General features: G+C 72.6%; 43 protein-coding genes and 1 riboswitch (1 of these 44 cut by a window edge). Of the genes, 15 read left to right on the top strand and 28 right to left on the bottom strand.

The annotated features are described in order from the left end of the window. Positions 1-675, top strand: the final stretch of a protein-coding gene (locus ACZ7GJ_RS16400; RefSeq protein WP_470752226.1) for an AAA family ATPase. 1,281 nt of this gene lie to the left of the window's left edge; 675 of the gene's 1,956 nt are visible here — the last part of the coding sequence; the start codon falls outside the window, past its left edge; it ends in the stop codon at positions 673-675. A 33-nt stretch (positions 676-708) separates the two neighbouring features. On the opposite strand, the gene ACZ7GJ_RS16405 is transcribed toward ACZ7GJ_RS16400, so the two are convergent. The 11 genes from ACZ7GJ_RS16405 to ribD all read right to left on the bottom strand — a co-directional run bounded on the left by ACZ7GJ_RS16405 (position 709) and on the right by ribD (position 9,959). Continuing rightward, positions 709-1,146, bottom strand: a complete 438-nt coding sequence (locus ACZ7GJ_RS16405) for a hypothetical protein (protein ID WP_470752227.1) — start codon at positions 1,144-1,146, stop codon at positions 709-711. 85 nt (positions 1,147-1,231) lie between these two features. After that, positions 1,232-2,311: a hemolysin family protein gene (locus tag ACZ7GJ_RS16410; protein WP_470752228.1), complete on the bottom strand. Its 1,080-nt coding sequence runs from the start codon at positions 2,309-2,311 to the stop codon at positions 1,232-1,234. Continuing rightward, positions 2,308-3,687 carry a hemolysin family protein gene (locus ACZ7GJ_RS16415; protein ID WP_470752229.1) on the bottom strand — a complete coding sequence of 460 codons (1,380 nt, stop codon included), beginning with the start codon at positions 3,685-3,687 and terminating at the stop codon, positions 2,308-2,310. The genes ACZ7GJ_RS16410 and ACZ7GJ_RS16415 overlap by 4 nt, the downstream gene beginning before the upstream one ends. 200 nt (positions 3,688-3,887) lie before the next feature. Beyond that, positions 3,888-4,352 (bottom strand): PH domain-containing protein, encoded by a 465-nt coding sequence (locus tag ACZ7GJ_RS16420; protein WP_470752231.1) that lies wholly within the window; start codon positions 4,350-4,352, stop codon positions 3,888-3,890. Positions 4,353-4,402: 50 nt separating this feature from the next. Further along, the gene (gene hisG / locus ACZ7GJ_RS16425) at positions 4,403-5,251 is read right to left on the bottom strand and encodes an ATP phosphoribosyltransferase (RefSeq protein ID WP_365918435.1); all 849 of its coding nucleotides are present in this window, start codon (positions 5,249-5,251) and stop codon (positions 4,403-4,405) included. Between the two features lie 98 nt (positions 5,252-5,349). Continuing rightward, the gene (locus ACZ7GJ_RS16430; RefSeq protein ID WP_365918433.1) at positions 5,350-5,631 is read right to left on the bottom strand and encodes a phosphoribosyl-ATP diphosphatase; all 282 of its coding nucleotides are present in this window, start codon (positions 5,629-5,631) and stop codon (positions 5,350-5,352) included. Between the two features lie 35 nt (positions 5,632-5,666). Then, a complete protein-coding gene (gene ribH, locus ACZ7GJ_RS16435) occupies positions 5,667-6,152 on the bottom strand; it encodes a 6,7-dimethyl-8-ribityllumazine synthase (RefSeq protein WP_007262951.1) in 486 nt (161 codons plus the stop codon). A gap of 50 nt (positions 6,153-6,202) precedes the next feature. Further along, positions 6,203-7,510 (bottom strand): bifunctional 3,4-dihydroxy-2-butanone-4-phosphate synthase/GTP cyclohydrolase II, encoded by a 1,308-nt coding sequence (locus ACZ7GJ_RS16440; protein WP_470752234.1) that lies wholly within the window; start codon positions 7,508-7,510, stop codon positions 6,203-6,205. Then, a complete protein-coding gene (locus ACZ7GJ_RS16445) occupies positions 7,507-8,160 on the bottom strand; it encodes a nicotinamide mononucleotide transporter family protein (RefSeq protein ID WP_470752236.1) in 654 nt (217 codons plus the stop codon). The genes ACZ7GJ_RS16440 and ACZ7GJ_RS16445 overlap by 4 nt, the downstream gene beginning before the upstream one ends. Continuing rightward, on the bottom strand, positions 8,157-8,780 hold the full coding sequence (locus tag ACZ7GJ_RS16450; RefSeq protein WP_470752237.1) for a riboflavin synthase: 624 nt from the start codon (positions 8,778-8,780) through the stop codon (positions 8,157-8,159). The genes ACZ7GJ_RS16445 and ACZ7GJ_RS16450 overlap by 4 nt, the downstream gene beginning before the upstream one ends. Next, a complete protein-coding gene (ribD, locus tag ACZ7GJ_RS16455; protein ID WP_470752239.1) occupies positions 8,781-9,959 on the bottom strand; it encodes a bifunctional diaminohydroxyphosphoribosylaminopyrimidine deaminase/5-amino-6-(5-phosphoribosylamino)uracil reductase RibD in 1,179 nt (392 codons plus the stop codon). A 152-nt stretch (positions 9,960-10,111) separates the two neighbouring features. Next, a riboswitch (FMN riboswitch) is annotated at positions 10,112-10,242 on the bottom strand. Between the two features lie 352 nt (positions 10,243-10,594). Between ribD and ACZ7GJ_RS16460 the strand changes: the two genes are divergently transcribed. After that, entirely contained in the window at positions 10,595-12,955 is a 2,361-nt protein-coding gene (locus ACZ7GJ_RS16460; RefSeq protein WP_470752240.1) for a chitinase C-terminal domain-containing protein, read from the top strand. A 151-nt stretch (positions 12,956-13,106) separates the two neighbouring features. Here ACZ7GJ_RS16460 and ACZ7GJ_RS16465 read toward each other — a convergent pair whose 3' ends face one another. Next, positions 13,107-14,270: an ROK family transcriptional regulator gene (locus tag ACZ7GJ_RS16465; protein WP_470752242.1), complete on the bottom strand. Its 1,164-nt coding sequence runs from the start codon at positions 14,268-14,270 to the stop codon at positions 13,107-13,109. A gap of 54 nt (positions 14,271-14,324) precedes the next feature. On the opposite strand from ACZ7GJ_RS16465, the gene ACZ7GJ_RS16470 reads away from it, so the two are divergent. The 3 genes from ACZ7GJ_RS16470 (at position 14,325) to ACZ7GJ_RS16480 (ending at position 17,750) form a co-directional block, all read left to right on the top strand. Next, positions 14,325-15,539 carry an MFS transporter gene (locus tag ACZ7GJ_RS16470; RefSeq protein ID WP_470752244.1) on the top strand — a complete coding sequence of 405 codons (1,215 nt, stop codon included), beginning with the start codon at positions 14,325-14,327 and terminating at the stop codon, positions 15,537-15,539. Between the two features lie 80 nt (positions 15,540-15,619). Continuing rightward, positions 15,620-17,017, top strand: coding sequence for a uracil-xanthine permease family protein (locus ACZ7GJ_RS16475; protein WP_470752245.1), 1,398 nt, complete (start codon positions 15,620-15,622; stop codon positions 17,015-17,017). Positions 17,018-17,093: 76 nt separating this feature from the next. Then, positions 17,094-17,750 (top strand): DUF5995 family protein, encoded by a 657-nt coding sequence (locus tag ACZ7GJ_RS16480; protein ID WP_470752247.1) that lies wholly within the window; start codon positions 17,094-17,096, stop codon positions 17,748-17,750. Between the two features lie 99 nt (positions 17,751-17,849). Here ACZ7GJ_RS16480 and ACZ7GJ_RS16485 read toward each other — a convergent pair whose 3' ends face one another. From ACZ7GJ_RS16485 to ACZ7GJ_RS16495, 3 genes are all read right to left on the bottom strand, one after another. Then, entirely contained in the window at positions 17,850-19,562 is a 1,713-nt protein-coding gene (locus ACZ7GJ_RS16485; protein WP_470752248.1) for a flavin monoamine oxidase family protein, read from the bottom strand. A gap of 39 nt (positions 19,563-19,601) precedes the next feature. Next, positions 19,602-20,402 carry a carbon-nitrogen hydrolase family protein gene (locus tag ACZ7GJ_RS16490; RefSeq protein WP_470752250.1) on the bottom strand — a complete coding sequence of 267 codons (801 nt, stop codon included), beginning with the start codon at positions 20,400-20,402 and terminating at the stop codon, positions 19,602-19,604. Positions 20,403-20,578: 176 nt separating this feature from the next. Next, complete coding sequence (locus ACZ7GJ_RS16495) at positions 20,579-21,061, bottom strand: hypothetical protein (protein WP_470752252.1); 483 nt, start codon at positions 21,059-21,061, stop codon at positions 20,579-20,581. A 365-nt stretch (positions 21,062-21,426) separates the two neighbouring features. On the opposite strand from ACZ7GJ_RS16495, the gene ACZ7GJ_RS16500 reads away from it, so the two are divergent. Then, the gene (locus ACZ7GJ_RS16500) at positions 21,427-22,134 is read left to right on the top strand and encodes a GNAT family N-acetyltransferase (protein WP_470752254.1); all 708 of its coding nucleotides are present in this window, start codon (positions 21,427-21,429) and stop codon (positions 22,132-22,134) included. Between the two features lie 210 nt (positions 22,135-22,344). After that, positions 22,345-22,650: a WhiB family transcriptional regulator gene (locus tag ACZ7GJ_RS16505; RefSeq protein ID WP_470752256.1), complete on the top strand. Its 306-nt coding sequence runs from the start codon at positions 22,345-22,347 to the stop codon at positions 22,648-22,650. On the opposite strand, the gene ACZ7GJ_RS16510 is transcribed toward ACZ7GJ_RS16505, so the two are convergent. Both ACZ7GJ_RS16510 and ACZ7GJ_RS16515 read right to left on the bottom strand, forming a co-directional pair. Further along, on the bottom strand, positions 22,628-23,083 hold the full coding sequence (locus ACZ7GJ_RS16510) for an Lrp/AsnC family transcriptional regulator (protein WP_007262967.1): 456 nt from the start codon (positions 23,081-23,083) through the stop codon (positions 22,628-22,630). The genes ACZ7GJ_RS16505 and ACZ7GJ_RS16510 overlap by 23 nt on opposite strands. A gap of 10 nt (positions 23,084-23,093) precedes the next feature. Then, complete coding sequence (locus ACZ7GJ_RS16515) at positions 23,094-24,551, bottom strand: amino acid permease (protein ID WP_470752257.1); 1,458 nt, start codon at positions 24,549-24,551, stop codon at positions 23,094-23,096. Positions 24,552-24,868: 317 nt separating this feature from the next. Here ACZ7GJ_RS16515 and ACZ7GJ_RS16520 point away from each other — a divergent pair, with 317 nt between their 5' ends. From ACZ7GJ_RS16520 to ACZ7GJ_RS16555, 8 genes are all read left to right on the top strand, one after another. After that, positions 24,869-25,993, top strand: a complete 1,125-nt coding sequence (locus ACZ7GJ_RS16520) for an LLM class flavin-dependent oxidoreductase (RefSeq protein WP_470752259.1) — start codon at positions 24,869-24,871, stop codon at positions 25,991-25,993. Beyond that, positions 25,990-26,811, top strand: coding sequence for an SDR family NAD(P)-dependent oxidoreductase (locus tag ACZ7GJ_RS16525; protein ID WP_470752261.1), 822 nt, complete (start codon positions 25,990-25,992; stop codon positions 26,809-26,811). The genes ACZ7GJ_RS16520 and ACZ7GJ_RS16525 overlap by 4 nt, the downstream gene beginning before the upstream one ends. Further along, the gene (locus ACZ7GJ_RS16530; protein WP_470752262.1) at positions 26,808-27,821 is read left to right on the top strand and encodes a GDSL-type esterase/lipase family protein; all 1,014 of its coding nucleotides are present in this window, start codon (positions 26,808-26,810) and stop codon (positions 27,819-27,821) included. The genes ACZ7GJ_RS16525 and ACZ7GJ_RS16530 overlap by 4 nt, the downstream gene beginning before the upstream one ends. Positions 27,822-27,947: 126 nt before the next feature. Next, a complete protein-coding gene (locus ACZ7GJ_RS16535; RefSeq protein ID WP_470752483.1) occupies positions 27,948-28,895 on the top strand; it encodes an SCO0930 family lipoprotein in 948 nt (315 codons plus the stop codon). A gap of 135 nt (positions 28,896-29,030) precedes the next feature. Continuing rightward, the gene (locus ACZ7GJ_RS16540) at positions 29,031-29,843 is read left to right on the top strand and encodes a LytR/AlgR family response regulator transcription factor (protein ID WP_470752263.1); all 813 of its coding nucleotides are present in this window, start codon (positions 29,031-29,033) and stop codon (positions 29,841-29,843) included. A 160-nt stretch (positions 29,844-30,003) separates the two neighbouring features. Next, positions 30,004-30,279: a hypothetical protein gene (locus ACZ7GJ_RS16545; protein WP_385224837.1), complete on the top strand. Its 276-nt coding sequence runs from the start codon at positions 30,004-30,006 to the stop codon at positions 30,277-30,279. A gap of 160 nt (positions 30,280-30,439) precedes the next feature. Next, positions 30,440-32,191, top strand: coding sequence for a sodium/solute symporter (locus ACZ7GJ_RS16550; protein ID WP_470752265.1), 1,752 nt, complete (start codon positions 30,440-30,442; stop codon positions 32,189-32,191). Then, positions 32,188-33,423 (top strand): histidine kinase, encoded by a 1,236-nt coding sequence (locus tag ACZ7GJ_RS16555; RefSeq protein WP_470752268.1) that lies wholly within the window; start codon positions 32,188-32,190, stop codon positions 33,421-33,423. The genes ACZ7GJ_RS16550 and ACZ7GJ_RS16555 overlap by 4 nt, the downstream gene beginning before the upstream one ends. 103 nt (positions 33,424-33,526) lie before the next feature. Here the strand turns inward: ACZ7GJ_RS16555 and ACZ7GJ_RS16560 are convergent, their stop codons facing one another. The 11 genes from ACZ7GJ_RS16560 to ACZ7GJ_RS16610 all read right to left on the bottom strand — a co-directional run bounded on the left by ACZ7GJ_RS16560 (position 33,527) and on the right by ACZ7GJ_RS16610 (position 45,763). Then, on the bottom strand, positions 33,527-34,969 hold the full coding sequence (locus tag ACZ7GJ_RS16560; protein WP_365918386.1) for a GuaB1 family IMP dehydrogenase-related protein: 1,443 nt from the start codon (positions 34,967-34,969) through the stop codon (positions 33,527-33,529). 137 nt (positions 34,970-35,106) lie between these two features. Continuing rightward, positions 35,107-36,267 (bottom strand): XdhC family protein, encoded by a 1,161-nt coding sequence (locus ACZ7GJ_RS16565; RefSeq protein WP_470752269.1) that lies wholly within the window; start codon positions 36,265-36,267, stop codon positions 35,107-35,109. Further along, a complete protein-coding gene (locus tag ACZ7GJ_RS16570) occupies positions 36,267-37,559 on the bottom strand; it encodes an IS701 family transposase (protein ID WP_470752271.1) in 1,293 nt (430 codons plus the stop codon). Before ACZ7GJ_RS16570 ends, ACZ7GJ_RS16565 begins: the two co-directional genes overlap by 1 nt. A 72-nt stretch (positions 37,560-37,631) precedes the next feature. Continuing rightward, complete coding sequence (locus ACZ7GJ_RS16575; RefSeq protein ID WP_470752273.1) at positions 37,632-38,276, bottom strand: TMEM175 family protein; 645 nt, start codon at positions 38,274-38,276, stop codon at positions 37,632-37,634. A 94-nt stretch (positions 38,277-38,370) separates the two neighbouring features. Further along, on the bottom strand, positions 38,371-38,712 hold the full coding sequence (locus tag ACZ7GJ_RS16580) for a nuclear transport factor 2 family protein (RefSeq protein WP_470752274.1): 342 nt from the start codon (positions 38,710-38,712) through the stop codon (positions 38,371-38,373). Between the two features lie 15 nt (positions 38,713-38,727). Then, complete coding sequence (locus ACZ7GJ_RS16585) at positions 38,728-40,224, bottom strand: ATP-binding protein (RefSeq protein ID WP_470752275.1); 1,497 nt, start codon at positions 40,222-40,224, stop codon at positions 38,728-38,730. Then, positions 40,221-41,387, bottom strand: coding sequence for an MFS transporter (locus ACZ7GJ_RS16590; RefSeq protein WP_470752276.1), 1,167 nt, complete (start codon positions 41,385-41,387; stop codon positions 40,221-40,223). The genes ACZ7GJ_RS16585 and ACZ7GJ_RS16590 overlap by 4 nt, the downstream gene beginning before the upstream one ends. Positions 41,388-41,569: 182 nt before the next feature. Continuing rightward, positions 41,570-42,406 (bottom strand): FAD binding domain-containing protein, encoded by an 837-nt coding sequence (locus ACZ7GJ_RS16595; protein WP_470752278.1) that lies wholly within the window; start codon positions 42,404-42,406, stop codon positions 41,570-41,572. Beyond that, entirely contained in the window at positions 42,403-44,808 is a 2,406-nt protein-coding gene (locus ACZ7GJ_RS16600) for a xanthine dehydrogenase family protein molybdopterin-binding subunit (RefSeq protein ID WP_470752279.1), read from the bottom strand. Before ACZ7GJ_RS16600 ends, ACZ7GJ_RS16595 begins: the two co-directional genes overlap by 4 nt. 5 nt (positions 44,809-44,813) lie before the next feature. Further along, positions 44,814-45,359, bottom strand: coding sequence for a (2Fe-2S)-binding protein (locus ACZ7GJ_RS16605; RefSeq protein WP_470752281.1), 546 nt, complete (start codon positions 45,357-45,359; stop codon positions 44,814-44,816). Next, positions 45,344-45,763, bottom strand: a complete 420-nt coding sequence (locus ACZ7GJ_RS16610; RefSeq protein ID WP_470752283.1) for an NADPH-dependent F420 reductase — start codon at positions 45,761-45,763, stop codon at positions 45,344-45,346. Before ACZ7GJ_RS16610 ends, ACZ7GJ_RS16605 begins: the two co-directional genes overlap by 16 nt. Between the last annotated feature and the right edge of the window lie 122 nt (positions 45,764-45,885).

Below are 45,885 nucleotides of genomic sequence, written 5' to 3' on the forward strand. Positions count from 1 at the left end.
GTGTTCTACGCACTGGGCCTGCTCGGCGGCGACCACCTGGTGGAGGCCCAGCGGGCGGACCTGGTCGGCGAGTTCCTCGGGCAGACGGCCGTGAAGGCCAACGAGCTGATCGATTCGGCGATCGGCGGGGTGCTCTTCGTGGACGAGGCGTACAGCCTCTCCAACTCCGGCTACAGCAAGGGCGATGCGTACGGGGACGAGGCCCTCCAGGTGCTGCTGAAGCGGGCGGAGGACAACCGCGACCACCTGGTGGTGATCCTGGCGGGCTATCCGGCCGGGATGGACCGGCTGCTGGCGACCAATCCGGGGCTGTCCTCGCGGTTCACCACCAGGGTGGACTTCCCCAGCTACCGGCCGCCGGAGCTGACCGCGATCGGCGGGGTGCTGGCCGACGGGAACGGCGACCGCTGGGACGAGGAGGCGCTGGAGGAGCTGCGCAGCATCAGCGGGCACGTGGTGGAGCAGGGCTGGATCGACGAGCTGGGCAACGGCAGGTTCCTGCGCACGCTGTACGAGAAGAGCTGCGCGTACCGGGACCTGCGGCTGGCGGGCTTCGCGGGCGATCCGTCGCGGGACGACCTGGCGACGCTGCGGCTGCCCGACCTGATGCAGGCGTACGGGGAGGTCCTGTCGGGCCGGGGGCCGCAGGAGCGGCCGGATCCGCCGGCGCTCTGACCGCGCCGCCGCCCGTGTCCGCGCCCGATCGGGCTACGGGATCTCCGGGGGCGCGCCGGAGCATGCCGCGAACGCGGAGAGGACAAGGAAGGCGATGGCCAGGGCGATCACGAACCAGAGGGCCGAGACGGGCCGTCCGCCGTGCCGCTCGGCCCACTGCTCGTCCGCAGGGCCGCCGCCGAGCCGACCTTGTAGCAGGGTGCGGACCTGAGCCGCGAACTCCGGGTCCGCCCCGGCGAGTTCCCCCAGGGCCGAGGCGAGGGCACGGGCCGCGTCCGGTGCGTAGGGTTCGCGCTCGAAGGCGGCGAAGACGCCCGTGTGTGCGGCGGGCAGCCGGTCGAGGATCACCTCGCGCAGCCGGCGCGCCACCGGGGAGGGCGCGTCGGGGTCCTCCCGCAGCCGCTCAAGCACTTCCAGGGCCGTGCCCCGGAATTCGGTGTCGCCGGGTTCTCCGTGTGCGTCGGCCTGCATGACCGCCCCCTCCCACCGCGGGACCGCGAGTATGGCAGCCCGCGGCGGCCGCCGGACCCGTCGTGCGACGGGCCCGGCGGCGGCGTCAGCCGGTGAGCGCGCCCTCCGGACGGCGCTCGGGCCTGCGGGCGCGCGGGGTCGTGCGGTGCGCGGGGTCGCGGACCTCGCCGACCAGCATCTCCAGGACGTCCTCCATGGCGACCAGGCCGAGGACCCGCCCGGCCGGGTCGGCGACCTGGGCGAGGTGGGTGGCGTCCCGGCGCATGACGCTGAGCGCGTCGTCCAGCGGCAGGGTGGAGCACAGGGTGGTCATCCGGCGCCAGACCCGCTGGGGCACGGCCCGCTCCCGCTCCTCCAGGTCCAGTACGTCCTTCACGTGCAGGTAGCCCATGAAGGCGCCGTCGTCGGAGCGGACGGGGAAGCGGGAGTACCCGGTGCGGACCGTCAGCTGCTCGATCTGGCGCGGGGTGGCCGAGGGGCCGACCGTGACCAGCCGGCCCGGGGCGAGGAGGACGTCGGTGACCGGGCGGCTGCCGAGCTCCAGGGCGTCCTCCAGGCGCTCCTGCTCGACCGGCTCCAGGAGCCCGGCCTGCCGGGAGTCCTTGAGCAGCCGGCCGAGCTGCGCGGAGGTGTAGACGGCCTCGACCTCGTCCTTGGGCTCGACCTTGAAGAGCCGCAGGACGACCTTGGCGCAGGCCCCGAGGGCGGTGGTCACCGGCCCGCAGAGCCGGGCGAAGGCGACCAGGCCGGGGCTGAACCACAGGGCGGTCTTCTCGGGGGCGGCCATGGCGAGGTTCTTGGGGACCATCTCGCCGATGACCAGGTGCAGGAAGACCACGGCGGCGAGCGCGAAGGCGTACCCGAGGGGATGGATCAGGCCCTCGGGCACCCGGGCCGCGTGGAAGACGGGCTCCAGGAGCCGGGCGACGGTGGGTTCGGCGACCGCGCCGAGGGTGAGCGAGCACATGGTGATGCCGAACTGCGCGGCGGCCATCATGCGCGGCAGGTTCTCCAGGCCGTGCAGCACCTGGCGGGCCCGCTTGGAGCCGGCCGCGAGGGGCTCGATCTGGCTGCGGCGTACCGAGACGAGTGCGAACTCGGCGCCGACGAAGAAGCCGTTGGCCAGGACGAGGAGCAGGGCGAAGAGGAGCTGGAGCACGTTCACCGCGGGCCACCCACCGGTTCCAGCTCGGCGGGGGCGGATGCCGAGGGCAGCGCGCCGGTCCCGGGCGGTGCGGTGCGCACCAGCCGGACCCGTTCGGCCCGGTAGCGGCCGACCTGGCGGACGGAGAGCTTCCAGCCGGGGAGTTCGGCGCGGTCCCCGGGGGCGGGGATGCGGCCGAGCAGGTCGGCGACGAGGCCGGCGACGGTCTCGTAGGGGCCCTCGGGGACCTCCAGGCCTATCCGGCGCAGGGTCTGGACGCGGCAGCTGCCGTCGGCCTCCCAGGAGGGGCGGCCGTCCTCGGCGGGTACGGCGGCCAGTTCGGGGCTCTCGTCCTCCGCGAGGTCGTGCTCGTCGCGGACCTCGCCGACGAGTTCCTCCACGATGTCCTCCAGGGTCACGACTCCGGCGGTGCCGCCGTACTCGTCTACGACGACGGCCATCGGCTGTTCGCTGCGCAGCCGTTCCAGCAGCGGCTGCACCGGCAGGGAGCCGGGCACCAGCAGCGGGGCGACGCAGATGCGGCTGACGGTGGTGCGGCCGCGTTCGGCCTCGGGGACGGCGAGCGCGTCCTTGAGGTGGACCACGCCGGTGATCTCGTCGATGCGTTCGCGGTAGACCGGGAAGCGGGAAAGACCGGTGGCGCGGGTGAGGTTGAGCACGTCGGTCGCGGTGGCCGTGTGCTGGAGCGCGCTGACCCGGACCCGGGGGGTCATGACGTGCTGGGCGGTGAGTTCGCCCAGCGAGAGGGTCCGTACGAAGAGGTCGGCGGTGTCCTGTTCGAGGGCGCCGGCCTGGGCCGAGTGGCGGACGAGGGAGACCAGTTCGCCGGGGGTGCGGGCGGAGGCCATCTCGTCGGTGGGCTCCACGCCGAGCGCGCGTACGAGCCGGTTGGCGACGGCGTTGAGGCCGGCGATGACCGGGCGGAAGGCGCGGGAGAAGGCGTTCTGGGGGCCGGCGACGAAGCGTGCCACCTGGAGCGGCCGGGAGACCGCCCAGTTCTTCGGGACGAGCTCGCCGACGACCATCTGGACGGCGGAGGCGAGCAGCATGCCGATGACGACGGCGACGCCGGGGACGGCTCCTTCGGGCAGGCCCGTCGCGGCGAGCGGCCCGGCCAGCAGGGCCGCGAGGGCCGGCTCGGCGAGCATGCCGACCACGAGGGAGGTGATGGTGATGCCGAGCTGGGTGCCAGAGAGCTGGAAGGACAGCTCCCGCAGGGCCTCGACCACCGTGCGGGCACGGCGGTCTCCGTCGGCTGCGGCTCGTTCGGCCTCGGGTCTCTCCACGGTGACGAGGCCGAATTCGGCTGCCACGAAGAATCCGTTGGCGAGGATCAGAACGAAGGCCGCCACGAGAAGGAGTAGCGGGATGGTCATGCCGCCGCCTCCATGGGGAGGGCGGCGCGGGTACTACCGGACGATCCGTCCATTGCTGGAGGGAGTCACTCCTCAAGTCGCAGGTGCCCTGGGTCCCCGGGTTCCGGGGGCCGGTGGGAGGGCGCACGTCCGCGCCCCGCCACCAGGGTAGTCACTGAGATCGCCGCCGCAATGGGACGCATCGACGATGCTCGGCGGGGTCAGTGGTGGTTTGCACCGGTTCCGTGGGTTTCCGCGAGGGCGCGCAGGGCCTTCGCGTCACCGATGGCCTGCTGCTTGGCGACTCCCGGCTGGATGCCCAGTACAGGCAGGCTCGTGCCGTCGCTGAGGTCGAGGAACACCCAGGGATCGCCCGGGCGGAGGTTGACCCGCAGGATCTGCGCCCAGGCCAGGCGGCGGGTGGTGGTGAGGTTGACCACGGTGACCCCGTCCTCGTCGGCGACCACCTTGGGGCGGCTGAGCAGGACGAGGACGGAGGTCAGCAGCACGGCGGTGAAGACGAAGCTGATCCGCTCCCCCGGGTGGAGGGTGTCGAGGACCAGCGCGATCGCCGTGATGGTGAGGAACATGGCGGCGCCGACGCCCAGCAGGACGACCCTGGTGCGGGTCGGCCGGAAGGTGACCGGCAGGGTGGTCGGTACGTGCTGGGCGGCGGGCTCGGCCATGGTGCGGTGTGCCTTCTGGGGTCGGCGTACGGGTGGAGACTGCGTACGGGTCAGAGCCGGCAGGCGTGGATCGAGGTGGTGAGGATCGCGCGCGCGCCGAGCGCGTACAGGTCGTCCATGATCCGCTGGGCTTCCTTGGCCGGGACCATCGCGCGGACGGCGACCCAGCCTTCGTTGTGCAGCGGGGAGACGGTCGGCGACTCCAGGCCCGGGGTGAGGGCGACCGCGCGCTCCAGGTGCTCGGCGCGGCAGTCGTAGTCCATCATCACGTAGCTGCGGGCCACCAGGACGCCCTGGAGGCGGCGCAGGAACTGCTGGGCCGTCGGGTCGTCGGGGTCGGTGTTGTTGCCGCGGATCACCACGGCCTCGGAGGTCAGGATCGGCTCGCCGATGACCTCCAGGCCGGCGTTGCGCAGGCTGGTGCCGGTCTCGACGACGTCGGCGATGACCTGGGCGACGCCGAGCTGGATGGCGGTCTCGACCGCGCCGTCGAGGTGGACGACGGAGGCGTCGATCCCCTGCTCGGCGAGGTGCTTGGCGACGATCCCCTCGTAGGAGGTCGCGATGGTCATCCCGTGGAAGTCCTCGGGGCCCTTCGCGGTGCCGGGGATGGTGGCGTAGCGGAAGGTGGACCGGCCGAAGTTCAGCGGCAGGATCTCCTCGGCGCTGGCGCCGGAGTCGAGCAGCAGGTCGCGGCCGGTGATGCCGATGTCGAGCTTGCCGGAGGACACGTAGATCGCGATGTCCTTGGGGCGGAGGTAGAAGAACTCCACCTCGTTCTCGGGGTCGACGACCACGAGTTCCTTGGACTCCTTGCGCATCCGGTAGCCGGCCTCATGGAGCATCGCGGCCGCCGGTCCGGAGAGTGAGCCCTTGTTGGGGACGGCGATGCGCAGCATGGGTGCTTCCTCGGGTGCGTAGGTGCGAATGGGTGTGCTGTTACGGGCGCGCGGGCGCCCCGGCGCGGGTCGCCGGGGAGCAGCGCACGAGCTTCGGCCTAGAGGTGCGCGTAGACGTCGTCGAGGGAGATCCCGCGCGCCACCATCATCACCTGAACGTGGTAGAGCAGCTGGGAGATTTCCTCGGCGGCCGCTTCCTTGCCCTCGTATTCGGCGGCCATCCAGACCTCGGCGGCCTCCTCGACGACCTTCTTGCCGATGGCATGGACGCCCTTGGCGACGAGCTCGGCCGTGCGGGAGGTGCTGGGGTCGCCGTTGGCGGCCTTGAGCTGAAGCTCCGTGAAGAGCTCTTCAAAACTCTTGGTGGGTGTGTTCGCCATGATGGTCCTCAGAATACGGGGTCGGCCCCTGCCACTCAGCGCCAGGGTTCGCTGACGGTGCGCAGGGTCATGGCGGTGGAGACGGCGGCGGTGACCGCTTCGTGCCCCTTGTCCTCGTTCGACCCTTCGAGGCCGGCGCGGTCCAGCGCCTGCTCGTCGTTGTCGCAGGTCAGTACGCCGAAGCCGACGGGGACTCCGGTGTCGATCGACACCTGGACCAGGCCTTGGGTGACGCCCTGGCAGACGTAGTCGAAGTGCGGGGTGCCGCCGCGGATGACCACTCCGAGGGCGACGATGGCATCGTAACCGCGACCGGCGAGTACCTTCGCCACGACCGGGAGCTCGAAGCTGCCCGGGACGCGCAGCAGGGTGGGCTCGTCGATGCCCAGCTCGTGCAGGGCGCGCAGGGCGCCGTCCACCAGGCCGTCCATGACCTTCTCGTGCCACTGGGCCGCGATGACGGCGACTCGGAGGTCTCCGCAGTTCTTCACGCTCAGTTCGGGTGCGCCCTTGCCGCTCACAGCTCTGCTCCTCGGTGGTTCGTGGTGTTCGGGTGGGTGGGGTGGTACGTCTACTGGTTGCCGCAGGCCGAGGTGGTCGCGGCCGCGTCCAGCCAGGGCAGGTCGTGGCCCATGCGGTCCCGCTTGGTGCGCAGGTACCGCAGGTTGTGCTCGCCCGCCTCCATCGGCATCGACTCCCGGTCGGAGACCTCGATGCCGTTCCGTACGAGGGCTGCCGACTTGTCGGGGTTGTTGGTCAGCAGCCGGACGCTGTGGACGCCGAGGTCGGCGAGGATCTGCGCGCCGGCGGCGTAGTCGCGGGCGTCGGCGGGCAGGCCCAGCTCCAGGTTGGCGTCGAGGGTGTCGCGGCCGCGCTCCTGGAGTTCGTACGCGCGCATCTTGGACAGCAGTCCGATGCCGCGGCCCTCGTGGCCGCGCAGGTAGACGACGACGCCGCGGCCCTCGGCGGTGATGCGCTCCATGGCGGCGTGCAGCTGGGGGCCGCAGTCGCAGCGCTGGGACTGGAAGATGTCGCCGGTCAGGCACTCGGAGTGCATGCGGACCAGGACGCCCTCGCCGCCGGCGGCGGTGACGTCGCCGTGGACCAGGGCGACGTGCTCGACCCCGTCGACGGTGGAGCGGTAGCCGTAGGCCGTGAACTCGCCGAAGGCGGTCGGCAGGCTGACCTGGGCCTCGCGGCGGACGGTCGGCTCGGCGGAGCGGCGGTAGGCGATCAGGTCCTCGATGGAGATGATCGTCAGGCCGTGCTTGCGGGCGAAGGGGATCAGCTCGGGCAGGCGCAGCATGACGCCGTCCTCGCCGGCGATCTCCACGATGGCGCCGGCCGGGCGCAGGCCCGCGAGGCGGGCGAGGTCGACGGCGGCCTCGGTGTGGCCGTTGCGGACCAGGACGCCGCCGGGCTTGGCGCGCAGCGGGAAGATGTGGCCGGGGCGGACGAAGTCGCCCGGACCGCTGACGCCGTCGGCCAGCAGGCGCAGGGTGGTGGCGCGGTCGGCGGCCGAGATGCCGGTGGTGACACCGTGGGCGCCGCTCGCGTCGACGGAGACGGTGAAGGCGGTCTGCATCGACTCGGTGTTGTGCTGGACCATCTGCGGGAGTTCGAGCCGGTTCAGCTCGGGACCCTCCATGGGGGCGCAGATCAGGCCGCGGCACTCGCTCATCATGAACGCGATGATCTCGGGGGTGGCCTTCTCGGCGGCGATGACGAGGTCGCCCTCGTTCTCGCGGTCCTCGTCGTCCACGACGACGACCGGGCGGCCGGCCGCGATGTCGCGGATGGCCTGCTCGACGGGGTCGAGACGGAACGCCTCGTCGGTCGCGGCGTCGGGCACGGGCTTGAGGAGGGGGTTGAGGGTCATGCCGTTGCTCCTTCCAGGGCCGGGGCGGGGGTGGTGCGCGAGCGCTGGTACCAGTCGTAGGCGCCCCATACGACGAGGGCGAAGTACACGACGTAGACGAGGCCGGAGAAGGCCAGTCCGCTGTTGAAGGCGAGGGGGACGCCGACCACGTCGACGAGGAGCCAGGCGATCCAGAACTCGACCAGGCCGCGGGCCTGGGCCACCATCGCGACGATGGTGCCGACGAAGATGTACGCGTCGGCCCACGGGCTCCACGACAGGTTCGGGTACAGCGTGAACAGGCTGCCGACGGCGAGGGTGCCGAGCGCCGCGCCGGCCAGGAGCAGTCCGCGCTCCTTCCAGGTGGCGGTGCGCACGGCGATGGAGCCGTCCTGGGCCTTCTGGCTGCCGAGCTGCCAGGCGCGCCAGCCCCAGATCGCCACGGATATGACGAGGAGCTGCTTGCCGACGCCACCGGCGAGGTGGGCGGAGGCGTAGGCCGCGACCAGGATCGCGCCGGAGAGGAGCTGGGCGGGCCAGGTCCATATGGAGCGGCGCCAGCCGAGGGCGAGGGCGGCGAGGCCCATCAGGTTGCCGATCATGTCGGACCAGATGACCTTCTGGTCGAAGACCTCGAAGGCCTGCGTGTTGAGCCAGGTCAGGGCGCTCATCGGTCGGCTCCGTCGGTGTGCAGCGGGTCGACGCCGGCGGCGAGCAGGCGCTCGACGTACTTGGCGAGGACGTCCACTTCGAGGTTGACCGGGTCGCCGGGCTGCTTGATGCCGAGCGTCGTCAGCGCGAGGGTGGTGGGGATGAGGCTGATGGTGAACCAGTCGGCGGCGGCCTCGACCACGGTGAGGCTGACGCCGTCGACCGTGATGGAGCCCTTTTCCACGACGTAGCGCGAGAGGTTCGCCGGGAGCGCGACCTTGACGAGTTCCCAGTGCTCCGAGGGGGTGCGGGAGAGGATCTCGCCGGTGCCGTCCACGTGGCCCTGGACCAGGTGGCCGCCGAGGCGTCCGCCGAGGGCCATCGGGCGCTCCAGGTTGACCCGGGAGCCCTTGGCCAGGGCTCCGAGGCTGGAGCGGTTCAGGGTCTCCTGCATGACGTCCGCGGTGAACTCGCCGTCCGCGGTCTCGACGACCGTGAGGCAGACGCCGTTGACGGCGATGGAGTCGCCGTGCTTGGCACCCTCGGTGACCACGGGGCCGCGCAGGCGGAAGCGGGAGGCTTCGGCGAGCTCCTCGACGGCGGTGACCTCGCCCAGTTCTTCGACGATTCCGGTGAACACTCAGTGCTCCTTGGGGGCAGTGGGGACGGAAGGTGCAGCGGGTACTGCGGTGATGCGGATGTCTGTGCCGATGCGGACCGTCTCGGTGATCCGCAGCCGGAGCGCCTCGGTGAGGGTGCCGATGCCGGCGTCGGCGAGGGTGTTGGGGCCCGCGCCGAGGAGGACCGGGGCGAGGTAGCCGACGACCTTGTCGACGGCGCCCGCGGCGACGAAGGCGCCGGCCAGGGTGGGGCCGCCTTCGAGGAGTACGGAGCGGACGCCGCGCCGGTGCAGCTCGCCGAGCAGGGCGTCCACGGAGATCCCGTTCTTGTCGGACGGGAGGCGGACCACCTCCACTCCGGCGAGGTGGCGGGTCGCCGCGTCGTCGAGGTGCTCGGCCACGACGATCAGGGTGGGGGCGGCCTCGTCCAGGACGCGGGCGGTGGGCCGGATGGTGGCGTGGGTGTCGAGGACGACCCGCAGCGGCTGGTCGGCCGCGGTGGCGCCGGCGGCCCCGCGGACGGCGAGGTGCGGGTCGTCGGCGCGCAGGGTGCCGGAGCCGACGACGACGGCGTCGGCCTCGGCGCGCAGGCGGTGTACGTCGGCGCGGGACTCCGGGGAGCTGATCCAGCGACTGGTGCCGTCGGCGGCGGCGACGCGGCCGTCGAGGGTGGCGGCGTACTTCCACAGGATGTAGGGGCGGCCGAGGCGTACGGAGGTCAGCCAGGCGGCGTTGCCCTCCTGCGCCTCGGCTCCGAGCAGCCCGGACTCGGTGGCGATCCCGGCGGCGCGCAGGGTCGCGGCGCCGCCGCTGGCCTGCGGGTTCGGGTCGGGTACGGCGTAGACCACGCGGGTGATGCCGGCCTCGACGAGGGCGGTGGCGCACGGTCCCGTACGGCCGGTGTGGTTGCAGGGTTCGAGGGTGACGTAGGCGGTGCCGCCGCGGGCGGCCGTGCCTGCCTCGGCCAGGGCGTGGACCTCGGCGTGCGGGCCGCCGGCCCGCTGGTGCCAGCCCTCGCCGACCACGGCGCCCGAGGCGTCGGTGATCACGCAGCCGACCACGGGGTTGGGACTGGTGGAGCCGAGGCCGCGGGCCGCGAGCTCGATGGCCCGGCCCATGGCGAATGCGTCCGCGTCGCGGGCGGATGCGTCGCTGTCGTGCGCGTCGGCGTGTGTCGCCACCGGGTCCTCCTGCCTCATCGGGCACGGACTCCGGGGCCTGTCGGGATACGACAGATGAAGCGGGTAGCACACGCGGGGACGCCGAGGCCGAAAATACGGTCCTCTCGCTCGCGCATCCCGAGGGGTGCGCCGTGAGGACCGCCAACGGCGGCGTACCGGTGACTGGCCCGCCGCGCACTGCCTCCCATCCGGACTTTAACCGTCGGTCCAGGAATTTCACCTGGTCAACCGGCCGCTGGCTGCGGACGGGTCGCGGACTATAACCGCCGGTTCGGAATTACACCGACCCCGGAGTGCGCTGCTACTGGTACTAGGGCCAGTGTGCCACGGGTGATCCGCGGCCATGCGGGTGAGTCAATGTGGCCTGGGTCACAGATCGGTCACTCTTGAGCGACTGGATCGCGCCATTCGAGCGCCGCCCGAGCATCTCCCTTCCCACCCGTTCCGACCCGATTCCGGGCCGATTCCAGGTCGAGCGGGGCCTCGCTTTGGTCCAGACCTATTGACGGGTTGGTCTAGTCCTCTTAACGTTCCCTTCATCTTCCCCGGGAGACAGCCCGTCAGATGTGCGCACGTCACGGGCCAACAAGCTCCGGCTTTCGCCATGTTGCTCCATGTTGAGTCCTGCCATCCTCCCCTCCCCAGGAGGCACCATGCTGTCCCCCACACGCACGAGGGCGATGCTTCTGGCATCCGGCGCCGCAATCGCCGGAATGCTGGTGGCCGGCCTCTCGGCGGGCGTCTCGCACGCCGCCGACAACGAGTCCTGTCGCCCCGACGGCCTGTACAAGACGGCCGGGGTCGACGTCCCGTACTGCTCGGTCTACGACACCGAAGGCCGCGAGAAGATGGGCGCCGACCACCAGCGCCGCGTCATCGGCTACTTCACCGGCTGGCGCACGGGCAAGGACGGCACGCCCGCCTACCTGCCCCACAACATCCCGTGGTCCAAGGTCACCCACCTGAACTACGCCTTCGCCCACGTGGGCGGTGACAACAAGATCTCGGTCGGCGCGGACAACGCGAACAACTCCGCCACCGGGATGACCTGGCCCGGCGTCGCGGGCGCCGAGATGGACCCGGCCCTGCCCTACAAGGGCAACTTCAACCTGCTCAACAAGTTCAAGAAGCAGCACCCGGACGTCAAGACGCTGATCTCGGTCGGCGGCTGGGCCGAGACCGGCGGCTACTTCGGCGACGACGGCAACCGCGTCGCCTCCGGCGGCTTCTACTCGATGGCCACCAACGCCGACGGCTCGGTCAACCAGGCCGGCATCGACACCTTCGCGGACTCCTCGGTCGAGTTCATCCGCAAGTACGGGTTCAACGGCGTCGACATCGACTACGAGTACCCGACCACCATGAAGGACGCGGGCAACCCGCTGGACTGGCAGTTGTCCAACGCCCGCCGAGCCGGACTGGTCAAGGGCTACGCGGCCCTGATGAAGTCCCTGCGCGAGAAGCTCGACCGCGCCGGCGCCGCCGACGGCAAGCACTACCTGCTGTCCGTCGCCGCCCCGTCCTCCGGCTACCTGCTGCGCGGCATGGAGACGTTCCAGATGCAGAAGTACCTGGACTACGTCAACGTCATGTCCTACGACCTGCACGGCGCCTGGAACGAGTACGTCGGCCCGAACGCCTCGCTCTTCGACGACGGCAAGGACGGCGAACTGGCCGCCGCCGGCGTCTACTCCACCTCCCAGTACGGCGGCATCGGCTACCTGAACTCCGACTGGGCGTACCACTACTTCCGCGGCTCCATGCCGGCCGGCCGCATCAACATGGGCCTGCCGTACTACACCCGCGGCTTCAAGAACGTGCAGGGCGGCACGGACGGCCTGTGGGGCAAGGCCCCGGCCACCAACTGCCCGGCCGGCGCCGGCCTGACCAAGTGCGGCGACGGCGCGGTCGGCATCGACAACCTGTGGCACGACCTGGACACCAACGGCGTCGAGTCCCCCGCCGGGTCCAACCCGATGTGGCACGCGAAGAACCTGGAGAAGGGGGTCGTCGGCGACTACGTCACCAAGTACGGCTTCCCGGCGAACACCACGCTGACCGGTACCTACGCCCGCAAGTACGACTCCACCCTGGTGGCGCCGTGGCTGTGGAACGCCCAGAAGAAGGTCTTCCTCTCCACCGAGGACGAGCAGTCGGTGAACGCCAAGGCCGACTACGTGGTCGACAAGGGCATCGGCGGCACGATGGTCTGGGAGCTGGCGGGCGACTACTCGTACAACGCGGCCAAGGGCCAGTACGAGGTCGGCGACACGCTCACCACGGCGATGTACGACAAGTTCAAGGCGGCCTCGCCCTACGGCGCCAAGCGCTCCACGATCACCATGCCGACCGAGGTGATCAAGGTGGACACCGAGTTCGGGCAGTTCCCGCTCGGCGACTCCAACTACCCGATCAGCCCGAAGCTGAAGATCACCAACAACACCGCGGCCACGCTGCCGGGCGGTACGGAGTTCCAGTTCGACTACTCCTCCGCCGCGCCGAGCAACGCCAAGGACCAGTCCGGCTGGGGCACAAGCGTCATCCGCAGCGACCACACGGGCAACAACGTGGGCGGGCTGAAGGGCGACTACAACCGGGTCTCGCTCAAGCTGCCGGCCTGGCAGTCGCTGGCCCCCGGCGCCTCCGTGGAGCTGGACTTCGTCTACTACCTGCCGACCTCCACGCCGTCCAACTGGACCGTGACCTTCGGCGGCCGGACGTACGGCATCACCGGCGACCTGGCGCGCGGCGCGACGGTGGTGGAGCCGGGCGGTGCGACGCAGCCGCCGACCACTCCCCCGACCACGCCTCCGACGACCCCGCCCACCACCCCGCCGACCACGCCCCCGGGCGGGACCTGCACCAACCCGGCGTACGTCGCGGGCCAGATCACCACCGGCGGCACCGTCGTCTCGCACAAGGGCCGCAACTGGAAGGCCCAGTGGTGGACGCAGAACGAAGAGCCCGGCACCACCGGTGAATGGGGCGTCTGGAAGGACCAGGGCGCCTGCTGACACTCCCCTTCGGGTGAGCGGTACGTGAGGACCCGGTGGCCCGGCGGCCACCGGGTCCTCGCACGTGCCGGACTACTGGCGGGGCAGGCGGTCGAGGGCGGCGGTGAAGGCGGAGTCGCGGCGGCGCAACCCGACCGCGGCGGGCCCGGACTCAGCCGAACAGCACGGCCTGGGCCGCCTCGCGGGCGGCGAGGCGGGCGCCGGTCAGGACCGCCGGGCCGCCGAGGGCGGTGGCTCGGACCTCGGTGGTCAGCGGGCTCAGGGTGGCCAGCCGGTGCGCGACCCGGGCGGCGAGGTCGGGCCCTCCGGCGCGGCCGAGTTCGCCGCCGAGGACCACGCAGCCGGGGTCGAGGATGGCCGCCACGGCCGCGGCGGCGAGGGAGAGCCGCTCGGCGAGGGCGTCGAGGAAGGCCTCCCCGGCGGCGCCCGCGACGGCTTCCTCCACCGGCCCGTGGAAGCCGTGCTCCGCCGCGAGGGCGGTGACGGCCGCCCGGCCGGCGAGGGCGTGGAAGCCGCCGCCGCAGTCGGTGGCCGAGGGCAGGGCGCCGGTGCCGGGGACCGGGAGGAAGCCGATCTCGCCCGCACCGCCGGAGGCGCCCCGGCGCAGCCGGCCGTCCAGGACCACGGCCGCGCCGACGCCCGCGCCGAGCCAGAGCAGCACGAACGATTCGACGTCCCGGGCCGCGCCCACGCGCTGTTCGGCGAGGGCCGCCAGGTTGGTCTCGTTCTCCACCACGACCTTGGCGGGCAGCCGCCGCCGCAGGGCCGCCACCAGGTCCCGGTGCCAGGCCGGCAGGCCGACGGTGTCGCCGAGTTCGCCGCTGGCCGGGGCCACCAGGCCCGGGGCGCCGACCACCACCGTGTGCAGGGGGTCCGCGCCGGCCGTGCGGGCCAGTTCCACGAGGCGGTCCACGGCTTCCTCGACCGCGTCGACCGGGAGCTCGGCCTCGGCCACGGGGTGCCCGAGCAGGTCCGTGACGATCGCGGTGGCGCTGTCGGTGCGTACGTCCAGGGCTGCGAGGTGGGCCCGCCGGGCGACGATCCCGTACAGCCGGGCGTTGGGTCCGCGGCGCTGTTCGCCGGACTCCCCCACGACCTCGATGAGCCCGGCTTCGGTGAGCCGCTCCACGAGGTCGGCGACGGAGGGCCGGGAGAGGCCGGTCAGCTTCTTGAGCTGGGTGGCCGTCAGGGCGCCCTCGTCCTGGAGGAGTCGCAGGGCGAGGCGGTCGTTGATGGCCCGGGCCGTGCTGGGGGAAGCGGGCGAAGGAGCGGGGGCGGCGGGGGTCAGGGCCTCGGCAGGAGTCACGGCGCCCATCCTAAGGAGCCTTGGGGCCTAACTATCAGGTAGGGTCCCTGATAGTTTATTGCCATGACCGGGGAAACCGACCTCAGCCCGGCGCGACTGCGCCACGCCCGCCTCGCGATAGCCGCCGTCTTCTGCGCCCACGGCGCGGTCACCGGCTCCTTCGCCACCCGCATCCCCTGGATCCAGGACCACGCCCAGCTCGGCGCGGGCACCCTGGGCCTCGCCCTCGCCTTCCCCGCGCTCGGCGCGGCGCTCGCGATGCCGCTGGCGGGGCGGCTCAACCACCGGTTCGGCGCCCGGACCGCCCTGCGGGGCCTGCTGGCGATGTGGACCCTGTCGCTCGCCCTCCCCAGCCTCGCCCCGAACCTGGTGGCGCTGTGTTTCGCGCTCTTCGTCTACGGGGCCACTTCCGGGATGTCGGACGTGGCGATGAACGCGCTCGGCGTGGAGACCGAGAACCGGCTCGGCCGCTCGATCATGTCCTCGCTGCACGGCATGTGGAGCGCGGGCGCGCTGATCGGCTCGGCCGCGGGCGCGGTCGCCGCGCACGCGGGCGCCGACGCGCGGCTGCACCACCTGCTCGCCGCCCTCGCGCTGACGGTGGTCGGGCTGGTCGCCGTACGCGGTGTGCTGGACCTGCGGCCCGGCCGGGACGCGCAGGCGCCGCCGCACTTCGCGCTGCCGCCGAAGTCCGCGCTGTTCATCGGGGCGATCGGCTTCTGCGCGGTCTTCGCGGAGGGCGCGAGCATGGACTGGTCCGCGGTGTACCTGCGGGACGTCCTGCACACGGATGCGGGACTCGCCGCCGCCTCCACCACGGCCTTCGCGCTGACGATGACGGTCGCCCGGCTCGCCGGGGACAAGGTGGTGGACCGGTTCGGCTCCGTACGCACGGTCCGCGCGGGCGGCGCGCTGGCCACCGCGGGCGGGCTCCTCGTGGTCGCGGTACGGGAGCCGGCCGCCGCCATGGCCGGGTTCGCGCTGATCGGGCTCGGCATCGCGGTGGTGGTCCCGCTGGCCTTCGCGGCCGCGGCGCGCAGCGGGCCGGCCCCGGCGCAGGCCATCGCCGGTGTCGCGACCATCACGTACACCTCGGGGCTGATCGCCCCGTCGGCGATCGGCGCGGTGGCCGATGCGACCTCGCTGGTGGTGTCGTTCGGGCTGGTCACGCTGCTGGCGTTCGCGCTGATCGCGGGGGCCGCCGTACTGCGGCAGCGGCCGGCGGCGGGCCCGGCCGCCGCTGCCAATCGGGACGAACCTGCCGGTATCCAGCCGTAATATGGCGCCTGGCCGCTGGGCGGGCCCGGAAGCTCGACTGGTCGCCGGAGAACACCGGACAACAACGGAAGTGGTGGAACATGGGCCTCGGCGTGCGCTGGACCCTGCACGGAGACGGGCGGACCCCCGCCCCCGGCGCGGTGGTCCGGCCGGACGAGCGGCTGTCGTGGCCGCGTACCGCCGGGCTGGGTGCCCAGCACGTCGTGGCGATGTTCGGGGCGAGTTTCGTCGCACCGGTGCTGATGGGCCTGGATCCGAACCTGGCCATCATGATGTCGGGCGTCGCGACGGTCGTCTTCCTGCTCGCGACGCGCGGCCGGGTGCCCTCGTACCTGGGCTGCTCGCTCTCCTTCGTGGGTGTCGCCGCGGCGATCCGGGCGAGCGGCGGGGACAGCGCGGTGGTCACCGGCGCGGTGTTCGTCGTCGGCGCGGCGCTGTTCCTGGCGGGGCTCGCGGTCCAGCGGTTCGGCGCGCGGATCATCCACGCGGCGATGCCGCCGGTGGTGACGGGCGCGGTCGTGATGCTGATCGGCTTCAACCTGGCTCCGGTGACGGCCTCGACGTACTGGCCGCAGGACCAGTGGACGGCGCTGCTGACGATGCTGTTCACCGGGCTGGCCGTGGTGTGCCTGCGCGGCTTCTGGTCGCGCATCGCGATCTTCCTCGGCCTGATCTTCGGGTACGGCATCTCCTGGGTCTTCGACCTCGTATTCGGGAAGATCCACTCCACGGTGGGCGGGCCGGAGGCCGTGGACCACTGGCGGCTGGACCTCTCCGGGGTCGGCAAGGCCGACTGGATCGGGCTGCCGACCTTCCACGCGCCCGCCTTCGAGTGGTCGGCGATCCTGATCGCGCTGCCCGTGGTGATCGCGCTGATCGCCGAGAACGCCGGGCACATCAAGGCCGTCGGCGAGATGACCGGCGATCCGCTCGACGACAAGCTCGGCACGGCCATCGCGGCCGACGGCGCCGCGTCCATGCTGTCCACGGCGGTGGGCGGGCCGCCGAACACCACGTACTCCGAGAACATCGGCGTCATGGCCGCCACCCGCGTCTACTCGACGGCCGCGTACTGGGCGGCGGCGGGCTTCGCGCTGCTCTTCGGGCTGTGCCCCAAGTTCGGCGCGGTCGTCGCCGCGATCCCGGGCGGGGTGCTGGGCGGGATCACCGTCATCCTGTACGGCATGATCGGCCTGCTCGGCGCCCAGATCTGGATCAACGGGCGGGTGGACCTGCGCAATCCGCTGAACCTGGTGCCGGCCGCGGCGGGCATCATCATCGGCGTCGGCGGGGTCGAGCTGCACGTCACCGACAGCTTCGAGCTCGGCGGCATCGCGCTCGGCACCATCGTGGTGATCACCGGCTACCACGCCCTGCGGTACTTCGCCCCCGCGCACCTGAAACAGCAGGAGCCGCTGCTGGACGCGGGAACCTCCGCGTACGACGAGCCCGACGCGGACCAGGGCAAGCGGGGTTGACGTAGTTTCGCCCGAACCGGCGACGCGTACGGCCAAGTTCCCCGGATCAGGCCCGGCGCCTGCGACGCTGCCACCCATGGAAGCGGTGCTCGCGCGGATGCGCGCCCTGGACGAGCGGCTGCCGGAGCAGGACGGTGTGGCCGTCTTCAACCGGGTGTACCTGACGGTGACGCAGGCCCTGCACGAACGTATCTCCCACGGGGGTTTCCCCGCGCCCCGGAGGGCGGCGGTGCTGAGCGTACGGTTCGCCGAGCGCTACCTGGCGGCGGTGGAGGCCGAGCGGGCGCCGGCGTGCTGGCGCCCGCTGCTCCAGTACCGCCGCCACCCGGGGGTCCGGCCGCTGCAGTACGCGCTGGCCGGGATCAACGCGCACATCGGGCACGACCTCGCGCTCGCGGTGATCTCCACCTGCCGGACCCTGGACTGCGAGCCGCGCGCCCTGGAAGCGGACTTCGACCGGGTCGGCGACACCCTGGTCGCCCTGGAGGAGCGCATCCGCGAGGACCTGATGCCGGGCCCGGACCTGCTGGAGGTCGCCGACCCGCTGACCCATCTGCTCGGCTCGTGGAGCCTGGACCGCGCCCGCTCCGGTGCCTGGGCGGCGGCCCGCCTGCTGTGGACCCTGCGCCGCTCCCCCGACCTGGCGGAGGAGTTCACCGAGTCCCTCGACGCGGGAGTCGGCCTGGTCGGCCGCTGCCTGCTGACCCCGGTACGGATGAAGTCGCCCGTGTAGCCGCCGGGCCTCCGGAGCGAGGCGTCCCGGGGCATGAGAACGGGCCGCCGCCGCGTTCGTGCGCGGGGGCGGCCCGTGGTCACGGGGGTCCGGGAGGGGTCAGTCCTCCGGGAGCTCGACCGGGGAGATCTCGTCGTAGAGGTCGCCCGGGCCCGGGTTGGTGGCGTCGGTGGAGCCGCCGAGGTGGTGCATCACGCCCCAGACCGCGTTGAGGGCCGTCTGGACCGCGCCCTCGGCCCAGCCCGCCGTCCAGGAGATGTCGTCGCCCGCGAGGAAGATGCCGCGCTTGTCCTCGGGGAGGCGGTCCTGCATGAAGTGGGTGAACAGGCGGCGCTGGTAGCGGTAGTGGCCCGGCAGGTTGGCCTTGAACGCGCCCATGAAGTAGGGCTCGTTCTCCCAGGACACCGTCACCGGGTTGCCGATGATGTGGCCGCGGATGTCGACATTCGGGTAGATCTCGCCGAGGGACTTCAGCATGACCTCCATCCGCTCGTTCGCGGACAGCGGCAGCCACTTGAGGCTGTCGTCGCACCACGTGTACGAGAGGCAGATGACGGCGGGCTGGTCCGGGCCGTTGTCCAGCAGGTACGTGCCCCGGGTCATGCGGTCCGTGAGCGTCATCGACATGACGTCACGGCCGGTCGGGTTCCCGGCGTCGTCGACGGCCTTGTCGAGCCAGAACGGGCGGTCGACCGGGATGAAGAGCTTCGACGACTCCATGTAGTGCGTGCGCTCGATCGCCGTCCAGTGGTCGATCGGGAACAGCGAGTCGTCGCACGCGATCTTGGACAGGAGCATCCAGGACTGGGCCGTGAAGATCGCGGCGCGGTACGTGCGGATGTCGCCGGACGCGTCCGTCACCGTGATGCGGTTGCCCGCCGTGCGGTGCAGGCGGGTGACCGCCGGGCGCGGGGTGCCGTCGTGGAGGGAGGACAGCGACGTGCCCTGGGCCCAGTGCACGATCTTCTCGGGCTCGCGGTCCCACATGCGCAGCGGGAGCTGCTGCGAGCCGCCCACGATGCCGCGGTGGTGGTCGTCGGCCTCGGTGTAGACGACGCGCAGGATCTCCAGGATGGAGTTCGGGAAGTCGGTGTCCCAGCCGCCCGTGCCGAAGCCGACCTGGCCGAAGATCTCGCGCTTGCGGAAGGACTTGAAGGCCTCGGACTTGCAGAGGAACCCGTAGAAGGTCTCGTCGTCGAGCTTCTCGACCAGCTTCGCCCAGATCTCGCGGATGCGCGGGACGTCCCGCTCGCGCATCGCGGTGTTCATGTCGGAGAAGTCGGCGCCCTCGTCGAGGCAGGCGTTCCACGCGGCGGACACGTCGCGGTAGACCTGCGGGAGGTCGGCGATGGTCTCGGCGTAGTGGGTCTCGCCCTTGAGGTCCACTACGGTCGAGGGGGTGGCCTCGGCCAGCGGGTTCGGGAAGGGCTCGGTGACCAGGCCGACGAGGTCGATGTAGTGCTGGAGCGCGGTGGAGGACGGCGGGAAGCGCATGGCGCCCATCTCCGCGGTCAGCCCCTCGGTGCCGGCGCCCTCGAAGCCGACGGTGCGCAGCCGGCCGCCGATCTGGTCGGCCTCGTACACGACGGGCTTGAGGCCCATCTTCATCAGCTCGTACGCGGAGATGATGCCGGACAGCCCGCCGCCGATGACGGCGACCTCGGTGCCGTGCTCCGTCGCCGGTATCTGGCCGAGGCCGGCCGGGTGGGCGAGGAAGTCGTCGTACGCGTACGGGAAGTCCGGGCCGAACATGGTGATCGGCGGCTGTCCGTCGCTGTGCGGGACGGCGGTGGTGGGCACCGTGGACGTCATGGGGTACGGCTCCTTGCGGGGTCGGGCAGGGGGGAGGGGTCAGACGAGGGAGGCGTACAGCCCCGGGCGCCGGTCGCGCAGGTACGGGTTGTTCTCGCGCGAGGCAGTCAGCAGCTCGGGGTCGGCCTCGCCGAACACCAGCTCCTCACCGCGGCCGGCCCGGGTCCGGGTGACCCCGTCGGGGCTCGCCAGGCAGCTGAGCCCGACGAACTCGAACTCGCCTTCCGGGCCGGTGCGGTTGACGTATGCGATGTACATCTGGTTCTCGAAGGCCCGTACGGGGACGAGCTGTTCGGCGACGAACTGGAACGGGTGCATCTGCGCGGTCGGCACCAGGAGGAGGTCGGTGCCGGCCAGTGCGTGCGCCCGTACGTTCTCCGGGAACTCGACGTCGTAGCAGATCATGAGGCCGATGCGGAGGCCGTTCAGGTCCGCCTGGACGACGGTCGTGTCGCCGGGGGTGAAGGCTTCCTGCTCGAAGCAGCCGAAGAGGTGGGTCTTGCGGTAGTTCGCGAGCGCGGCGCCGTCGGGGCCGATGAGCTGGGCCGCGTTGTAGACCGCGTCCCCCGACCGCTCCGGGTAGCCGTACAGGACGGCCAGTCCGTGGCGGCGGGCGATCTCGCCGATGGCGCGGGCGGACATGCCGTCGGCCGGTTCTGCGAGGCGGGCGATGTCCTGGACGTCCAGCGCGTAGCCGGTCAGGAACATCTCCGAGGTCACGAGGAGCCCGGCCCCGCCCTGTGCGGCGCGCGCCGCGGCCTCGTCGAGCGCCTTGAGGTTCTCGGCGGTGTCGCCGAGCCGTCCGGAGCTCTGGAGGAGGGCGGTGCGCAGCGGGGGCATGGGCGTACCTCTGTGGCAGGAGGGGTGGGGGTCATCAAACGGTACGTTCGCGCGTTCGACCGCGACAAGCCGTCACCGTTGCGCTCCGCGCATCGAATCGTTGCGTGTTCTCGGCCTTGAACGGCGATTCGTTGCGCGGGACCCCTTCACCCCTGCTGCGGGGGCTCGCGGGGAGTCTACGAGGCCTCGCGGAAGGCCGGGTCCGCGCCGAGTCGGCACAGGTCGTCGAGGATGTCGGGGGTGTGGTTGGAGACGACGCGGCCGCTCCAGGTGTCGCACAGGGCGGGGACGGTCAGCGTGCCCGCGTAGCGGTGGCCGGCGGCCTCGTAGGCGCGGCGCAGCGTGGCGTGGCCTTCGGTGGCGGGGTCCGCGCCGAGGAGGGTGGTGGCGACGGAGCGCTCCAGGCCGAGGAGGGCGAGGGCGCGGGCGACGCGGAGGGAGAGCGGACACCCGGCGGACAGGTACAGGCGGTAGCGGTGCGGCACCGGGGAGAACCCGGCACCGATCCGCCCGCGCAACGCGGGCGCGGGCGCCGCCGGGGCGGGCTGCGGCGGGGCGGACGGGGTCAAGGCGGGCGCGGGCAGGGCGGACGCCGGCCGGGCGCCCGCGGGTGCGGCGGATTGCGGCAGGGAGGACGGGGGCACGGCGGTCTGGGACATGGCTCTCCTGTGGGCGGCGGCGCGGGCGGGGATCTCGGGGGTCCGCGGATGCGGAGCGGTGGAGGAGATCAGCCGCGCGCGGCGAATGCGCTGCACACGCGCAGGAGGTCGATGTGCAGGCGCCGGGTCAGCCACCAGCGGCGGAGGGCCCCTGACCCCGCGTCCGCCGTCCAGGCCTGCTCCACCGGTGCCGTCCCCGTCCCGCGCTCGGTGCCCCGGCCCCGGATGGTTAGGCTTTCCGGGCGGGCACAGGTCCTTCGTGGCCGTCTCCCGCAGTCTCGTGGCGGCGCCGGGGACCGTCAAGAAGGCGGTCACCGCCGACTTCGGCGTACCACGCGGTCGCCGACGGAAGGAAACCCCGACCCATGTCCCGTGAGACCCGGACCGACGCGGTCCTCGACAACCCCGTCTGGGCGGCGCTGACCGGCCCGCACCGCGGCTTCGCCGAGATCGGGCCTCGGGGCCTCGCCGCCCGCTACACCGCCGACGTCTCGCCGTTCGCGGCGCTCGCCGACCCGCGGGACCCGCAGGCCTGGGCCGATCTGGCCGAGCTGAGCGGCCCCGGGCAGGGGGTCTGGGTCACCGGGCTGCTGACCCCGCCGGCCGGGTGGGAGACGGTCGCCTCGATTCCGGGCGTACAGCTCGACGGGCGGGCGGTACGGGCCGAGGCCGACCCCGGCGCGGTCCGCCTGGGCCCCGCCGATGTGCCGGAGATGCTGGAGCTTGTCGAGTTGACCAGGCCCGGACCGTTCTTCGACCGCACCGTCGAGCTGGGCACGTACCTCGGGATACGCCACGAGGGCCGGCTCGTCGCGATGGCGGGCGAGCGGATGCGCCCGCCGGGCTGGTCGGAGATCAGCGCGGTGTGCACGCATCCCGGACACCGCGGCCGGGGGCTGGCCGACCGGCTGGTCCGCGCGGTCGCCGCCGCCGTCCGCGAGCGCGGGGACAACCCCTTCCTACACGCCGCCGCGGACAACGCCCCGGCGATACGGCTCTATGAGGCGATGGGCTTCACCCGGCGCCGGGAGCCGCTGTTCATCGGGCTCCGCACCCCCGAGAAGCAGCCTTAGCACCGGTCGACACGGCTCGGCTGCGCCGGGCAAGTGGGCGGCGTACCGGCCCTGTTGAGCGGTGGGATGAGCGCGGCGGCGGTCGACGCCACCGGGCAGGAGTTGGGCGGGAGCTGGGCGGCGCGGCCCGGGGGCCGACTTCGCACACGGCACGTTTCGGGGCGCGCTGCGCGGCCACACGCGGAGTATCACCCACGGAAAGGAACTGCCATGACCGACGTCTCCCGCCTGCCCGGCTCCGCACGGCACCACTGGCAGTGGCAGTCCCGCGCGGCCTGCCGGGATCTGGGCCCGGCCGGCTTCTTCCACCCCGCCGGCGAGCGGGGCGAGGAGCGCGAGGACCGCGACGCGGCGGCGAAGCGGGTGTGCGCGCCCTGCCCGGTCCGTACGGCCTGCCTGGCCCACGCCCTGCGCACCCGGGAGCCCTTCGGCGTCTGGGGCGGCCTGACGGAGGAGGAACGCCGCGCGCTCCTCACCTCCCGGGCCGCGCCGGTCAGGCAGGGGCCCCCGAGGTGAAGCGGCGCAGGAGCGGGGAGAGGACCAGGACGGACTTGGTGCGCTCCACGAAGGGCTCGCCCGCGATGCGCTCCAGGACCCGCTCGAAGTGCCTCATGTCGGAGGCGAAGACCTGGACGAGGGCGTCCGCGTCGCCGGTGACGGTCGACGCGGACACCACCTCGGGGTACCGTTCCAACCCCCGCCGGATGTCGTCCGGCGAGGTGTTGTGGCGACAGTAGATCTCGATGAAGCCCTCGGTCTCCCAGCCCATCGCGGCGGGGTCGACCCGGACGGTGAAGCCGGTGATGGCCCCCTCCGCCCGCAGCCGGTCCACGCGCCGCTTGACTGCGGGGGCGGAGAGCCCGACCTCGGAGCCGATGTCCGCGTAGGAACGGCGGGCGTCCTCGGCGAGGGCGTGCACGATGCGTTCGTCGAGATCGTTCAGTCGCACTGCGGGTGGATCACTTCTCTGCTGTGGCCAATGCTGAGCGGCGGATGCCGTACAGGAAGTAGACCACGAGGCCGACGGCCATCCAGACACCGAACGCGATCCACGTGGCGACCGGCAGGCTGTACATCATGTACGCGCAGGCGAGGAATCCGAGGATCGGCGTGACCGGGTAGAGCGCCACCTTGAAGGTGCGCGGCATGTCGGGCTTGGTGCGGCGCAGGATCATGACGGCGATGTTGACGAGGGCGAAGGCGAACAGCGTGCCGATGCTGGTCGCGTTGGCGAGCTCGCCGAGCGGGATGAAGGCCGCGAGGGCGCCGCAGAAGAGGGAGACGATCACCACGTTGACGCGGGGGGCGCCGGTCCTCGCGTCGACCTTGGCGAAGGCCTTGGGGACGAGGCCGTCGCGGGACATCGCGAAGAGGATGCGGGTCTGGCCGTAGAGGACGGCGAAGACGACGGAGGCGATGGCGACGACGGCGCCGGCGGCGAGGACGACGCCCCAGACGCTGGTGCCGGTGACGTCGGTCATGATCTGGGCGAGCGCGGCCTCGGTGCCCTCGAAGTCCTGCCACGGCATGGCACCGACGGCGACGAAGGCGACGAGGACGTACAGGACGGTCACGATGCCCAGGGAGAGCATGATCGCGCGGGGCAGGTCCTTCTTCGGGTTCTGGGCTTCCTCACCGGCGGTGGAGGCGGCGTCGAAGCCGATGTAGGAGAAGAAGAGGGTGGAGGCGGCGGCGCTGATGCCGGTGATGCCGAGGGGGGCGAGCGGGGCGTAGTTGCCGGCCTTGATGCCCATGACGCCGATGCCGATGAAGAGCACCAGCGTGACGATCTTCACGACGACCATGATCGTGTTGATGCGGGCGCTCTCCTTGGCGCCGCGCATCAGGAAGACCATGGCGAGCAGGACGACGACCAGCGAGGGCAGGTTGATCCAGCCGCCGTCGCCCAGCGGGGCGGCGGAGAGCTTCTCGGGGAGCGTGATGCCTATGGTCCCGTCGAGCAGCTCGTTGAGGTACTGGCCCCAGCCGACGGCCACGGCCGAGACCGACACCGCGTACTCCAGGACCAGGCACCAGCCGCAGATCCAGGCGATGAGCTCGCCCATGGTGGCGTAGGTGTACGAGTACGAGGACCCCGAGACCGGGACGGATCCCGCGAGCTCCGCGTAGGAGAAGGCGGAGAAGAGCGCGGTCAGGCCCGCGATGATGAAGGAGATCGTGACGGCCGGGCCGGCCTTGGGGGCGGCCTCGCCGAGGACGACGAAGATGCCGGTGCCGAGCGTGGCGCCGATGCTGATCATCGTCAGCTGCCACATCGTGAGCGAGCGGCGCAGGGAGCCGCCCTCGCCCTGGCCGCCCTCGGCGACCAGCTGCTCCACGGGCTTGCGGCGCAGCAGCGGGTGCGCGGGCTTGCGGGGCTGGGACGTGAGCGGTGGCGCCTGGCCGTGATCGAGCACGAGGGGACTCCTTCTTCACTGCGGGTGGGATTGTTCGGCGTCGACCGCAGCGGTCCGGAGCAGTCCGCAGGCAGGGCAGAGCCTGTCTGGGCATGGGGGGACCGCCGAGCAGGCGGTCCGCGCCACTCCACGTACAGCGAGTGAGCCTACGAGCTGAGTGATACCGCCCGTAATGCACCATCCTTGCACATTGGCGCACGATCGTTGCGCGGATCTGTCCGGGATGGTCCTTTGTTGCGTACGGATGATCGATCAGTGCGCGGCCCATCCGATCCGCCATTCTTGACACTTCGTCAGATCTGCCGCAGCGTGCCGCCATGGATCTGGACGTGCTCTACGAGATAGACGTGCCGAGGCCCTGGCACGGAGCCCATCCGCACGGACAGCGGGCCGCCGAGCAGCGCGCCTACCGGGAGGCCGTCGAGCAGATCCGGCTCGCCGACCGGATGGGCTTCCGTACCGTCTGGGCGGTCGAGCACCACTTCCGCGAGGGGCGCTCGCACTGCCCGGCCCCCGAGGTGCTCCTCGGACACCTCGCCGGGCTCACGGAACGCATCCGGCTCGGCTTCGGTGTGACACTGACCCCCTTCGGCTTCACCCCGCCGCAGCGGATCGCCGAGAAGGTGGCCACCGTCGACGTACTGTCCGGGGGCCGGGTGGAGTGGGGCACCGGACGCTCCACGCCCATGGAGCAGGCCGCCTTCGGCGTGGACCGGGAGAGGTCCCGCGACGACTGGCGCGAGGCCATCGAAATCGTCACGGGGATGTGGCGCGAGGAGTACTTCGAGTACGCCTCCGAGCGCTTCCGCTTCCCGCGCCGCATGGTCACCCCCAAGCCCGTGCAGGACCCGCACCCGCCCGCCTGGATGGCGGCGACCTCCGCCGGCTCGGCCGAGGTCGCCGGGCAGAACGGCCTCGGGCTGCTCTCCTTCTCGATCATGCAGCCGCTGGACGCGATGGCCCGCCAGGTGGCCGCGTACCGGGCCGCCGCCCGCGACCCGAGGCCGCTCACCGACGTCACGACGAACCGGGTCAGCGCCTACACCCTCGTCCACGCGACGGCGCCGCGCACCGAGCCGGGCGCCCGCGTGTGGGACTCCGTGGCCTGGTGGTACTCCAACCTGGCGCGGTTCACCCTCGACTGGGAGCTGCCGCACCTGACCCCCGAGGAGCGCGAGCGGACCTTCCCGCTGCTCACGCCGATCCTCGAAGGGAACGTACCCGTACGGGAGTTCAGCGACGGGGACATGATCCTCATCGGGGACGCCGAGACGATCGTGGCCAAGGCCAAGCGGTACGCGGACCTCGGCGTGGACCAGCTCATCTGCTACGTCCAGTGGGGGTACCTGGAGCACCGGGAGATCCTGCGGACCCTGGAGATCCTGGGCAAGGAAGTCATCCCGGAGCTGGCCCGCTACCGGCCGCGGACGGCCGCCCCGTGACCCCCACCGAACCCCTCGACACCTCCCCCGTCCCCGACTACCCCTCCCTGCACCGGCTCGACGGCCGCGGCTTCGTCCTCCTCGGCGCCGGCAACGGCATCGGCCGCCAGACCGCCCACGCCCTGGCCGCCGGCGGCGCCCGCGTGCTGTGCGCGGACGTCGACGCGGACCGGGCCCGCGCCGTCGCCGCCGAGGTCGCCGGAGTCCCGTACGCCGTCGACGCCACGCGCCGCGAGGCCGTACGGGACCTCTTCTCCGAGGCCCCGCGACTCCTCGGCGGGCGCCCGGTCGGCGGGGTGGTGGACATCGTCGGCATGGCCCGGTACGCCGCACTGCCCGAGCTCGACGACGCCGGCTGGGACTGGCACTTCGACCTGGTGCTCCGGCACGCCTGGCTCGCCGTCCAGTACGGCGGCGAGGCCGTCGCGGCGGGCGGCGGGGGCCCGCTGGTCTTCGTCGCCTCCGTCTCGGGGCTCACGGCCGCCCCGCTGCACGCCGCGTACGGGGCCGCCAAGGCCGGGCTGATGTCCCTGGTGCGCTCCGCGGCGGTCGAACTGGGCCCGCGCGGGGTACGGGTGAACGCGGTGGCCCCGGGGGTGGTCTGGACCCCGCGGGTCGCCGCACTGCTGGGCGGGGAGGGCCGGCGGCGCAATGCGCGGAACGCCCCGCTGGGCCGCGTCGCCGAGACCGCGGACATCGCGGCCGCCCTGTACTTCCTCGCCTCGCCGCAGTCCTCGTACGTGACGGGGCAGACGCTGGTGGTGGACGGCGGGGTCGGCGTGAAGTTCCCGTACCCGACGATCGGAGGCGAAGAGTGAGACCGCAGAGCCCCGACGGGCCGTGGCTCGACCCCGGCTCCTTCCTGCGCGGCGTCGCCTGGCTGGACGACGGCCGCCCCGTGCGCGCCGACCCGGCGGACACCATGCGGCTGCCGTGGGACACGGGCGAGCGGGCCACCCTGCCGATAGGCGTGCGGCTGGAGTTCACCGCGCAGGGCGCGCGGGCGGTGGAGATCCGCTACCGGGCGACCGTGCCCGGTCCCACCGACGCGCTGCGCGACCTGGCGCACGGGTTCTCGCTCTGGGACCGCCACGGCGTGGTCTCCGAGGTGTTCACCGAGCCGGCCGCGGAGGCCGTCGTACGCATCGAACTGCCCGGGGGCCGGGGGCCGTTCACCATCCACCCGCCGGAGACCCAGTCCCCGCTGATCCTCGGACTGCGCGGGATCGGCGGTCCCCTCGCCCCGGCGCCGCGCGCCCCGCGCTGGGTGGTGCACGGCGACTCCATCACCGAGGGCTGGTGGTCCACCCGCCCCGCGCACGGCTGGCCCGCGGTCGCCGGCCGCGCCCTCGGCTGGGACACCGTCAACCTCGGCTACGCGGGCGCCGCGCGGGGCGAACTCGCCACCGCCGAGCAGCTCGCGGAGCTGCCCGCCGATGTCCTCACGCTCGCCTTCGGCACCAACTGCTGGTCGCGGGTGCCGTTCTCGGTCCCCCTCCTGTACGAGACCACGCGCGTGTTCCTCGAACTGGTCCGGCAGGGCCACCCCCGGACACCGGTGCTGCTGGTCTCCCCCGTGCTGCGGCCCGACGCGGAGCGCACCCCGAACCGGCTCGGCGCCACGCTGGGGGCCCTGCGCGATGCGATGGAGCGCGCCGTCAGGGACCGGATCGCCGCCGGGGACGGCCGGCTCGCCCTGCTCCCGGGCCGAGACGTGCTGGGTCCCGGGCAACTGGCGGACGGGCTCCACCCCAACGACTCCGGACACCTTGCGCTCGGCCTCGCTGTGGTCACGGCCCTGCGGCGGGCCGGGTTCACCGCGGGGTGAGTGAAACACCCCACAGCGCCCGCCTTGAACAGACCGGGCCCCACGAGGCGTGTCCTGCACACAGTTGCCGCCGCTCCGCAGCCGGGGCGGCGGGCACCGCAGGACAGACACGTGGGAGAGATCAAGATGGGTATCAAGCGCGGAACCACCCTGGCAGCCGTGGCAGTCGTCGTCGCCCTCACGGCGACGGCCTGCGGCGGGGACGACGCCGGGTCGGCCGACTCGGTCAAGCCGGCCGGCGCCGCCTCCCAGGCCCCCGCGGCGGACGACGGCTACGGCTCCAGCGGCTCCGGCGCGGGTGATTCCGCCTCGGGGGCCGAGCCCGCAGGGCAGTTGGCCGTCTCGCAGAACGACCAGATCGGCGCCCTGCTCACCGACAGCGCCGGGCGCACGCTCTACCGCTTCGACAAGGACACCGCCAAGCCCCCGAAGTCGAACTGCGACGGGGACTGCGCGAAGACCTGGCCGGTGGTCGCCGCGGGCGACGTGACCGCGGCCGCCGGGACGGACCCGAGCCTGCTGGGCGAGGTGGTCCGCAGCGACGGCAGCAAGCAGCTGACCGTGGCGGGCTGGCCGATGTACCGGTTCAGCAAGGACACCAAGGCGGGCGACACCAACGGCCAGGGCGTCGGCGGCACGTGGTTCGCGGCCGCGCCGGACGGCAAGAAGGCCGCGAAGGCGGCCGCCCCCGCCCCGGCGGGCGGCGGGCAGGCTTCGGGCGCGCTCACCGTGGCCAAGGACCCCAAGCTCGGTGACCACATCGTCGACGGCAACGGCATGACCGTGTACCGGTTCAAGCCGGACACCGCCTGGCCCATGGTGTCCAAGTGCGAGGGCGACTGCGTGGCCAAGTGGCCGGTGGTGCCGCCGGTGGACCGGGCCAACGCCAAGGGGATCATCGAGAAGAACTACCTGGTCCTGGACCGCCCGGACGGCAAGAAGCAGCAGACCGTGAACTGCTGGCCGGTCTACACGTTCACCGGTGACAAGAAGGCGGGCGACACCAACGGCCAGGGCGTCGGCGGCACGTGGTACGCCGTGGCCCCCGACGGTGGGCTCATCACCGTCCAGTAGTCCGGCCCGAGCACTCGAACACCCGGGTACGGGCCACCACCAGACCATCCGGCCGCGCGGTCCTCGCCCCACCTCCCCCGGGGCGGGGGCCGCGCACCGTTTCCCCAGGCCGAAGCGGCTCCTAGACTCCGTCGCATGCTGCGCGTACTGGCCGTCGACGACGAGAAGCCGCTCCTGGAGGAGCTCCTCTACCTGCTGCGCTCCGACCCCCGGGTGCTGAGCGCCGAGGGCGCCTCGGACGCCACCGAGGCACTGCGCCGGATCACCCGGGCGCTGGAGGCCGGCCCGGACGGGGCCGAGGGCATCGACGTCGTCTTCCTCGACATCCACATGGCCGGGCTCACCGGTTTGGACATCGCCCGGCTGCTGGCCGGGTTCGCGCGGCCGCCGCTGATCGTGTTCGTCACCGCCCACGAGGGCTTCGCGGTGCAGGCCTTCGACCTCAAGGCCGTGGACTACGTCCTCAAGCCCGTCCGCCCGGAGCGGCTGGCCGAGGCGGTCCGGCGGGTCTGCGCACAGCTCGGCCGGGCGGCCGGGGATCCCCCGGCGCTGCCGGGCGGCGCGGGCCCGCGTACCGCGCCGGCCGTTCCCGACCGGCCGGCGGCGCCCGAGGTGCCGGACGAGATCGCCGTCGAGCTGGGCGGGGTAACCCGGTTCGTGGCCGTCGCCGACATCGCGTACGTCGAGGCGCAGGGCGACTACGCCCGGCTGCACACCGACGAGGGCAGCCACCTGGTCCGGATACCGCTGTCCACGCTCGAAGAGCGCTGGGCGGCGCGCGGGTTCGTCCGCATCCACCGCCGCCACCTGGTCGCGCTCGGCCGGATCGACGAGCTGCGCCTGGACGGGGGCACCACCAGTGTGCGGGTCGGCTCGGCCGAACTCCAGGTGAGCCGCAGGCACGCACGGGAGTTGCGGGACCTGCTGATGCGAAGGGCGATGGGTTAGGGGTGTGACCGTCCGGCGTGCCGGCGAGCCGTTCGTCGCGTCGGGAGGGGCGTACGGCGATCCGCCGGGGCCGTCGGCCGCAGCGGTGGTGTAACGATCCTCCGGCATGGATGCCCCCGCGTATCGTGGATCTTCCGGCGCGGGAGGAGGCACGGCCCAGATGTCCGAGATCCAGGCTCTGCTCGACGCCCTGACCGGACTGCCCCGCACCCGGCCGGCCGGGCCCGCCGAGGCCGAGGCGCTGCTGGCCCGGCTGCGCAGCGCGGCCGCGCGCTGGGCCGACGTACTGGGCGAGGCCAACGACGGGGTCACGCAGCAGCTGCCGCCCCGGGCGCAGGCGGCGCTGACGCTGGCCTTCCGGCGCGCGGAGCAGTCGTACGTGGAGCTGGAGATCGCCCTGCGCGACTGCGAGGAGCACCGGGACCCGGCGCGCTGACCTCGGGGCGGGAGCCTTTCGCAGGGCCTGCGGCGCCGCCCCCGCGCGGCTTCCCGGGTGGCCGGTGGCGGTCCCGGGATCGCGCCGGATCAGGCCTGTTGCCCGGTCAGAGGCCGTGCGTAGACTCCGGTCACCCCGCCCCCAGCCGAAGGACCGACCGGTGAACCAGACGTACGCGCTGACCGCGGTCACCGTGGTCGTGCTGGTCACGGTGCTGGTCGGGGCTCTGGGGCTGCGGATATCGCGGACCACCTCCGATTTCTACGTCGCCTCGCGGACGGTCGGGCCCCGCCTCAACGCGGCGGCGATCAGCGGGGAGTACCTCTCGGCCGCCTCCTTCCTCGGAGTCGCGGGCCTGGTGCTGCTCCAGGGGCCCGAGATGCTCTGGTACCCGGTGGGCTACACCGCGGGCTACCTGGTCCTGCTGGTGCTGGTGGCGGCCCCGCTGCGGCGCTCGGGGGCGTACACGCTGCCCGATTTCGCCGAGGCCAGGCTGGAGTCGCAGGCCGTGCGGCGCATCGCGGTGCTGTTCGTGCTCGGGGTCGGCTGGCTCTACCTGCTGCCGCAGTTGCAGGGCGCGGGGCTGACCCTGGAGATCCTGACCGGGGCCCCGCACTGGGTGGGCGGGGTGGTCGTCGCCGTGGTGGTGACGACCGCGGTCGCGGCGGGCGGGATGCGGAGCATCACCTTCGTGCAGGCCTTCCAGTACTGGCTGAAGCTCACCGCCCTGCTGGTCCCGGCGTTCTTCCTGCTGGCGGCCTGGGCCGGGGACGGGACGCCGCGCGCCTCCTTCGACGCCCCGGCCGTCTTCCGCGAGCACACCGCCGTCACGTTCGCCGAGGACGTACGGCTCGCGCTGGACGCCCCGCTGACGGTGACGGTGACCGGCCGCGTGGACGGGCGTGCGTACGAGGCCGCCCCGCTGACCCTCGGCGCCGGGCAGCATTCCGTACGGGCCGACGCGCGGCTGGAGTTCGCCCCCGGCACGCCGGTGCCCGGCACCCCGGCGCGGGGCGGGCCGGGCGGGTCCAGCTGGTCGGAGTCGCTGTCCGGGGACCGGCCCGAGCTGCGGCTGTACGCGACGTACGGGCTGATCCTGGCCACCTTCCTCGGCACCATGGGGCTGCCGCACGTGGCGGTGCGCTTCTACACGAGCCCCAACGGGCGGGCCGCGCGACGCACCACGCTGGTGGTGCTCGGGCTGGTCGGCGTCTTCTACCTGCTGCCGCCGGTGTACGGGGTGCTCGGCCGGATCTACGCCCCCGAGCTGGCCCTGACCGGGGACGCCGACGCGGCCGTGCTGGTGCTGCCCGCGCGGCTGGTGGGCGGGGTGCCCGGGGAGCTGCTGGGGGCGCTGCTGGCGGGGGGCGCCTTCGCGGCGTTCCTGTCGACGGCCTCGGGGCTGACCGTGGCAGTGGCCGGGGTGCTGCACCAGGACGTGCTGCGGGCGCGCGGGGTGCGGAGTTTCCGGGTCGCGGTGCTGGTGGCGATCCTGGTTCCGCTGGCGGGCAGTGTCGCCGCGACCGATGTCCCGGTGGCGGATGCGGTGGGGCTGGCCTTCGCGGTGTCGGCGTCGTCGTTCTGCCCGCTGCTGGTGCTGGGGATCTGGTGGCGCGGGCTGACGCCGCCGGGGGCGGTGGCGGGGCTGGTGACCGGTGGCGGGGCGGCGCTGAGCGCGGTGCTGGCGACGCGGGCCGGGCTGGTGCCGGCCGGGTGGGGCAACACGCTGCTGGCGTGGCCGGCCGTGTGGTCGGTACCGCTGGGCTTCCTGACGATGGTGCTGGTGTCACTGGCCACCCGGGCGCGGGTCCCGGCCGGGACGGCGGCGACGCTGGCCCGGCTGCACCTGCCGGAGGACGTGACAGCCGGAGCGGGAGCAGGAACAGGCGCGGGCGCGGGCGGTGCTCCATGACCGGAGCGGTGCTCTCGGTGCTCGCCGCGGCGGCCGCGGCCCTGCTGCTGGGCCTCGGCTGGGCGGGCGGCCGGTGGCACGCCCGGCGCGGCGAACGGGCCGTCGGCCTCGACCTCGGCACCCCGGTGGAGCGGGCCACCTTCCACACCCTGCACACCGCCTCCCTCGCCGCGCCCCCGCTGCGCGCCGGCCTCACCGAGGACGCCGCCCGCAAGGCCGTCAGGCGGCTGCGCACGCTGCTCGGCACCGAAGCACTGTGCCTCACCGACCGGGAAGGGGTGCTGGCCTGGGACGGGCCGGGCGCCGACCACCACGGGCGGCGGGCGATGGCCCGCGTCGCGGTGATGCTGGAGTCCGGGCGCAGTCAGAGCGTACGGATCGAGTGCGAGCGGCCGGACTGCCCGCTGAAGTGGGCGGTGGTCGCCCCGCTGACCGGCGAGGACGGGGTGCTGGGCGCGCTGGTGGCCTACGGCTCCCGGGAGTCCGCGGTGCTGGCGCGGGCCGCCACCGAGCTGGCGCGCTGGGTCTCCGTCCAGTTGGAGCTCTCCGAGCTGGACCGCTCCCGGACCCGGCTGATGGAGGCCGAGATCAAGGCGCTGCGGGCGCAGATCTCCCCGCACTTCATCTTCAACTCCCTCGCGGCCATCGCCTCGTTCGTGCGCACGGACCCGGAGCGGGCGCGGGACCTGCTGCTGGAGTTCGCGGACTTCACCCGCTACTCGTTCCGGCGGCACGGGGACTTCACCACGCTGGCGGAGGAGTTGCGTTCCATCGAGCAGTACCTGGCGCTGGCCGGGGCCCGGTTCGGGGACCGGCTGAAGGTGACCTTGCAGGTGGCGCCGGAGGTGCTGCCGGTGGCGCTGCCGTTCCTGTGCCTCCAGCCGCTCGTGGAGAACGCCGTCAAACACGGGCTGGAGGACTCCACCGAGGAGTGCAGGATCACGATCGCGGCCCGGGACGCGGGCGCGGAGGCGCTGATCACCATCGAGGACAACGGCGTCGGGATGGATCCCGCCCTGCTGCGCCGGATCCTGGCGGGGGAACGCACGGGGTCCGCCTCCGGGATCGGCCTGCCCAATGTGGACGAGCGGATGCGCCAGGTGTACGGGGACGACTCCGGGCTCGTCATCGAAACCGGAGTCGGCGCGGGCATGAAGATCACCGTACGGATTCCCAAGTACCGGGCGGGAGTGCACAGTTCGATGCCCGGAGAGCGGCTCCCCCGGCGCTGACCCGCGCATCGGCGGATCCGGCATCCGGCGCCCCCGCCCGGAACGCCGGTGGCCCCGGCCGTCCACGAGAGGACGGCCGGGGCCACCGGAAAAGCGGGGAGGACTAGCTCCAGCTGGCGTGCAGCGGCTTGCCCTCGGCGTAGCCGGCGGCGGACTGGATGCCGACCACGGCCTTCTCCTCGAACTCCGCGAGGGAGCCCGCACCGGCGTAGGTGCAGGAGGAGCGGACGCCCGCGATGATCGAGTCGATCAGGTCCTCGACGCCCGGACGGGCCGGGTCCAGGAACATGCGCGAGGTGGAGATGCCCTCCTCGAACAGCGCCTTGCGGGCGCGGTCGTAGGCCGACTCCTCCGAGGTGCGGTTGCGCACGGCACGCGCGGACGCCATGCCGAAGGACTCCTTGTACAGGCGGCCGTCGGCGGCCTGCTGCAGGTCGCCCGGGGACTCGTACGTACCGGCGAACCAGGAGCCGATCATGACGTTGGACGCACCGGCGGCCAGCGCCATCGCCACGTCGCGCGGGTGGCGGACGCCGCCGTCGGCCCAGACGTGCTTGCCGTACTTCTTCGCCTCGGCCGCGCACTCCAGCACAGCGGAGAACTGCGGGCGGCCGACGCCGGTCATCATGCGGGTGGTGCACATGGCGCCGGGGCCCACACCGACCTTGATGATGTCGGCGCCGGCGTCGATGAGGTCCTTGACGCCCTCGGCGGCGACGATGTTGCCGGCCACGATCGGGACCTGCGGGTCAAGGGCGCGGACGGCCTTGATCGCGTTGATCATCGATTCCTGGTGGCCGTGCGCGGTGTCGATGACGATGGTGTCCACGCCCGCGTCGAGCAGCTGCTTGGCCTTGGCCACGAAGTCGCCGTTGATGCCGACGGCCGCCGCGATGCGCAGCTTGCCGTTGGCGTCGGTGGCCGGGGTGTAGAGCGTCGCGCGCAGCGCACCCTTGCGGGTGAGGATGCCGACGAGCTTGCCGTCCTTGTCGACCGCCGGGGCCAGCTTGCGGTGGCCGGCGTCGAGCTTGTTGAAGGCCTCGCGGGGGTCGATGTCGGCGTCGATGAGCAGCAGCTCCTTCGACATGACCTCGGAGAGCTGGGTGAAGCGGTCCACGCCGGTCAGGTCGTGGTCGGTGACGACGCCGACGGGGCGGCCCTCGTCGTCGACGACGACGCCGGCGCCGTGGGCGCGCTTGGGCAGCAGCGACAGCGCGTCGGCGACCGTCTGGGTGGGGGCCAGCGTGATCGGGGTGTCGAGCACGTGGTGGCGGGTCTTCACCCAGGAGATGACGTCGGTGACGACCTCGATCGGGATGTCCTGCGGGATGACGACGATGCCGCCGCGGCGGGCGACGGTCTCGGCCATCCGGCGGCCGGCGATGGCGGTCATGTTCGCCACGACCAGGGGAATGGTGGTGCCGGTGCCGTCGGGCGAGGACAGGTCGACGCCCTGGCGGGAGCCGACCGCGGAGCGGCTCGGCACCATGAACACATCGTCGTACGTCAGGTCGTACGGCGGCTTCAGGTCATTGAGGAAACGCACGTGCTGAACATCCCAGTCGATCGGAGGTGCCTCGACAGGGCAGCCGAGGAAAACGCACGTACTTCATTCTCCCATGTCCTGGGGTTTACACCGCCCGGGCTGATCGTCCAGGACATACCGGGCCGGGTGGTCGTTTCCTACGGGACCTTGGTCCTTCCGGGGGTCCGGACCGCGCTGGGCCGGTGCACCGGGCCGGTGCGCCGCCCCAGCGGCAGGCTCGTTCCGCCGTGCCTGACCGCCGTGAACTCGGCCGCGATGGCCAGGGCGGTCTCCTCGGGGGTGCCCCCGCCCAGGTCCAGGCCGATCGGCGAGTGCAGCCGGGCCAGGGCGGCCGGCCGCACGCCTTCCTCGCGGAGCCGCTCGGTGCGCTCGGCGTGGGTGCGCCGCGATCCCATGGCTCCCACGTACCCCAGGGGCAGTCCCAGGGCCAGGGAGAGCAGCGGTACGTCGAATCTGGCGTCGTGGGTGAGTACGCACACGGCGGTACGTCCATCCAGGCGGCCGGCGGCCGATTCCGCGGCGAGGTGCCGGTGGGGCCAGTCCACGACGACCTCCTCGGCGCCGGGGAAGCGGGCCCGCGTCGCGAAGACGGACCGGGCGTCACAGACGGTGACCCGGTACCCGAGGAAGGCGCCGATCCGCGCGAGGGCGGAGGCGAAGTCGATGGCCCCGTACACGATCAGCCGGGGCGGCTCGGCGGCCGACTCGACCAGCAGGGTCAGCGGCTCCCCGCACAGCCCGCCGGCCGTGCCCAGCTCGGCGGTGCCCGTGCGCCCGGCCAGCAGCAGCGCCCGCGCCTGCCCGGCGGCGGCCCGGTCCAGCTCCGCGCCCCCGCCCAGGCAGCCCTCGTAGCGGCCGTCGGGGTGCACGGCCAGGGCCCGGCCCAGCTGCCGCGCGGGACCGGACACCACCCGGGCGAGCGCGGCCCGCGCACCGCCGCAGGCGGCGTCGAGCACCGAGCCGAGGACGGGGCGTACCGGGTCGCGCCCGCGCACCGGGGTGACGAGCACGTCCAGGACTCCGCCGCAGGTCAGCCCCACGGCGAAGGCGTCGTCGTCGCTGTAGCCGAAGCGGTGCAGGCCGCCTTGGCCGGACTCGACGGCTTCCAGGCAGAGCTCGTGCACGGCCGATTCCACGCAGCCCCCGGAGAGGGAGCCGAGCGCGGTGCCGCCGGCGTCCACGGCGAGCGAGGCCCCGGGCCCGCGCGGGGCGCTGCCGCTGACGGCGACCACGGTGGCGAGCGCGAAGTCCTGCCCGGCGGCACACCACGCGCGTAGCTCCGCGGCGATGTCCAGCATCAGCGGATGAACGCGCGGCGCGCGCTCTGGCCGGGGATGAGCGGGCGCGGTGGCAGGACCGGGGGCGTGGCGGTGCGGCCGGCCGCGTGGGTGGCGGCGGGCCTGGCCGGGCCCGGGTAGGGCTCGGGCAGCCGCCCGCGGGCACCCAGCAGCATCGCGGCGTGGGCGACGCTGGCGAGGGTGGCGTGGTGGTGCCAGCCCCGGAAGGAGCGGCCTTCGAAGTCGCGGATGCCGACGGGTTCGCAGACGTCGGCGAAGTCGAGTGCGACCCGGTCGGTGAGCTTGGCCAGCAGGAAGAGCTGCGCCAGCGGCCGGTCGCCGATGTTGGTGATCCAGAACTCGGAGGGCAGCAGGGCCGCTTCGGTCCACGCGCCCACCAGCAGCAGCGGGGTGGGGGTGACGGGCGCGGGCCGGTCCTCGCCGGGTGCGGCGAAGACCGAGGCGGAGGTCAGCAGGGTCACGGCTCCCTCGGTGCGGCCGTGCCGGGTCCATTCGACGACGCGCCGCTGGGAGCGCAGGGAGTCGATGAGCTCGCGGGCGGGTGCGGTGTGCGGTCCGGGTTTGTGGCGGGCGGCGCCCCCGAAGGAGACGGGCAGCGAGCCGTCCACCTTGAAGACGAAGGGGATGTCCTGGAGCGCGAAGGACTCGGCGCACTGCGGGAGTTCGGTGTTGGAGACCTCCATCACCACGGGTCGGCGCTGGAGTTGCCAGGTGGCGGCCATCCGCTGGACGGCGTGTACGGCGTCCTGGGCGGGGGTGAGGGAGCGGGCCGTGTCGGGTATGCCGGCCCGGCGGCGGCGCAGGAGTTCGCTGGTCCACGGACCGGGGAGGGTCAGGGTCCATTCGACGGGGAAGCCTGCCTCGCTGGAGGCGAGCCAGATCCCGCTGGCCTGCTGGCAGTTGGCGGTGCGGCCGAGCTGGGGGACGAACTGCCGGCCGACGCCGACGGAGCGGTCGCCGGCCTTTTCGATGACCATGGGCTGGACCACCCAGGCGAGCGGTCGCTGTGCGGTGCGTTCCAGGTGCTGGGCGAGTGAGCGGCGTACCGGAGTCCAGTCCCAGGGGGACTTGCTGATGAACTGCTGAAGGCTCTGTTCGACGGAACTGGCCCCTGTTCCGGCGATGTTACGGATTGTTTTCTTTCCGGTGGTCCGCACGAGGCCGTTCAGATATACGCGGGCCCAGTTTCGCTGGTCCCGCCGGGGTAAGGACTCGAAGAAAAGTGAGATCAGTACGTCGATCAATTCGGAGATTTCCTTGGTGGATTCCTCCGGCAGAACTACGCGAGCCATCTCGGCCTCCCCCGCGACCAGCTAGATCCATTACCCTACTTGACCGCGCAGAACGGCCGTAGGCCCGGGCGGCTACTTCCTGAGGTCGCTGGCAGTTTCGAGCCGCTCATCCCCTACCACGAGCGGGATGGGGATCTGGTTCGCCGCGTAGTAGAGGGCAATCAGGAAGTGTGCGACGAGAGTGAGCGGAGCGGAGAAGAAGGACAGGACGACGGTCAAGGGGTAGGCGATGGCGCCCAGTCCGAATCGCAGCCGCGTGGCGCGGGCCCCGTCCTTGTCCACGGTTTCGTGGAAAAGGTGGCCGACCTGGGTGACGTACCACCAGAAGGCGAGGAATGCGAGGGCGTAGACGACGGTCCAGGAACTGTAGAGGATGGCGGCCACGTTGGCCGAATCGTCGTTCACCAGGTGTTCGGCGAGGACATTGGTGGTGTAGGGGATCACCGATACCACCATCAGCACCATGAGATTCAGGAACAACAGCGGTCGGTCCACGCGCTTGAGGTGACTGAAGATCGTGTGGTGATTGACCCACATGACGCCGATGATCAGGAAACTCACGACGTACGCCGCGTAGTGCGGCCATTGTTCCCGCAGCCCGTGCCAGAGCTCGTCGCCCTGGCCTTCCGGAACCTTTAACTCCAGCACCAGGATCGTGATCACGATGGCGAATACGCCGTCGCTGAACGCCTCGACCCGGTTCGTTTCCTGTTCCATGGCCTCCCCTTCACCCTTGCGCTCGCAACCTTCACGCGTGCCCGGGGAGGGCGCTGCCCGGCCCTCCCCGCTCACGCTACCCAGATCTCGGGGGTCAGCCGCCGAAGCCGGCGGTCTGCCGCCAGATCCGGCCATCGCGGACGACGAGTGTCCCGAACGCATGCTCCGGTTCGCCGTTCAGGTTCATGACCGCCCGGTAGAAGATCGTGTCCTCGGTCTCGACGTACTCCTGGAGCTCCACCAGGGTGGGCTTCACGGTGAGGTATCCGGTGAACGTCTCGCGCACGGCCTCGATCCCCACCGAGACGCCCTCGAAGCGCAACAGCACGGCGTCGTCGGTGTAGTTCTTCATGACCGCCTCGATGTCCAGGGCGGCCAGCGCCTCCATCTGGCGGACGAACACCGGGTGCAGCTTGGCGATGTCGTACTTGGTCATGTCGACTCCGTTCTTTCAACTGGTGGCGGGACTGGTGGCGGAACTGGTGGCCGGTACGGCGCAGGAGGGGTCCGTCCCCGACAGGGGCAGCCGGACGAGCATCCGGGTCTCCCCCGGGCGCGACCGGGCGGTGATCGACCCGTGGTGGCGCTGGGTCACGATGCGGTAGCTGAGGTGCAGGCCGAGCCCCGTGCCCTTGCCCACGTCCTTGGTGGTGTAGAAGGGTTCGAAGATCCGGGGCAGGGATTCCTCCGGGATGCCCCGGCCACTGTCGGCGATCTCGACGACCATGCAGACGCCCTCGACCCGGACGCGCAGGGTGAGCACGCCGGAGCCCTCCATGGCCTCGGCCGAGTTGTCGACCAGGTTGGTCCACACCTGGTTCAACTCGCTCGGGTAGCCCGTCAGTTCGGGCAGGTCGGGGTGGTACTCACGTACGATGCTGATGCCGGTGAGCTTGGAACGCAGCACGACCAGCGTGTTCTCCAGCCCGTCGGTCACCGCGAAGCGCTGCTCGGGCGCGCGGTCGAGATTGGCGTAATCCCGGGTGGCGGAGACCAGTTGGGAGATCCGCGGCCCGGCCGCGCGGAGCTCGGCCGCCAGCGACCGGATCTCCAGGAGCGCCGCGAGGTGGTCCAGCGCGGCGGGCAGGGCCGGCTCGCCGACCCCCTCCAGCCGCTCCAGCAGCCAGCCCAGCTCCAGCCCGAGGTCCGCGACGCCGGAGCCGAGCAGTCCGGGACGCTCGGCGCCCGCCTCCTCGGCCCAGTCGGCGATCTCCTCCTCGGCGTCGGCCTGGGCGAGCGGATCGCTCACCACGGGCGGCGGCACCTTGTCGAGTTCGTCGGCCAGCCGGTCGAGTACGGAGCGCTCCGCGCCCGTCGCGGCGGCCCCCCAGGCCTGGGCGGTGCGGGTGAGCCCGTCCAGGGCGGGCACCAGCTCCTGCGCGGCGCGGGCGACGGCCGCCGCGGGGTTGTTCAGCTCGTGCGCGAGCCCCGCGGCGAGGGTGCCGAGGGCCTCGACGGTGGCCCGTTTGCGCGCCTGGACCTCGGAGGACTTGATCCGCCAGGCCAGCACCGGGATCAGTACGGCCGCCACCCCGTGGCAGCGGGTCAGCATCTCGAAGAACACCGGCTTCGCATACGCCACCACGGTGGTGGCCGGACCGCTCGCGGCCGCGGTGGCCACGTACGCGCCGTCGGTCAGCAACGGCAGCTCCCCGGTGAACCGGTGGGCCGCGGAGGGCTTCCCGTCGTGCTCCTCGGCGGCGCCCTCCTCCTCGGTGGAGTGCCGGGTGAGCACCTCCTCACGGCCGTCGACGACCTTGGTCACCACGAGCCCGCCCGAGAGCAGGACGTGGAAGCCGGTGGCCTCCTCCCCGTCTCGGAAGAGGATCTCCCCGTCGGCCAGCACCCGGGGCTCGGAGACCGAGACCAGCCAGTCCAGCTGGCCCTCGGTGAGGCCTTCGAAGATCTCCAGCCCGCGCAGGGCCGAGCGCAGCACCTCGGGATTCATGTCCGGCTCCCCTCCGCGTCGCTGCGGGCGGCCAGCCGCAGGGTCGCCACCAGGGCCAGCGCGCACACCGCGGCGACGGCCGCCATGAAGCCGACCGACGTGCGCTGCAGGCCGTGGATGTTGGTGAGCAGCCCGGCGAGCACCGCGGGCACGCTCATCGCCAGGTACGCGAACACGTAGACGGCGGCGGTCAGTTCACCGCGGTGCGCGGGCTCGGCGAGGGTGCTCAGGGCGCGGAAGGAGCCGAGGAACGCCGCCCCCCAGCCGCTGCCGAGCACGGCGGTGCCGGCGAGGAACACGGCGGCCGAGCCGAGGCCCAGCGCCAGCAGGACCAGGCCGAGCCCGGCGAGCAGCCCGCACAGTCCGAGCACCGCCGTGCGCAGCGCCTCGGTGCGGCCGAGCAGCAGCTGGGCCGCGGTGGCGGCGCCCGCGAGGAGGGCCACGGTGGCCCCGCCGACGAGGTAGTTGGTGGATTCGAGCAGCGACAGGGCCAGGTGCGGGCCGAGCGAGAGGTAGAAGCCGCCGACCGACCAGACGGCGACGATGGTCAGGACGAGTACGGCGAACCGGCCGCGCACCGCGGCCGGGATCCGGATCCGGTGCGGGGCGATGCGCGGCCGGCCGCCGGATCCGGGGGCGCTCTCCGCCATCCGCACCACGCCGGCCAGCACGCCGCCGAAGGCACCGATCAGCACCAGGTACGTCAGTACGGTCGGGGCGGGCGCGTACTGGACGAGCAGCCCGGCCCCGAGCCCGCCCAGGCCGATCCCGACGGTCGGCCCCGCACTGTTGACCTGGGCGCCGAGCGCGGGCCGCGCGCGGGGGGCCAGTTCCAGCAGGGCGGCGCCCATCGCCCCGGTGGCCAGGCCGACCGCGAGCCCCTGCACGGCGCGGGCGGCGAGCAGCAGCCCGAGCCCCTGGGCCCCGGCGAACAGGGCCATGGAGACGATCGCGAGGACCAGGCCGGCGCCCAGGACGGGGCGCCGGCCGAGGGTGTCCGACAGGGATCCGAACAGCAGCAGGCCGGCGAGCACGGTGACGGCGTACAGGGCGAAGACCACCGTGATCGTGCCGGAGGAGAGTCCCCACTTCTCCTGGTAGAGGACGTACAGGGCGGAGGGGACGGAGGAGGAGAGCATCAGCAGCACGAGGACCGCGCCCACCAGCCAGAATCCGGAGCCCCTCGGCCCGCCGGCCCGGTGGGTGGCGGGAGCCGCGGGAGTGCCTGGGACGGGAGGGTGCAAGGGAACCCCTGTGGTCGGCGGTGGCCCGGTCGGGCCCTTCGTGCTCCGCGTGGTCGTCTCGGACGGTTCCACTGCTTCACTCAACTCCCCGTGGTGAGCGGTCAGGCGAGGGCCTGGTCCTGCGCCCTCGCCAGCGCGCGGGCGGTCAGCACCCCCGCGAGGTGGCCCAGGTACTCGGCCGAGGTGCCGCGCCCGGGGACGAAGAGCTCCCGGGGCTCGGCGCGGAAGGCCGCGAGCACGGCCTCCGTCGTGTACGGGCCCCCGCGCAGCCTGTCTTCGACCCCGCGCAGCCGCAGCGCGCGGGCGGTGGCTCCGGTGACGGCGATGCGCAGCCCGTCGGGGGTGATCCGTACCGCGGTGGCGCACACCGGGTAGCGGGTGGCCCGGTCGGCGGTCTTCTCGAAGGCCCCGCCCCGCCGGCCCCGACCCGCGCCGGGTACGAGCAGGGCGGTGACCACGGCGCCGGCGGGCGCTCCGGTGGCGGCGAACTCCTCGGCCCGCACCGCCGAGCGGCCGCCGGGGCCGGCCAGCTCGACCAGCCCGTCGGCGGCGATGGCCGCGACCGGCAGGTCGGTGGCCCGCCCGGTGGCGGCGAGGTTGCCGCCGACGGTGCCGAGGTTGCGGACCTGCGGGTCGCCGTTGGCGCGGGCCGCGGCCGCCAGCTCGGGGGCTTCGGCGAGTACCTGCGGGTGCGCGGCGAGTTCGGCGAGCCTCGTCAGGGCCCCGATGCGCAGCCCCTCCGAGGTCCGCTCGACGCCGCTCAGCTCCTCCAGGTGCGTCACGTCGACCAGCAGGCGGGCCCGGTCGGCCCCGGTGCGCAGGTCGGGCAGCAGGCTCTGGCCCCCGGCCAGCACCCGGGCGCCCCGGGTGGCGGACAGCAGGTTCAGCGCCTCGTCGAGGCCGGCGGGCCGTACGTAGTCGAACTCGGCGAGGATCACCGGTTGCCTCCCTGCATCGCGCGCCAGACCTTCTCGGGGGTCAGGGGCATGTCGATGTGCCGCACGCCCAGGTCGCCGAGGGCGTCGACGACCGCGTTGACGACGGCGGCGGCGGGCGGCACGGTGGCGATCTCACCGGCGCCCTTGGCGCCGAGCGGGTTGTGCGGGGACGGCGTGACGGTCTTGTCGAGGGCGAAGAACGGTACGTCGGCCGCGCGCGGCAGGGCGTAGGTGGTGAGGTCGCTGGTGACCAGCAGCCCGTTCTCGTCGTACTCGGCGGCCTCCATCAGCGCCTGGCCGAGGCCGTGCACGATGCTGCCCTCGATCTGGCCGAGGACCACCTTGGGGTTGCCGATGTTGCCGGCGTCGTCGACGGCGGTGTAGGCCACCACCTCGGTCCCGCCGGTCAGTTCGTCGACCTCGACGACCGCGACGTGGGTCCCGAAGGGGTAGTTGAAGTCCGGCGGGTCGAAGTGGGTGGTCTCGTCGAGGGCGGGTTCGATGTCCGGGGGCAGCCCCCAGCCGTACCACATGGCCATCGCGAGCTCGGCGAAGGTCTTGCCGTTCGCCTCGTTGCCCTCTTCGTGGACCCGGCCGCCCGCGTAGACCGCCTTGTCCTCGGGGATCCCCAGGAAGACGGCTCCGGCCCTGACCAGCTTGTTCCTGATCTTCCGGGCGGTGAGGGCGACGGCGGGCGCGGCCATGCTGTAGGAGCGCGAGCCGTAGGTGCCCTGCCCGTACGGGGCCTTGAGCGTGTCTCCCTCGTACACCTGGACCTGGTCGGGGTCGATGCCGAGCTCGTCGGCGGCGACCTGCGCGAAGACGGTGCCGTGGCTCTGGCCGGTGGAGGCGGAGCCGACGGTGACGGTGACCTCGCCGGTCGGGTGGACGCGGATGTTCGCGCTCTCCCAGGTGCCGCCGAGCATGCCCTCCTGGGACATCCGGGTGGAGGGGCCGACCCCGCAGATGGCGACGTAGGTGGCGATGCCGACGCCGAGCCGCTTGCCGCGGGTGCGGGCCTCGGCCTTGCGGGCGGGCATGTCGGCGTAGCCCGACAGCTCGATCGCCCGGTCGAAGTTCAGCAGGTAGTTCCCGGAGTCGTAGGTCCAGCCGAGGCCGTTGTCGTACGGGAACTTCTCCTTCGGGACCAGGTTCTTGCGGCGCACCTCCGCCGGGTCCATGCCGATCTCGCAGGCGTACCGGTCGACCAGGCGCTCCATCAGGAAGGCGGCCTCGGCCCGCCCGCTGCCGCGCTGGGCGCCGAGCGGGACGGTGTTGGTGAAGGCGGCGTAGACCTCGCAGAAAGCGGCGGGGATGTCGTACATCCCGCTGATGGAGCGGCCCATCAGCGCGGTGGCGACACCGGGGCCGATGGTGGAGGGGTACGCGCCGAGGTTGGCGTAGCTGGTGCAGCGCAGGCCGGTGATACGGCCGTCGCGGGTGCCGGCGAGGGTGACGTGCTGGCGGTGGTCGCGGCCCTGGACGGTGGAGTTCATCAGGCCGGTGCGGGTGTCGACCCACTTCACGGGCCGGCCGAGCTCCTTGGAGAGCAGCAGGACCAGCGCCATGTCGGGGTAGAGGTAGCCCTTGGTGCCGAAGCTGCCGCCGACGGTGGGGGCGACCACGCGGAGCTTGTTGAAGGGGATCCCGAGGACCAGCGCGGAGAGCAGGAAGCGGTGGTTGTGCGGGCCCTGGGTGGAGGCGTACAGCGTGTACTCGCCGGTGGCGGCGTTGTGGTCGCCGACCGCGCCACGCGGCTCGATGGGGCTGTTGACCGTGCGCTGGTTGACCAGGTCCAGTTCGACGGTGACCTCGGCCGCGGCGATGGCCGCGTCGGTGCGGTCTTTGTCGCCGCACGTCCAGTACGCGTTCAGGTTGCCCGGTACCGCCTCGTGCAGCTGGGGGGCGCCGTCGGCGAGCGCGGCGTCGGCCCGGGTGACCACGGGCAGCGGCTCGTACTCGACGACGATGGCGGCGAGCGCGGCGGCGGCCTCGCGCGGGGTCTCGGCGACGACCACGGCGATGGCGTCGCCGACGTGGCGGACGGTGTCGCCACTGAGGACCGGGCGGGAGCCGGGAAGTCCGTAGGGGTGGGGCGGGAAGTGGCTCTCGACTCCGCCGGGTATCCAGATGCAGGGCAGCGGCATGACGTCGGCGAAGTCGGCGGCGGTGGCCACTTTCAGTACGCCCGGGAGCTGCTCGGCCGCCTTGGTCTCGATGGAGAGGATCTTCGCGTGGGCCACCGGACTGCCGAGGATGGCCATGTGGGCGGTGCCCGGCAGGTTGATGTCGGCCACGTACGTGGCCTCGCCGCGCAGCAGTTGCGGATCCTCACGGCTGTCCAGCGGCCGGCCCAGCGGGCCGCTTGGCGTGGTGGTGGCTTCCCCCGTCACTGCGGTCATCTCCCTCACACCTCCTGTCCGGGGGCGGACGCCGGGGACGCGGCGGCTGCGGCGGGCGCTTCGGCCCGGGCGGCGCGGCAGGCGCGCTGCACTCCGCGTACGACGCTGTGGTAGCCGGTGCAGCGGCACAGGTTCCCGGTGAGCCACTCGCGGATCTCGGGCTCGGTGGGGGCCTCGCGGTCCGCGGCGCTGTTGGCGAGCGCGGTCTCGACGAGTTCGCCGAGGGCCATGACCATCCCGGGGGTGCAGAAGCCGCACTGGGTGCCGTGCTCCTGGCGCAGGGCCTCCTGGAGCCCGGTGAGCTCCCCGCCCGGGGTGGTGACGCCCTCGATGGTGGTCACCGCGGAGCCGGCGGCCGAGGCGGTGAGGACCAGGCAGCTCTTGACGGACCGGCCGTCGAGCCGCACGACGCAGGAGCCGCACTGGCCGGTGTCGCAGCCCACCTTGGTGCCGGTCAGTCCCAGGCCGTCGCGGAGCCGTTCCACGAGCAGTTCGTTCGGCCGGGCCGCGAACCGCTCGGGTCTTCCGTTCACGTTCAGTGAGAGATCCATGCCAGCGCCTGCGCTTCCGTGAGCGGCCGGTTGAAGAGGGGTCCGCCGGGCTGTTGGAGAATTCCTCCGGAGTGCAGCGGACCGGTGTCGACGGGGGCGAATCCCAGATCCGTGATGATTCCCGCGACGATTTCTTTCGCTTTCCCGTCGTCGCCCGCCGTGAAATGGGCCAGGCGTTCACCCCGTGTCGTACCGGCGACGGCGAGGGTCTCGAAGTGCATGGTGTTCAGGGATTTCACCACCCGGGCGCCGGGATACCACTCGGCGACGAGCTCGCTGGAGCCGCGCCCGGCCAGGTCCCGGGGATTTCCGGCGCCGGCGAACGCGTTGGTGGCGTCTACCAGCACGGTGTCTCGTACGGCGTCCTGCGGCAGCAGCCCCTGGACGCCGTCGAAAGGCACCATCAGCACCAGCAGTCCGGCCCGGTCCGGGGGGGGGGGGGGGGGGGGGGGGGGGGGGGGGGGGGGGGGGGGTGGGGGGGGGGGGGGGGCGGGGGGGGGGGGGGGAGGGGGGGGGGGGGGCGGGA

This window comes from Streptomyces sp. NPDC037242, assembly GCF_055604165.1.

What these genes read in the sequence shown, in the direction of transcription:
- ACZ7GJ_RS16405 (WP_470752227.1), bottom strand. Translation starts at nt 1,146, where the DNA reads ATGCAGGCCGACGCACACGGAGAACCCGGCGACACCGAATTCCGGGGC.
- ACZ7GJ_RS16415 (WP_470752229.1), bottom strand. Translation starts at nt 3,687, where the DNA reads ATGACCATCCCGCTACTCCTTCTCGTGGCGGCCTTCGTTCTGATCCTC.
- ACZ7GJ_RS16420 (WP_470752231.1), bottom strand. Translation starts at nt 4,352, where the DNA reads ATGGCCGAGCCCGCCGCCCAGCACGTACCGACCACCCTGCCGGTCACC.
- hisG (WP_365918435.1), bottom strand. Translation starts at nt 5,251, where the DNA reads ATGCTGCGCATCGCCGTCCCCAACAAGGGCTCACTCTCCGGACCGGCG.
- ACZ7GJ_RS16430 (WP_365918433.1), bottom strand. Translation starts at nt 5,631, where the DNA reads ATGGCGAACACACCCACCAAGAGTTTTGAAGAGCTCTTCACGGAGCTT.
- ACZ7GJ_RS16440 (WP_470752234.1), bottom strand. Translation starts at nt 7,510, where the DNA reads ATGACCCTCAACCCCCTCCTCAAGCCCGTGCCCGACGCCGCGACCGAC.
- ACZ7GJ_RS16445 (WP_470752236.1), bottom strand. Translation starts at nt 8,160, where the DNA reads ATGAGCGCCCTGACCTGGCTCAACACGCAGGCCTTCGAGGTCTTCGAC.
- ribD (WP_470752239.1), bottom strand. Translation starts at nt 9,959, where the DNA reads ATGAGGCAGGAGGACCCGGTGGCGACACACGCCGACGCGCACGACAGC.
- ACZ7GJ_RS16460 (WP_470752240.1), top strand. Translation starts at nt 10,595, where the DNA reads ATGCTGTCCCCCACACGCACGAGGGCGATGCTTCTGGCATCCGGCGCC.
- ACZ7GJ_RS16465 (WP_470752242.1), bottom strand. Translation starts at nt 14,270, where the DNA reads ATGGGCGCCGTGACTCCTGCCGAGGCCCTGACCCCCGCCGCCCCCGCT.
- ACZ7GJ_RS16470 (WP_470752244.1), top strand. Translation starts at nt 14,325, where the DNA reads ATGACCGGGGAAACCGACCTCAGCCCGGCGCGACTGCGCCACGCCCGC.
- ACZ7GJ_RS16475 (WP_470752245.1), top strand. Translation starts at nt 15,620, where the DNA reads ATGGGCCTCGGCGTGCGCTGGACCCTGCACGGAGACGGGCGGACCCCC.
- ACZ7GJ_RS16480 (WP_470752247.1), top strand. Translation starts at nt 17,094, where the DNA reads ATGGAAGCGGTGCTCGCGCGGATGCGCGCCCTGGACGAGCGGCTGCCG.
- ACZ7GJ_RS16485 (WP_470752248.1), bottom strand. Translation starts at nt 19,562, where the DNA reads ATGACGTCCACGGTGCCCACCACCGCCGTCCCGCACAGCGACGGACAG.
- ACZ7GJ_RS16490 (WP_470752250.1), bottom strand. Translation starts at nt 20,402, where the DNA reads ATGCCCCCGCTGCGCACCGCCCTCCTCCAGAGCTCCGGACGGCTCGGC.
- ACZ7GJ_RS16495 (WP_470752252.1), bottom strand. Translation starts at nt 21,061, where the DNA reads ATGTCCCAGACCGCCGTGCCCCCGTCCTCCCTGCCGCAATCCGCCGCA.
- ACZ7GJ_RS16500 (WP_470752254.1), top strand. Translation starts at nt 21,427, where the DNA reads ATGTCCCGTGAGACCCGGACCGACGCGGTCCTCGACAACCCCGTCTGG.
- ACZ7GJ_RS16505 (WP_470752256.1), top strand. Translation starts at nt 22,345, where the DNA reads ATGACCGACGTCTCCCGCCTGCCCGGCTCCGCACGGCACCACTGGCAG.
- ACZ7GJ_RS16520 (WP_470752259.1), top strand. Translation starts at nt 24,869, where the DNA reads ATGGATCTGGACGTGCTCTACGAGATAGACGTGCCGAGGCCCTGGCAC.
- ACZ7GJ_RS16535 (WP_470752483.1), top strand. Translation starts at nt 27,948, where the DNA reads ATGGGTATCAAGCGCGGAACCACCCTGGCAGCCGTGGCAGTCGTCGTC.
- ACZ7GJ_RS16540 (WP_470752263.1), top strand. Translation starts at nt 29,031, where the DNA reads ATGCTGCGCGTACTGGCCGTCGACGACGAGAAGCCGCTCCTGGAGGAG.
- ACZ7GJ_RS16545 (WP_385224837.1), top strand. Translation starts at nt 30,004, where the DNA reads ATGTCCGAGATCCAGGCTCTGCTCGACGCCCTGACCGGACTGCCCCGC.
- ACZ7GJ_RS16555 (WP_470752268.1), top strand. Translation starts at nt 32,188, where the DNA reads ATGACCGGAGCGGTGCTCTCGGTGCTCGCCGCGGCGGCCGCGGCCCTG.
- ACZ7GJ_RS16565 (WP_470752269.1), bottom strand. Translation starts at nt 36,267, where the DNA reads ATGCTGGACATCGCCGCGGAGCTACGCGCGTGGTGTGCCGCCGGGCAG.
- ACZ7GJ_RS16570 (WP_470752271.1), bottom strand. Translation starts at nt 37,559, where the DNA reads ATGGCTCGCGTAGTTCTGCCGGAGGAATCCACCAAGGAAATCTCCGAA.
- ACZ7GJ_RS16575 (WP_470752273.1), bottom strand. Translation starts at nt 38,276, where the DNA reads ATGGAACAGGAAACGAACCGGGTCGAGGCGTTCAGCGACGGCGTATTC.
- ACZ7GJ_RS16580 (WP_470752274.1), bottom strand. Translation starts at nt 38,712, where the DNA reads ATGACCAAGTACGACATCGCCAAGCTGCACCCGGTGTTCGTCCGCCAG.
- ACZ7GJ_RS16585 (WP_470752275.1), bottom strand. Translation starts at nt 40,224, where the DNA reads ATGAATCCCGAGGTGCTGCGCTCGGCCCTGCGCGGGCTGGAGATCTTC.
- ACZ7GJ_RS16600 (WP_470752279.1), bottom strand. Translation starts at nt 44,808, where the DNA reads ATGACCGCAGTGACGGGGGAAGCCACCACCACGCCAAGCGGCCCGCTG.
- ACZ7GJ_RS16605 (WP_470752281.1), bottom strand. Translation starts at nt 45,359, where the DNA reads ATGGATCTCTCACTGAACGTGAACGGAAGACCCGAGCGGTTCGCGGCC.
- ACZ7GJ_RS16610 (WP_470752283.1), bottom strand. Translation starts at nt 45,763, where the DNA reads ATGGTGCCTTTCGACGGCGTCCAGGGGCTGCTGCCGCAGGACGCCGTA.